Below are 56,033 nucleotides of genomic sequence, written 5' to 3' on the forward strand. Positions count from 1 at the left end.
CGACGCGGGCGAGCTCATCGCGTTCTGCCGCGAGGTCCTGGCCGCCGACCGGCTCCCGCACGAGGTGCTGGTCCTGGACGAGCTGCCGAGGACGGCGACGGGCGCGGTCCAGCGCGCGGTGCTCCGGCAACTGGCCGCCGACCTGCTCGGCAAGTGACCGGCGCGGGCTCTCAGAAGGCGTCGCGCAGTTCGCGTTTGAGCACCTTGCCGGAGGCGTTCTTCGGCAGCGCGTCCACGAACACCACGTTCTTGGGCGTCTTGAAGGAGGCCAGCCGCTCGCGCAGGAACGCGTTCAGCTCGGCGGCGGTCAGCCCCGCGCCCTCGCGCAGCACCACGGCGGCCGTCACCGCCTCGATCCACCGCTCGTCCGGGACGCCGAACACGGCCGCCTCGGCGACCGCCGGATGCTGGTAGATGACCTCCTCCACCTCGCGGCTCGCCACGTTCTCGCCGCCGGACTTGATCATGTCCTTCTTCCGGTCGACCACCGACAGGTAGCCGTCGGCGTCCATGACGCCGAGGTCGCCGCTGTGGAACCAGCCGCCGCGGAACGCCTCGGCGGTCTTGTCGGGGTCGTTCCAGTAGCCGAGCATGGCGTGCGGGCTGCGGTGGACGATCTCGCCGACCACGCCCGGCGCCACCGGCCGGTCCTCGTCGTCGACGATCCTGGTCTCGACGTTGAGCGCGGGCCGCCCGGCCGAGCCCAGCCGGGTCAGCTGCTCCTCGGGCCGCAGGATGGTGGCCAGCGGCGCCATCTCGGTCTGGCCGTAGAAGTTGAACAGGCGCACGTCCGGCAGCCGGGCCGAGATCTCCTTCAGCACCTCGACCGGCATGATCGAGGCGCCGTAGTAGCCCTTGCGCAGCGAGGACAGGTCACGGCGGTCGAAGTCGGGGTGGCGCAGCAGGGCGATCCACACCGTGGGCGGGCAGAACAGCTTGGTCGCGCGCTCGCCCTCGATGGTGGCCAGGATCGAGGCCGGGTCGGCGCCCGGCAGGATGAGGTTGGTGGCGCCCAGGTAGATGCCGGGCGTCAGGAAGCAGTGGAGCTGGGCGCAGTGGTAGAGGGGCAGCGCGTGCACCTCGACATCGTCGGAGCTCATCTCGCCGTCGACGACGCAGCTCACGTACTGGGCCAGCAGGCTCCCGCTGGACAGCGTGGCGCCCTTGGGCCGGGACTCGGTGCCGCTGGTGTACATGAGCTGGATCGGGTCGTCGGCGGCGATCTCCACCTGCGGCTCGGCGTCGTCGCCGCGCCAGGTGGAGAAGGACTCCCAGCCCTCGGCCGCGCCGATCACGCCGCGCACCCGCACGGCGGGCCCGGCCGCGGCCTCGGCCACCGGCAGCAGCGCCTCCTCCGCCAGCATCCCCGTCGCGCCGGAGTGCTCCAGGATGTAGGCCACCTCGCGCGGCCCGAGCATGAAGTTGATCGGCACGGAGATCGCGCCCAGCCGGGCCAGCGCGAAGTAGGCCACCACGAAGGCATGGTTGTTATGGCTGAACAGGGCGAACCGGTCGCCCTTGGCCACGCCGCGCGCCGCCAGCGCGTTGGCCGTGCGGTTGACCTCCAGGTCGAGATCGGCGTAGCTCTGGCGGACGTTGCCGTAGATCACGGCGGTCTTGGCGGGGAACCTGGCGGCCGAGCGCCGCAGGAGGTCGCCGATCGTGTGCTGGCGCGTGGTCATGCTGGGCACCCCCATGCCGAATGATGTTCGGCGATCGTACCCGACGAAGGAGGCGCCCGCCGACCCCCGGCGGACGCCTCCTCGGGGTCACCCTGGCTGGGTGACGCCGTTGACCTTCAGCGTGTACGGCGCGTACTGCTGGACCTGCTCGGTCGGCTCGTCATAGGCCACGATCGCGACCACCGACGGGAAGACCGCGAACGGCGCGAGCTGCAGCCGGTTGAGGCTGATCGAGCCCTTGCCGTCGAACTGGGCCTGCAGCACCACCGAGTGCCGCTCGTCCAGGCCGACCAGTCGCACGTTCCAGTTGCTGACCGGCGTCGGGGAGATCTCGGTCGGGGAGTCGAACGGCTCCAGGCTGGCCCCGTCGCTCACCGCCGTCGCGCCCACCGTGACGTCGTCGATCTTCCAGCCGCCCTCGTTGACCCCGCCGTCGCTGACGTACTGGAAGCCGACGAGGATCTCCTTGCCCGCGTAGGCGGACAGGCTGTAGGTGTGCGGCTGGAACCCCGTGGTGGTGCCGTTGACGGCCGGGCCGAGCGGGCCGGCCACCGTCTTGTCACCGGGGATCGCGGTGTAGGTCTTGCCGCCGTCCGCAGAGACGATCACGTAGCCGTAGTCGAAGCCGGACTCCGCGCCGTACTTGGCGAGGAAGCGCAGCGTCGGGTCGGCGGCCGGGACCGTCACCTTGGTCACCGCGGCGACGTTGAGGTTGCTGGCGTTGCCCGACCACAGCACCGGGTTGCCCGCGCGGTCGGGGTCGTCGGAGACGACGGTCCAGGCCAGCGGGATCGGCGGCAGCGTCTTGGCGCCCTGGAAGGACAGCGAGGTCGGCGCCGCGCCGCCCGGCTTGCGGATCTGCACGTAGTCGGCGCCGTTCGGGGCCGCCCCCGGGGTGTTGTACGCGGCCGGGTTGGCGAGGTTGACCGTGGAGTTCAGGCTCGCGGTCGTCACCCGCTTCTTCGGCACGCCCAGCACCACGCCGCGGCTGCCCACGACCTTGTCCACCAGCACCATCGTCTGGTAGTCGTGCAGCACCTGGTACAGGTCCGTGCTGCCGAGCGCCGCCTTGACGCTGGCCAGGCCCTGCAGGGAGCCGTCACGGTGCAGCTTGGACAGGAAGTCCGCGCCGTACCGGTCGTACAGGAACAACATGAACGAGTACGCGTTGCCGTAGTCGGCCAGCACCGCGTCCGGGTTGCCGCCGTCGCCCCACAGGTTGAGCGAGTTCTGCGGGCCGCCGCAGTTGCGCGGGTTCGGGTTGTACGGCGTCTGGACGATGCCGAAGCCCTGGAAGCAGTTGATGTGGTTGTCGAAGCCCTTCTCGAACACCGTCGCCTTGGGGTTGCCGTAACCCGTCACCGAGATCGCGAAGTCCGACAGGCCCTCGTTCATCCAGGTGGTCTCAAGCGGGTCGGTGTAGTAGTGCAGCAGGTGCTGCCACTCGTGGGCGAAGACGCCCTCGTACTGGAAGGGCCGGGCCGAGCGCGAGGTGCACACGTCGGAGGTCGGGTTGTCCGGCGGGTTCGCGCCGGTCCTGTGCAGCCAGTCGAACGCGTCGATCGTCATCACGTTGCGGTCGAGCAGCTCGTTGTACTGGGAGGAGAAGAAGCCCGCGATGTACGTGGTCGCGGCCGGGAAGGTGTAGTAGTTGTCGTCCCGGACGTTGTCGATCAGCGTCACCGTGCGGTCGCCGGCGCCGGTGTAGACGCCGCCGTTGCCGTTGGCGTCGGGGCCGAGCACGGCGTTCGTGCCGTCCCGGTCCGGCGGCGTGCTGAAGGTCGCGGTCTCCTTCGGGTACATGTTCGTGTCGAACTGCTGCACCAGGTTCGTGACCTGGGCGTCGGTGATCTCCGTCGTCCCGGGCACCTGCATCCGGCAGTCGCCGGCCGGGAAGGCCAGGTCGTTGGCGACCCAGACCTCGATCTTGTCGCCGACGCCGCGCAGCGTGTAGTCCTTGCGGTACAGGCGGCCGTTGTAGTCGTCCGTGGCCAGCCACTGCCGTACGGTGCCGACCGGCGGCGTCTCGGCGGCGGCCTTGGCCGTGGCCTTGCGGGCCTCGTACTTCGCGGGGACCTTGACGGGCTTGCCGTCGAGGGTGAAGTCCTTGCGGGTGAGCTCCTTGACGTCGCTCGGCGGCGCGGCCGTGGCGGCCGCCTGCGGGGACTCGGCCGACGCGGGTATCGCGGTCAGCGTGGGCAGTAAGAGAAGTGCGGCAGCGATTCCGATGATTCGGGTGCGCGCCATTGAACCCCCTAGGTATGGGTGTTGCCCGGATGGAACAGGGGTGACATCCGGTAATTACCGGAACCGAATTGGCGCGCGCAATGGGGGCATTTGCCAACAAAATGCGGTGGAATTGGCGATCAAACCAGAACGGCCAGTCGCCGGTACGACTCCAGCCGCCGCTCCAGGTCGTAGGTGTTCATCGTGACCAGCACCTCGTCGGCGCCGGTGTCCGCCACCAGTGAGCCCAGCGCGACCGCCACCTCCGGCGCGGTGCCGTGGATCTGCCCCTTCAGCGCCTCCGCCAGCAGCGCCCGCTCCCGCCCGGTCAGCTCCAGCCGGGCGATCTCCTCGGCCGGCACCAGCGGCGGGAACGCGCCGCTGGTGCGCGAGCGCGCCGTGGACCACGCCTCCGGCAGCTGGAGCTGCGCCGCCTCCTCGCGGGTCGCCCCGACCGCGACGCTGACCGCCGCCATCACGTACGGCCGCGCCGCCCACTCCGAGGGCCGGAACCCCGCCCGGTAGCGCGCCGCCGCCTCCACCGCCCGCGGCCCGGCGCCGATCACCATGGGCAGCCCGAGCTCCGCCGCCAGATCCGCCCCCGACCCCATGGCCAGCACGAACACCTGCGGACGCAGCCCCTCGGCCGGGACGGCGTGCACGCCCGGATGCGCCCGCTGCCCGCCGGTGAAGTACCCCAGCAACTCGCCGACCTGGTCGCCGAACCCGTCCGCGGCCTCCTTGCCGTGGCCGAGCGCCCGCCGGACGCCGCCCGTGAACCCCACCGAACGCCCGAGCCCCATGTCGATCCGCCCCGGGTGCAGCGACTCCAGCACGCCGAACTGCTCGGCCACCACCAGCGGCCGGTGGTTGGGCAGCATCACGCCGCCGGTGCCCACCCGGATCCGCCCGGTCGCCGCCGCGACGGCCGCGGCCAGCACGGTCGGCGCCGCCCCCGCCACGCCGGGCACGCTGTGGTGCTCGGCCACCCAGAACCGGTGGTAGCCCAGCTCCTCGGCCTGCCGGGCGAACGCGACGGTGTCCCGCAGCGCGGTGGCCGCGTCGGAGCCCTGGCGCAGGAGCGAACGGTCGAGAATCGAGTACAGGGTCACGCCTGCGTGCAACGCCGCACGCCCCGGGATCAATCCAGCGGGTCCCACGGGACGGCGTCGTAGCAGGAGAGCAGCCGGGCCAGCGTCGGGCCGTCCTGCCGCAGCGGGACGCCGTCAACCTCGCCGACCGGGACCACGCCGTGGGAGTTGCACAGGAACACCAGGTCGAAGCCCGGCAGGTCGGCGACCCGCAGCGGGCGGCGCTCCTGGGGCACGTCGATGCCCTCCAGCAGGCCCATGGCGGTGCCGCGCAGCATCGGCGCGTCCGGCCACACCAGGCGCCCGCCGGACCAGCAGCCGACGTTCGTGATCGCGCCCTCGCTGATCAGGCCGTCGGCGGTGGTCAGCAGCGCCTCGTCGAAGCCCAGGGGCGCGACGGTCCGCCGCAGGTGCGCCTGGGCGAAGCCGGCCGCCTTCTTGATGTGCGGCAGGTAACGCTGGTAGACGACCGCCGCGACGCGCTGCGGGCGGCTGGAGACCTCGGTGGGCGGGGCGGCGGTGGCCACGACGCGCGGGCGGCCGTCGTGCTCGACCACGTAGACCCGCACGCCCGCGTCGCGCAGGTCGTCGCCGAGCACGGCCCGGATCGCGCCGAGCACCGCCTCAGGGTCGAGCCGGGCGCCGAACAGCTCCAGGTTGGCCGCCGCCAGCCGCTCCAGGTGCAGGGCCAGGCCGCGGGTGCGCCGATCTCTGACCTGCATGGCGGTGAAGTGCCCGTAGCGGGCCTCCAGCGCGAAGCGCGCGTCGGCGCCCACCGGCCTGCCCTCGACCACCGCTCGTACGATCATGCGTCCAGCATGTCCTGTCCGCCGGCCCCCGCGCGCATGATCGTGAAGGGCGCCAGCTCGCCGAGCCCGCGCACCGACAGCCGGTCGACCGCGCGCAGCAGGAAGGCGCGGTCGCCCTCCAGTTCCTCGGCCATCTCGGGGTCGGCCAGGATCGTTCCCGGCAGGGAGAGCGCGGTGAGCCGGCTGGCCAGGTTGACGGTGGTGCCGAACACGTCGCCCATGCGCCAGATCACCGGCCCGGCGGCCAGGCCCACCCGCAGCTCGGGCATGTCCCGGCCGCGGTGGGTCTCCACCAGGCGCAGCGCGATCTCGGCCGCCACGTGCGACTTGTCGGCCACGAACAGCACCGAGTCGCCGAGCGTCTTGACCACCCGCCCGCCCGAGGACGTGACCACGTCGGCCGAGCGGCCCTCGAACCTGTCGACCAGCCGGGCCAGCTCGGTCGCCGTGATCTGCCGGCTGAGCCGGGTGAAGGCCACCAGGTCGGCGAACCCCACCGCCATGCGCACGGCGCTCATGTCCTGGTCGGCCAGCCGGCCGGCGGCGGCGGCGAGCTGCCGTTGCCAGGCGTAGACCAGCAGCCGCGCCAGGTCGGGCACCACCCGCTCGGCCCGCCGCCGCCAGGCCCGCGGGCGTTCGGCCAGCGGCACGCCCGCCTGGTCGAGCGCCTCGGCGCCCAGCTCGGCCTGCGACTCGGCGAGCCGGGCCGTCGCCCGCCCGATCGAGCGGGCCATCAGCAGCATGTGCTCCTCGTCGTAGGCGCCGGAGCTGACCATCGAGAGCATGGTGCGCAGCGCCTCGACGTCGGAGTCGGTGAACTCGACCGCGTCGTCGGCCACGTTGGCGAACCCCAGCGCCCGCCACAACCGGCGCGCCCGGTAGACCGGGACCCCGGCCATGTGGGCCACCTGGTGGCTGGTGTAGCGGCGCGGCGCGCGCAGGAACGCCTCCGCCACCCCGTCCCCGTCCTCGCGTGACACGCGTGCAACATAACACCCTGTGGCGGGCGTCACTCCAGGAGGGCGCGCAGGGCGGGCCGCTCGGCGTCGGGCAGGTGGACGGCGTAGTAGTCGTACATGGACCGGCGCAGCAGGCGCGCGGCCGTGGCCCCGTCGCCGGCGCGCACGGCGGCCAGCACCTCCTCGTGGTGCCGGATGCTGCGCCGCATCAGCGACTCGCGGTCGGGCGCGTCGGCGATCTTCCCGGCGATCAGCCCCAGCACGACCGAGCGGACCACGTCGGTGCAGACCTGGATCAGCGTGTTGCCGCTGGCCGCCACGACGACGTCATGGAAGGCCACGTCGGCGGCGCTGAAGGCGTCGTGGTCGGACGCGGACGCGGAGGCGGAGGCGGACGCCGTGGCGGCGGGCACGGCGGCGCGCATGGCGGCGCGCATGTCGGCGATGGCCGCCTCCATCGCGGCGAGCTGCTCCTCGGTGCGCAGCCGCGCGGCCAGCAGCACGGCCGAGGAGTCGAGCACCATCCTGAACTGCACCAGCTCGGCGAGCGACAGCTCGGCCACCCGCGCCAGCGTGGTCATCGACTTGTGTAAGGCGGCGGGGGAGAACGGCAGCACCTCCGCGCCGTTGGGATCTCCCGGCCGGGACCGCACCAGGCCGCGCGCCTGGAGCACGCGCAGCGCCTCCCGCACCGTGGAGCGCCCGACGGAGAACTGCACCATCAGCTCGCGCTCGCTCGGCAGCCGCGCCCCCGGCCCGAGGGCCCCGCTCTCGATGGCCTCCTCGACCTGTTCCACGACCCGCTCGTAAGCGCGTACGGCTCGCACCGGCTCGAACCGTGCACCCATCGGAAGCCCCCTTGACCCGAGCCGTCACGGACTGGCAATGTGCGTAGCCTACTGGTCAGACCAGTGCACTAGCCAGGAGGCTGTAAGACATGAGGCGAATCGGAATCTGGATCGCCGTGGGCGGTCTCCTGCTGGTCACAGCCGCCTGTGGCGGCGGCTCCGGCTCGGGCGGTTCCGGCACCGCGGGCACCCCCAAGGCCCAGTCCCTGTCCGTAGGGTTCGTGGCCGAGCCGGCCAACCTCGACTTCACCGCCACCGAGGGCGCGGCCATCCCGCAGGCGTTGCTGGTCAACGTCTACGAGGGCCTGGTCAAGCTCGACCAGGACGGCGCGATCAAGCCGCTGCTGGCCGAGAAGTGGTCGGTCTCCGACGACCGGAAGACCTACACCTTCACCCTGCGCAAGGGCGTCACGTTCAGCAGCGGGGCGCCGTTCACGGCCGACGACGTGGTGTTCTCGCTCGACCGGGTCAGGAGCGACTGGAAGCTCAAGATCAAGGCCCAGCTCGACGTCATCGACAAGGTGGCCAAGACCGACGACGCCACCGCCGTCGTCACCCTCAAGCGGCCGAGCAACGGCTTCCTCTACGCCCTGGCCACCCGCCTCGGCGCCATGTTCAGCCGCACCGGCGTGGCCGATCTGGCCAACAAGCCCGTCGGCACCGGGCCGTACACGCTGGGGGCGTGGAAGCGCGGCGAGTCGATCCAGCTCGCCGCCAACCCCTCCTACTGGGGCGCCAAGCCGGCGCTGTCGGCGATCACGCTGAAGTACTTCAAGGACGCCACGGCGATGAACAACGCGTTGCTGACCGGCGGCATCGACGTCATCTCCGCCGTGCAGGCGCCCGAGTCGCTGCAGCAGTTCGCCGATCCGAACCGGTTCCAGACGGTCGAGGGCACCACCAACGGCGAGGTCGTGCTGTCCATGAACAACGCCCGGCCGCCGTTCGACGACGTCAAGGCCCGCCAGGCCGTCCGGTACGCCATCGACCACAAGGCGCTGCTGGACACCGCGTGGGCCGGGCGCGGCCAGCTCATCGGCTCTATGGTGCCGCCCACCGACCCCTGGTACGAGGACCGCACCGGCGACTACCCCCACGACCCGGCCAAGGCCAAGGAACTGCTGGGCGGCAGGACGCTGACGGTCAAGATGCGCATCCCCAACCTGCCGTACGCGGTGGCCGGCGCGCAGGTCGTGAAGTCGCAGCTGGCCCAGGTGGGCATCACGGCCGACATCGAGCCGCTGGAGTTCCCGGCCCGCTGGCTGGACGTGGTGTTCAAGCAGGGCGACTACGACCTGTCCATCATCAACCACGTCGAGCCCCGCGACATGGGGATTTTTGCCGATAAGTCGTATTACTTCCACTATGACAACCCCGAGTTCGGCAAACTCCTCGCCTCCGCCGACGCCGGCACCGAGCAGCAGCAGACCGACGACCTGAAGAAGGCCGCCAAGCTGCTCTCCGACGACGCCGCCGCCGACTGGCTGTTCCTGTTCCCCAACCTGATCGTGGCGAAGAAGGGCGTCACCGGGCTGCCGAAGAACGCCATCGCGGAGTCCTTCGACTTCACCGGTCTCGCCAAGCAGTGACGCTCTACCTGCTCAAACGGCTGGCGGTGCTGATCGTGAGCGCCGCCGTCGCCGCCGTCGCGGTGTTCGCGTTCATGGCGCTGCTGCCCGGCGACCCGGCCGAGATCGCGCTCGGCGTCAACGCCACCCCCGACGCGGTCGCCGCGCTGCGCCGGCAGTTCGGCACCGACCGCCCGCCGGCCGTGCAGTTCCTCGACTGGATCGGCGGGCTGGCCCACGGCGACTTCGGCGTCTCCTACGTCACCAGCTCGCCCATCGGCCCGCAGATCGGCGAGCGGCTCGGCGTGACGGCCGTGCTGGTGCTGGGCGGCATGGTGCTGGCGCTGGCCGTCGCGGTGCCGCTCGGCACGTTCGCCGCCGTGCACCACCGCAACCCGCTCGGCGCGGCGATCAGCGCGGCCGGCCAGCTCGGCATCGCCGTCCCCGCCTTCCTGGCGGGCATCCTGCTGGTGTTCGTGTTCGCGGTGAAGGCCCAGGCCCTGCCCTCCGGCGGGTACGTCCCGATCGCCGACAGCCCGCAGGAGTGGCTGCGCTCGCTGCTGCTGCCGTGGTTGTCGCTCGGGCTCGTCCAGGGCGCCGTGCTCACCCGCTACGTGCGCAGCGCCGTCCTCGACGTCATGCGCGAGGACTACCTGCGCACCGCCCGCGCCAAGGGCCGCGGCAGCACCGGCGCCCTGTGGCGGCACGGCCTGCGCAACGCCTCGATCCCCGTGGTCACCGTGCTCGGCCTGCAACTGGCCACCCTGCTGGTCGGGGCGGTCGTGGTCGAGCGGGTCTTCGTCCTGCCCGGGCTCGGCGACCTGCTGCTCAACGGCGTCGCCGGGCGCGACCTGCTGCTCGTCCAGGGTGTGGTGATGGTGCTGGTGGCCGCGGTCCTGCTGATCAACTTCGTGGTGGACGTCGCCTACCGCCTGCTCGACCCGAGGCTGCGATGAAGGGCCGCGCGAACGCCGCGCTGCTGACCGGCGGCGCGCTGGTCGGGCTGGTCACGCTGGCCGCGCTGGTCTCGTTCGTCTGGACGCCGCACGATCCGACCCTCGTCGACGCCGCCCGCAAGCTGCGCGACCCCGGCGGCGGCTACCTGCTGGGCGCCGACAAGTTCGGCCGCGACACCCTCAGCCAGCTCATGGTCGGCGCGCGCACCACCCTCTACGTCGGCGTGGTGGCCGTCGGCATCGCCGCCGTCCTGGGCGTGCCGCTCGGCGTGGTCGCCGGGATGACGCCGCGCGGCTGGCTGTCGGAGCTGATCATGCGGGTCAACGACCTGGTGTTCGCCTTCCCCGCGCTGCTGCTGGCCGTCATGCTGGGCGCGGTCTACGGAGCCGGCACGCTCACCGCGATGATCGCGATCGGGGTGGCCACCGTGCCCGCGTTCGCGCGGGTGGCCCGCGCCGCGACGCTCCAGGTCATGGTGACCGACTACATCCTGGCCGCGCGCGCCGCGGGCCGCCGCCGGGGCGCGATCGCCGTGCGGCACGTGCTGCCGAACATCGGGTCCGTGCTGATCGTGCAGGCGTCGGTGTCGTTCGCGATCGCGATCCTGGCCGAGGCGGCGCTGTCGTTCCTCGGGTTCGGCACCCGGCCGCCGACGCCGTCCTGGGGGCGCATGTTGCAGGAGTCGCAGGAGCTGCTGTTCTCCACCCCGCGTCTCGCGCTGTGGCCGGGCCTGGCGATCGCGCTCGCCGTCCTCGGGTTCAACCTGCTCGGCGACGGGCTGCGCGACCACCTCGATCCGAAGCTCAGGAGGGTCCGTGCTGACGGTTGAGGGGCTTTGCGTACGGGCCGGCGCGGTGGGGCTCGTGCACGACGTGTCGTTCGCGATCGGGCCCGGCGAGCGGGTCGGGCTGATCGGCGAGTCCGGGTCCGGCAAGTCGCTGACCGCGCTGTCGCTCATGGGCCTGCTGCCCGAGGGCGTCACCGCCGCCGGCACGGCCAGGCTCGGGGAGCGCGACCTGGTCGGCGTGCCCGAGAAGCGGCTGAAGGACCTGCGCGGGCGCGAGGTGTCCATGGTCTTCCAGGAGCCGATGACCGCGCTCAACCCGCTCATGCGCGTCGGCGCGCAGGTCGCCGAGGCCATGACCCTGCACGGCGTCCCCCGCGCCGAGGCCGGGCGGCGCGCGCTCGCGCTGCTGGACCGCGTCCGGCTCCCCGAACCCGGGCAGATCGCCCGCGCCTATCCCCACCAGCTCTCCGGCGGCCAGCGGCAGCGCGTCATGCTCGCCATCGCCCTGGCCAACGAGCCGGGGCTGCTCGTCTGCGACGAGCCGACCACCGCGCTCGACGTCACCGTGCAGAAGCAGATGCTGGAGCTGATCGCCGAGGTCGCCCCCGCGCTGCTGTTCATCACCCACGACCTGGCGGTGGTGGCCTCCGTCTGCGAGCGGGTGATCGTCATGTACGGCGGCCGCGTCGTCGAGACCGGGCCCATCCGCGAGGTCTTCACCCGCCCCCGCCACCGGTACACCGAGGGCCTGCTGGCCGCCTCCCGGCTCACGCCGCGCGGCACCAGGCTCCCGACCATCAAGGGCAGCGTGCCGCCCGCGGGCGCCTTCCCCGAGGGCTGCGTGTTCCGCAACCGCTGCCCGCACGCCACCCCGCGGTGCGAGACCCCGCCGGCGCTGACAGGAGACGGCCATGCCCACGCATGCTGGCACCCCACCGAATGAGCCCTCTGGCGACGCGCTGATCGAGGCGCGCCGTCTCAGCCGCGTCTACCACCGCCCGCGCACCTCGCTCACCAGGCCGGGCGCGCCCGTCCACGCCCTGCGGGAGGTGTCGCTGACCGTCCGCCGCGGCGAGCGGTTCGGCATCGTCGGCGAGTCCGGCTCCGGCAAGTCCACGCTGCTGCGCCTGCTGTGCGGCCTGGACCGGCCCACCGGCGGGTCCGTCGTCTTCGACGGGCGGGAGATCACCGGCCTGCCGGAGCGGCGGCTGCGCTTCCTGCGGGAGAACCTGCAGATCGTCTTCCAGGACCCGATGAGCTCGCTCGACCCGCGCATGCGCGTGCGGGACCTGGTGGCCGAGCCGCTGGTCGCGCTCGGCCTGCCGGTCGGCGGGCGGGTGGCCGAGCTGCTGGAGGCGGTCGGCCTGCCCGCCTCGGCCGCCGACCGCTACCCCCACCAGTTCTCCGGCGGTCAGCGGCAGCGCATCGCCATCGCCCGCGCGCTCGCGCCCCGGCCGAAGGTGCTGGTCGCCGACGAGCCCGTCAGCGCCCTCGACGTGTCCGTCCGCGGCCAGATCCTCAACCTGCTCGCCGACCTGGTGGACGAGCTGGGCCTCACGCTCGTGTTCGTCTCGCACGACCTGTCGGTGGTCCGGCACGTCTGCGAGACCGTGGCCGTCATGAGCGGCGGCGAGATCGTCGAGACCGGCCCGGTGGACGACGTCTGGGCCGCGCCGCGCCACCCGTACACGCGTGACCTGCTGCAGGCCGTACCGACCCTGGAGGGATTGTTGTGATCGAGGTCGACGAGCGGGGAGTCGTGGAGTTCACGCAGGCCCTGGTGCGCATCCCCAGCACCAACGACCCCGCGCGCGGGCGCACCGAGCGGCCTGCCGCCGAGCTGGTCGAGGCCAGGATGCGCGAGTGGGGCTGGGACCCGGTCGTGAGCGAGGCCGCCGCCGGGCGGCCCAACGTCGTCGCGGTGGTCGAGGGCGGCGGCGGCGACGGGCCGACGCTGATGTTCGAGGGCCACACCGACGTCGTGACCGAGGGCGACCTGTCCACCTGGACCGTCGACCCGTTCGGCGGCGAGATCCGCGACGGGCGGCTGTGGGGCCGGGGCAGCGCCGACATGAAGTCCGGCCTGGCCGCCACCCTCTACGCCACCCGCGCACTCCAGCTCGCCGGCCCGTTCCCCGGCCGGATCAAGGTGTGCGCGCTGGCCGACGAGGAGGGCCTGATGATCGGCGCCCACCACTTCGTCGCCTCCGGCCTGGCCGACGGCGTGGACGGCGCGATCGTCGCCGAGCCCGAGGCCGGGGAGATCTGCGCGGTGGCCAAGGGCGCGCTGCGGCTGCGCGTCGACCTCACCGGCAAGATGGCCCACGGCGCGATGCCACAGCACGGCCGCAACCCCGTCCAGGCGGTCGGCACGCTGCTGGTCGCCCTGCGCGGCCTCCAGCGGGAGCTCCAGGAACGGCATCCGGCCCACGAGCACCTCGGCGAGGTGTACGTCACCCCGACGGTGGTCCGGGCGGGCAGCGAGGAGCAGGTCAACGTCATCCCCGCCACGGCGTCCGTCTTCGTCGACGTGCGCACGATCCCCGGGCTGGAGCACAAGGTGGTGGCCGACCGGGTGGCCGCCCTCGCCGCGGCCGGGGACGGGATCGAGGCGTCGGTGTCGGTCCTGGTGGACCGGCCGCCGGTGGACGTGCCGGTGACCGACCCGGTGGTGGCCGCGCTGGCGGCGGCCCACCGTACGGTGACGGGGGAGGAGCCGGTCTACGGCGGCGTGCCGGGCTCGACGGACGGGACCGTGCTGACCCACTGGGGCGGCGTCCCCTCCGTCGTGTACGGCCCCGGCGGCAAGTGGATCGCCCACCAGGCGGACGAGTACGTCGAGGTCGCCGAGATCGTCCGGTGCACCCGGGTGTTCGCCGAGGCGGCGCGGCGCTTCCTGCACCGGGACTTCTGATGCTCGCCGAACCCGCCCCCGGCATGCGTCCCGGGCCGACGAACTCGCTGGTGGACGTCGCCGGGCTGCGCGTCGGGCACGCGCACCGGGTGGGCGGCGGCTACCGCACGGGCACGACCGTGGTGCTGGCGCCGCCGGAGGGCGTGGTGGCCGGCGTCGACGTGCGCGGCGCCGCTCCCGGCACCCGCGAGACCGAGTTGCTCGATCCGCGCAACCTGGTCGAGCGCGTGCACGCCGTCGTGCTGTCGGGCGGCAGCGCGTACGGGCTGAGCGCGGCGTGCGGGGTGATGGACGGGCTGGCCGACGCGGGCATCGGCTTCCCGGTGGCGGGCGGCGTGGTGCCCATCGTCCCGGCGGCCGTCATCTACGACCTCGGGCGCGGCGGCGACTTCCGCGCCACCCCCGACGCCGCCCTCGGCGCCGCGGCCTACGCCGCCGCCCGCACTCCGGCGCACGAACCGCCCTTCCCCGCACCCCCGCCCCGCCACGGCGGCGCGGCCCGGCACGCCACCGCGCCTCCCACGGCCAGCGGGTCCATCGGGGCCGGCGCCGGGGCGATGGCGGGCGGCCTGGCCGGCGGCGTCGGGACGGCCAGCGCCGTCCTGCCCGGCGGCGTCACCGTGGCCGCCCTGGCCGTCGTCAACGCCGCCGGATCCGTGCTCGACCCGGCGGGCGCCACCCTCGCCGGCGTCCGCTACGGCCTGCCGGGCGAGTTCGGCCACCTGCGCCGCCCGGACCCCGCCGAGGCCGGGGCGTGGCAGCCGGACAAGGTCACCTCGTTCAACACCACCATCGGCGTGGTGGCCACCGACCTCACCCTCACCAAGGCCCAGTGCGGCAAGCTGGCCGGGGTGGCCCACGACGGCTTGGCCAGAGCCATCCGGCCGGCCCACACCATGGTCGACGGCGACACCGTCTTCGGCCTGGCCGCCTGCGCCCGCCCGGCCCCCGGCCCCGACGGGCTCCAGGACGTCCTGGCCGCCGCGGCCGACGTGTTCAGCCGGGCGGTGGCCCACGCCATGCTCGCCGCCACCGGCCGCGAGGACGCGCCCGCGTACCTCGACGTGTTCCCGAGCGTCCTAGGGGGAGACAGATGACCTGGCCGGACGGCCTGCCCATCGGAGACGGATGGACCGCCACCGAGGACACCACCGAGGTGATCTTCCCCTACGACGGCTCGGTGGTCGCCCGTGCCCCGCTGGGCACTCCCGACCACGCCGTCCGCGCCCTGGAGGCGGCGCTGGCCGTCGCGCCCGCCATGGCCGCGCTGCCCTCGCACGCCCGCCGCGCCGCGCTCATGGCCGCGCACGACGCGCTCGCCGCCCGCCGCGAGGAGTTCGAGCGGCTGCTGGTCCTGGAGACCGGCAAGCCGCTGGTCGACTGCCGGGTCGAGGTGGCCAGGACGCTGCTCACCCTCGCCACGGCCGCCGAGGAGGTCGCCCGGCTGCACGGCGAGACCGTCCCGCTGGACCTGCTGCCGTCGGGGGAGGGGCTGATCGGGTTCTGGACGCGGCGGCCGATCGGCGTCGTCGTCGGGATCACCGGCTACAACTACCCGCTGCTCCTGGCCGCCCACAAGATCGCTCCGGCGGTCGCGGCCGGCTGCCCGGTGATCGTCAAGCCCGCCCCGGCGACGCCCCTGGCCACGCTCCGGCTGGTGCACCTGCTCCGCGAGGGCGGCCTGCCGCCCGCCGCCGTCCAGCTCGTCACCGGGGACGTCGAGGTCGGCCGCACGCTGGTCGAGGACCGGCGGATCGGCGCGGTCTCCTTCACCGGCTCGGCCGCCGCCGGGCACGCCATCGCCCGCGCCGCCGCCCCCACCAAGGTGCTGCTCGAACTCGGCTCCAACGCCGCCCTCGTGGTCGCCGCCGACGCCGACCTGGCGGCCGCCGCCGACGCCGTCGTGCGCGGCGGCTACTACGCCTCCGGGCAGGCGTGCATCGCGGTGCAGCGGGTGCTGGTGGAGGAGCCCGTACGGGAGGAGTTCCTGGCACTGCTGGCCGCCCGCGTCAAGGACGTCGCCGTCGGCGACCCGCGCCTGCCCGGGACCCGCGTGGCCCCGCTGATCGACGCCGCCGCCACCGACCGCGTCCTTGCGTGGATCGGCGACTCGGGCGCCGAGGTGGTCGCCGGCGGGGTCCGCGAGGGCCGGGCGATCGCGCCGACCGTGCTGTCCGGGGTGCCCGACGGCGCCGCCGCGTGGGACGAGGAGATCTTCGGCCCGGTGGTGTGCGTCCGCGGGGTGCCGGACCTCGACGCCGCCTTCGAGGCCGTCAACCGCTCCCGGTACGGCCTGCACGCCTCCGTCTACACCCGCTCGCTGGCCACCGCCTTCACCGCGATCGAACGCATCCAGACCGGCGGCGTGGTGGTGAACGAGGTGCCCGGCTTCCGCGCCGACAACATGCCGTACGGCGGCGTCAAGGACTCGGGCAGCGGCCGCGAGGGCCCGCGCTTCGCCATGGAGGAAATGACGGTGACCAGAATGGCGATCATCCGCCCCTGACGGCCGCTGTAGGGTGGCGCCCAAACGGCGAGGAGGCGCGTGCCTTGGCTATTCGGACGGACGATCCGGTGGTTGTCCCGCGAGCGCGCGCCGGCAGGGCCCTGCCCGTGCTCGCCGCCCTCCTGGCCGTCGCCCTGACCTGCGCCGGCACGGCCTGGTGGCGGGAGCACGGGCAGGCGCGGGACCGGGAGCGCGTCGCGCTGGCCCACGGGCTCGCGCTGCACGCCGCCGAGCTGCGCGGGGACGATCCGGTCAAGGCGCGCGACCTCGGCCTGGCCGCTGTGGGCGTGCACGCCGACGACCAGACCCGCGCCGGGCTGACCGACACCCTCCTGCTGGGGCGCAGGGACGACCTCCAGCCCCGCGACTCCGGCGGCGTCCGGCACGCCGAGCTGAGCGGCGACGGGCGCGTCGGCCTGGTCGCCGGGAACGGCAAGGCCGAGGTCTGGGAGCTCGGCTCCGGGAAATCGGTCACGCTGGACGGGCCCGAGGGCGCGGCGCCGGCGCTCTCCCACGACGGCCGCACCGCTCTGACCGGCGGCGACGACGGCGCCACGACCGTGTGGGACCTCACCGATCCCGCCCACCCGGCCCGGCGGGCGACGTTGCCGGGCGTGGCGGCGAAGGGGTCGCTCGACGACGTCCAGGCGGTGGCGGTGAGCCGGGACGGCCGGGTCGCCGTGGTCGCCGACTTCGCCGGGAACCTGCTGGTGTGGGACCTGACCGTACGCGACCACCCGGTCCGGCGCTCGGTCACCGCCGTCCACGACTCCGCGACGGACGACCTCGACCTCAGCGGCGACGGCAGGACGGCGGTCACCACGTCCGACGATGGCCCGGTGACGATCTGGAACCTGGCGGATCCGGCGCACCCGGTGAAGGCCGCCGAGCTGACTCCGGCCATCTACACCGGCACGGCCGCCGCCCTGAGCGGCGACGGACGCGTCCTCGTCGTCGCGCGGCGCGACCCGGGGGCCGACCGGCGGAGCCAGGCGGAGGTCTGGACGCTCGGCGACCCGGCCCGTCCGGCCTTGACCGCCGTCATAGGGATGCCTCCGGCGGACATGCTCGACGTGGCCCTCACGCCGGACGGCGGGACCGCCCTCCTGGCGGGCTCCAACGGCAACGGATCGCTCTGGGACCTGTCCGTGCCTTCCCGGCCCGTCCGGCTGGGCGGGCTGCGCGGGTACCCGTCGGAGGTGCGGGGGGTGGCGTTGAGCGACGGCGCCCGAAGCGCCCTGCTGGCCGCCCCCGAGAGCACCACCTTCTCCCTCTGGGACCTGCACGACCTGCGGCAGGTGGTCACCGACCCTGAGCAGGACCTGTGCGACCACGGCCCGCAGATCTTGAACAGGGCGGACTGGGACCGCTACACCGGCGGCGCGGACCCTTCGGACTACGGCGGCGGCGACGGCGACGTGAGCCTCTGCTCCCTCCGATGAGGGTAACGGTTTGACCAGATGTCTTTACCTTGCCGCAGCGCTCGCGTTGGATGGCGCGCATGGTGGAGATCACGCGCAGAACGGTGTTCAAGGCAGGTGCGGCAAGCGCTTTCCTCGCGGGCGGCGGCCCGGGGACGGCGGCACTGGCGGCGTCCGGCCTGGTGGGAGGACCGGCCGCCGGGGGAGTGGCCGCCGAAGGGCTGGAGCAGCGGGCCATGGCGATGGACCCGCCGGTGTTCCTGCTGGAGAGCGCCGTCCCTCCGCACTTCGCCGCCGGGCCCGGCTCCACGTTGTCGATCAGCGACCGGGTCGCCGTGTGCGGCACGAGGTCGCTGCGCTGGGAGCACGCGAGCCGTGACGTGATCACCGTGCGGGCGCCGCTGCGGTGGGCGCCCGACCCCTACCGGCTCGGCGACGACCAGGCGTGGCAGGGGCTGGTGGACGCGTTCTGCGTGTGGGTGCACAACGCCGAGCCGGTGGACGACGTGCTGCGGTTCGAGTTCGGGCGGGGTGAGCGCACCGACCTGTGGTTCGAGTTCCGGCTCGGGTTCAGCGGGTGGCGTACCGCCTGGGTGCGGTACGCCTACGACATGCACGGCCGGCCCCACCCCGACATGGACACCCTGCGGATCGTCGCCCCAGGCAGGGCCGGGACCCTGCACCTCGACCAGCTCATGCTCAACGTGCCGCTGCGTCCCGACGCCCCCTGCCGCGACCACCAGCTCCCCGACATCGCCCCCGAGGGCGACGAGTACGACAACCAGCACTGGCAGGCCCTCCACCGCTTCGACCGGCTGCTGGCCACCGTCGAGCCCGACCTGTCGCCGCCGTCCGCCGCCGAGCTGGCCTCGCTGCGCGCCCTGCACGCCCGCTACCACGACGAGTACCTGACCGCCCCGGTCAAGCCGGACGTGCCGGGGCTGACCGCGCAGGTCGCCGCCCTGGAGGGCCGTCCCACGCACGCCTACCAGGCGCAGATCTACCCGGCCGAGATCGCCGCCGAGCTCAAGGCGTTCGTGAACCCGGTCACGCTGCGCGCCTGCACCGACCTGATGAAGACGATCGCCCAGGCCCACCAGGCCGCCCCCGCCGAACGTCCCGCGCTGGCCGCCCTCTACCTGCGCATGGTCGCCCACCTGCGGGAACAGGGCTGGACGAAGGGCAGCTGCCAGGGCACGATCCACCACCTCGGCTACGACGTCCGCGGCCTGTACGACTCCGTCTACCTCATGCGGGACGCCCTGCGCGAGGCGGGGGAGTTGCAGCGGGTACGAGCGGACCTGGAATGGCTGAGCGGACTCGGCCGGATCTTCCGCGGTTTCGGCTTCCGGATGGCCCGGGGCAGCATGATGGACCTCTACAACACCACGGTCCGCGGCATGCTGGCGGCCGTGCTGCTGCGCGACGGCGAGGCGCAGCAGGTGGCGTACCTGCGGGCGCTGCGCGACTGGCTGAACGCCACCCTCCTGCCCACCGACGGCATCCAGGACGGCATCAAGGTGGACGGCACCGCCTTCCACCACGTCGGCTTCTTCCCCGACTACGTCCGCGACGGCTTCGCCGGGCTCGCGCCGCTGGTCTACGTCCTGCACGGCGGCTCGTTCGCGATCTCGTCCGAGGCGTCCGGCTGGCTGCGCAAGGCGCTGCTCACGCAGCGGGTCTACGCCAACAAGAACCACTGGCCGATCTCGATCAGCGGCCGCAATCCCAGCGGCGCCACCGCGCTGTCGATCGTGCCGTTCGAGTGGCTTGCCCCGATCGACGATGAGATCGCCGCAGCCTTCCTGCGCCTGCTGCCCGGCAACCCGACGCCGCGGCAGAAGGAGCTCGCGGCCCGGCTCGCCGCGCGCGGCATCGCCCCGGAACCGGCTCCGACCGGCGCCTGGGCGCTCAACTACGCGGCGCTGGCCGTGCACCGCCGCGACGAATGGCAGATCACCGTACGCGGGCACAACCGGTACCTGTGGAGCACCGAGATCTACGTCGGCGCCAACTGGTACGGCCGCTACAACACCTACGGCCAGATCCAGGTCCTGCACCGCGGCGACCCCGTCACCAACCAGGACAGCGGCTACGCCCAGCCCGGCTGGGACTGGAACCGCCGCCCCGGCACCACGGTCATCCACAAACCGCTCGACCAGCTCAAGGGCGACCTGACCGGGGCCATCGAGGAGATGCTCCTCACCGACTCCCGTTTCGCCGGAGCCTGCACCATCGACGGACGCAACGCCCTGTTCGCCATGGACCTGCACGGACACCCCAAGTACGACGGCACGCACCGGGCCCGCAAGTCGGTGTTCCTGTTCGACGACCGCGTCGTGGCCCTGGGCACCGGCATCACCAACGACGACATCGCGGACGAGACGGAGACCACCCTCTTCCAGACCCGGCTGCCGGCCAGGACCGCGCCCACCGTGGTGGACGGCGCCGCTGTCACGGCCTTCCCCCACCAGGCGCTCGACGGCGGCCCGCGCTGGCTGCTCGACGACAAGGGCATCGGCTACTACCTGGCGCCCGGGCAGAAAGTGGCCCTGACCCGCTCGGCCCAGACCTCCCGCAACAACGCCACGGAAGAGCCCACCAGCGGAGACTTCGCCACAGCCTGGATCAGGCACGGCACCGCCCCTCGGAACGGGACGTACGAGTACGCGATGGTGGTGAACGCCACGGCCGAGCGCATGGCCGGCTTCGCCGCCGCGATGGGGGACGCCGCGAGCGCCCCTTACCGGGTGCTGCACGCCGACACGGCGGCCCACGTCGTACGGGATCGGGACACCGGCATCACCGGGTACGCGGTGTTCGAGCGCACCCGTCTGGAAGGTCTGGTACGCGAGGTGGACACGCCTTCGATGCTGCTCGTCCGTACGGAAGGGGAGACGCTGGTGATCGCGGTATGCGATCCGGACCTGCGCCTCTACGGCGGGATCGACCACGACCAGTACGAGAAGGGCCGCTACGTCGGGCACTACAGCCCGTGGTCGCGGCCCTGGCTGGCCGCCCCCAGCCACCCGCACCGCATGCGGGTGACCCTGGACGGCCGGTGGCGGGCGGACGCCGGCCAACCGTGCCGGGCGAGGATCACCGGGCCGCGCACGGTCCTGGAGTTCGAGACCGTGCACGGACGGCCGGTGCAGGTGCGGCTGACTCCCGCGACCTGACCCGGGCGGGGGCGGGGGCGCCCCCGCCCGGGGATCACGACCGCGACCGCGACGACCACCGTCCCGATCAGCCGGTTCACGTCCTGGTCGGCCGGTCCGCGTTCCCGGTCGGACGGTTCATGTCTCCAGTCGGACCGTTCACGCTCCCGGTCAGACGGTTCGCGTCCTGGTCGCGGGGCGGGATGGTGCACGCCCGGTCAGCGGGTGTGCCGGTCGAGTTCCGCGCGGACCTCGCGCAGGTGGTGCCGGACCGCGGGGGCGCCGTCGCGCGCCAGGTCCCGCACCCAGCCGGAGTGACCGTCCCGCAGCTCGCGCCGGATCAGCGTGAGCGTCTGCTCGTGCGCCCCGGCCTCCAGGCGCAGCCACGCCCGGTCGAACCGGTGCCCGGAACGGCGGGCGAGCACCGCGTCCAGGTCGTCGCGCTGGGCGGCGCTGGGCGCGTCAGGAAGGCTGACGCGCAGCCGGTGCGCGACCTCGCGCAGCCGGGCGTCGAGCTTGCGGTGGTCACGGATCAGCCGCCAGGCGATCTCGCGCACGTCCTCGTCGTGCGACCTGCGCAGCGCGGCCTTCCCGGCCGCGATCTCGGCGAGATTGCCGCGGTGCGCCTGCCGCAGGTACGCCCGGTCCTGGCCCGAGGCGTGGAACGCCTGGACGGACGGGGCGGCTGCGGCGCCGGGCGCGGCCACCGGCCGGACGGTGGTGGCGGCGGGGGCCGTGGCGGACACGGTCAACGCCAGCACGGCCGCGATTCCCGCGGGTGCTAAGTGGCTCCGTGCTGTTCTCATGAGTCCCTCCCTTCAATGGGACCCGTGCCTGCTGCCCCATCCGGTCGGGAGTATTCGAGTTAATTGGGCGGATCGAAACGGCCGTCCACGGCGGTCCAGCCGCCGTCCACGTACAACACCGAGCCCGTCACGAAGCTCGCCGCGTCGCCGGCCAGGTAGACCACCGCGCCGGCCATCTCGGGCGCGGTGGCCCACCGGCCGAGGGCGCTCTTGGCGGCGTACGCGGCGTACCAGTCGGGGTTGTCCTTGATCTGCCGGGTCAGCGGGGTCTCCACGACGCCGGGCGCGATCGCGTTGACGCGCACGCCGTGCGGGCCGAACTCGGCCGCCGCCGTCCGCAGCAACTGCACCAGCCCCGCTTTCGTGGCCGAGTAGACACCCTGCCCCGGCTCGGTCACCGACGCCCGGATCGACGCGAACCCGATGATCGACCCGCGCCCCCGCCGCACCATCCCGGCGCCGAAGGCCCGCACCACGTCGAACGAGGCCCGCAGGTTGAGCCCCACCACCCGGTCGAACTCCTCGCCGGAGTAGTCGAGCAGCCGCTTGCGCACGTTCGTCGCCGCCGTGAACACCAGCACGTCGGCCGGCTCCTCGGCGGCGGCCGCCCGGACGGCGTCGGCGTCCAGCACGTCGAGCAGCCGGGCCGTGCCCCCGCACCCGGCGGCTGTCTCCTGCGCGGCGGCCAGGTCCCGGTCCGCGCACACCACGGACGCCCCATGCGCGGCCAGGGCGAACGCCGACTCCCTGCCGATCCCGCTGCCGGCCCCGATCACCACGGCCCGCCGCCCGTCGAGGCGGAACAGCGCGTCATATCCCGTCATGCTGAGAAACACTAGCGACTGGTCAGACCAGTACACCAGGTTCTCCGCCCACGACTGCCCGTCCCGCGACCGCCCTCCCCGTGCCGCCCTCCCTGCCCGCCTGGCGCTGGCCGCGCGTGGGGCGCGCGGAACGGCCGGTGGGTCAGGGGCCGCGCCGGGGCGGGGATCCCGGCGCGTGGGGGCGTACGGACGCTGGCCCCGAAACTGTCGGCGGCGCCTGCCAGGATGCGACTCATGACGACCATCGCAGGCTTCTGGGACGCCGCCGCCGACTCCTTCGACGACGAAGCCGACCACGGGCTCCGCGACCCCGAGGTCAGGGCCGCCTGGGCGGCGCGCCTGGCCGAGTGGGTGCCCGCCGGGCCGCTCGACGTGCTCGACCTGGGCTGCGGCACGGGCTCGTTGTCGTTGCTGCTGGCCGTCCAGGGTCATCGTCTGACCGCCGTCGACCTGGCCCCGCGCATGGTCGAACGCGCCCGGGCCAAGCTGGCCGCCACCGGCGCCACGGTGCTGACGGGAGACGCGGCCGACCCGCCCGTCGCCGACCGCCGCTTCGACGTCGTGCTGGCCCGCCACCTGCTGTGGACCATCCCCGATCCGGAGGCGGCGCTGGCCCGCTGGGTGTCGCTGCTGCGCCCCGGCGGCCGGCTGGTGCTGGTCGAAGGCCGCTGGCAGACCTCCGGCGGTCAGTCCGACTACGTGCCGGGTGAGCACTTCCCGTGGATGGGCGGCGTCACCGCCGACAACCTGACCACGGCCCTCCGTCCCCTGGTCGGCGACCTTCGGGTGCATCCCCTGCCCGACCCGGCATTGTGGGGCAAGGAGATCACCGACGAGCGCTACGCGGTGGTGGCCACGCTCTGAGAACAGGCCCGGCGGCCCCTGGGAGTGCCGGATATCCGGCTTCCGGCTCTCGGCTCCCCGCTTCCGGCTGGAGCCCGACCCGTCGTCACTGCTGGACGAGCGCCGCCCTGTCAGGGGACGGCGGTCCCGGCGGTGAGGCGGCCGTACGATGGGCCCTTTCATCGGGGAAAGGCGGGCGCGGTGGTGGGCAGGACGTTCGAGATCGCCGGTGAGCTGCGGGTGCGACGCCTCGGCTACGGCACCGCCCAGCTCACGGGCCCCGGCTACTGGGGCCCGCGCCTGACGCCCGGCGAGGCGGTCGCGCTCCTCCGCCTGGCCGTCGACCGCGGCGTCACGCTCATCGACACCGCCGACAACTACGGCCCGGACATCGCCGAGGAGCTGATCGCCCAGGCCCTCCATCCGTACCCCGGCGACCTGGTGCTGGCCACCAAGGGCGGCGTGATCCGCACCGGGCCGGACAAGTGGCACGCCGCCGGACGCCCCGAGGATCTGCGCGCCATGTGCGAGGCGAGCCTGCGCCGTCTGCGCACCGACACCATCGACCTGTACCAGCTCCACCGCATCGACCCCGCGGTGCCGCTCGCCGACCAGCTCGGCACGCTGGCCGAACTGCGCGAAGAGGGCAAGATCCGGCACATCGGGCTCGACACCGTCACCCTGGACCAGCTCGACGAGGCGCTGACCGTCCTGCGGCCGGCGTCGGTGCAGAACCGGTTCAACGTGCTGGACCGGGAGTCGGAGCCGGTGCTCGCGCGCTGCGAAGAACTTGGCATCGCGTTCCTGCCCTGGTTCCCCCTCGGGAACGGTTCCCTCGCCGCGGGGGCCGGGACGGGGGCGGCGATCGAGCGGGTGGCCGCCCGGCACGGCGCGACGTCCGGGCAGGTGGCGCTGGCGTGGCTGCTGCACCGCTCCCCGGTCGTCCTACCCACGCCCGGCACCGGCTCGGCCGTCCATCTGAAGGAGAACCTGGCCGCCGCCGACCTCACCCTGACCGACGAGGACACGCGCACGCTGGACGCCCTCACGTCCTGAACCGCCGCGACCGCGAACTCCCGCCCGGCCAGGACCCCTCCGCTCCTTTGTCCTCTCCGACGCCCTCCGCCGCGACGAGCGCGCTGCCCGGCGGCGCTCGGGGCCGCCCTGAACGCGTTCAAAAGACGGGAGTAGGGTCGGCAGAGTGAAGACCGTGATTCCCGGAGGAACCGGACAGGTCGGCGAGATCCTCCGCCGGGCGCTGACCTCCGCCGGCCACGAGGTCGTGGTGCTGACCCGCAGGCCGTCCCGGAAAGGCGAGGTCGCCTGGGACGGCGCGACCCTGGGCGCGTGGGCGCGCGAGATCGACGGCAGCGATCTCGTGGTCAACCTGGCCGGACGGAGCGTGAACTGCCGTTACACCCCCGCCAACCTGCGGGCCATGATGGACTCCCGGGTGCGCTCCACCCAAGTCGTGGGACGGGCGATCGCCGCCGCCGCACGTCCGCCCCGGGTCTGGCTGCAGATGAGCACCGCCACCCTCTACGCGCACCGCTTCGACGCCCCCAACGACGAGGCGACCGGCCTGATCGGCGGCGACGAGCCCGGCGTCCCGGGCTACTGGCGCTACAGCGTCGAGATCGCCAAGGCCTGGGAGCGGGAGCAGGAGCGGGCCGAGACCCCGCACACGCGCAAGGTCGCCCTGCGCACCGCCATGGTGATGAGCCCCGATCGCGGCGGCGTCTTCGACGTGCTGCTGCGCATGGCCCGGCTCGGCCTCGGCGGGCCACTGGCGGGCGGCGCGCAGTACGTGTCCTGGATCCACGACCGCGACCTCGTCCGCGCGGTCGAGTTCCTGGCCGGGCGGGACGACCTGGACGGACCGGTCAACCTGGCCGCGCCCGGGCCGCTGCCGCAGGCCGCGTTCATGCGGACGCTGCGGTCCGCCTGGGGCGTGCCGGTGGGCCTGCCGGCGACGCGGTGGATGGCCGAGCTCGGCGCGTACGCGCTGCGGTCCGACACCGAGTTGCTGCTCAAGAGCCGCCGGGTGGTCCCGGGGCGGTTGCTGGAAGCGGGTTTCGCCTTCGACTACCCGCAGTGGCGGGAGGCCGCCGACGACCTCGTCCGGAGGGTGCGTCGCGGGAGGTGAGCGCGCCCGACGCCGCGCGGGGGCGGGCGAGAATCCTTGCGCGAATATCGTAAGGTGCCTTACGGTTTTCCTCATGATCAATTACAGCGAGATGGAGGACAGGCTGGGCGTGCCCATCGGGGTCGAGGAGGCACGGTCCCGCTGGGGGGCGCTGGTGGGCGCGGCGGGTGAGGGGCAGATCACGCTGATCACGCGGGAGCGCTGGGAGTGGGCCGCGCTGGTGCCGCTGTCCAAGGTTCCCGGGATGCTGACCGGATTGCCGGTGGTGTCGTTGTCCACGGCCAAGGCGAAGCTGGGGGAGCTCGTCCGGCAGGTCTCGGAGCCGTACGACGACAGCCCTGTGCTCCTGGCCCGGCACCGGACGCCGGTCGCCGCGCTGATCGCGGCCACCCGCCTGCTCGGGCCCGGATCCGGTGAGCGAGCCGCGCCGCAGAGGGCGGCCGACGTGGAGGCGCTGCTGCGTGACGGCTGCACGGTCACCCTGAGCCGCCATCCGACCGGGTCCGGAGTGATCGCCGTGGCGCGTGACGGCGACGGCGGCGAGGTGGCCGTCGGCACCGGCGACACCGCGGAGCAGGCCCTCCGCACACTGGCCTGAACCTTCCCCGCACGGGGCGCCGACTCCCGCAGCGCCCCCTGTGCCCGCCCCCTGCATCCGGATCTGCGTGCGGCGCCCTCTGCGTGTGCGCCGCTGCGCGTGCACCTCCGCCCGTGCTGCTGCCCGCACGTGCCCCCACCCCACCTCACCGCCACCCTCGCCCGCGCCTGTGGCCGGACGTTCCCGGGGCTGGGATCTTGACAATCGGCGGGGTGGGCTCTTTCCTAGAGGAGGATTCTAGAAAGAGTGGGGCATGAACGTTCAGGCGGTCCGGTGTGACTGAGTCCGAGGCCGTCGCGGCGGTGCCGGTGGCGGGGGCGGAGGATGAGGCGGCGCAGCTCCGGTACGCCTGGCGGGCCGTCTCGGTCACCAGCCTCGGCATGTTCCTGACCGGGCTCAACTCCAGCTCGCTCAACGTGGCCCTGCCCGCCGTCGTCGCGCACTTCCGCGTCGGCGCCTTCCTGGCGAGCTGGGTGCTGCTCGCCTACATGCTGGTCAGCTCGGTCGGGCTGGTGGTGTTCGGGCGGGTGGCCGACCTGTTCGGCAGGCGCGGCACGTACTTACTGGGGTTCGTGGTGTTCACCGTCGCGAGCCTGGCGGCCGGGTTCGCGCCCTCGATCGAGGTGCTGCTCGCGGGCCGCGTCGCCCAGGCGTGCGGCTCGGCCATGATCCTGGCCAACAGCTCGGCCATCCTGGCCCGCGCCTTCCCGCCGGCCCGGCTGGGCCGTGGCATGGCCGTCTACATGGCCATCATCTCCGTGGCGGGGCTCGTGGGGCCGTCGTTCGGCGGGTTCCTGGCGGGCGCGGCGGGCTGGCGGTGGATCTTCTGGTTCAACGTGCCCGTCGGGGTCGCGGCCATCGTCTGGGGCGCGGTCACCCTCCGCCCGGTGCCGAGGGGCCCGCGCGAGCGGCTGGACGTGCCGGGGATCGTCCTGCTGTTCACCTGGCTGAGCGGCCTGCTGCTGGCCCTGTCGCAGGGCAGCTCGCTCGGCTGGCTGAGCCCGTGGGTGGTGGCGGGCGGGGTGGCGTTCGCGGCGGCGGCCCCGGTGTTCGCACTGGTCGAGTGGCGCAGCCGGACGCCGCTGCTCGACCTGCGGCTGTTCGGCGACCGCGGTTTCGCGCTGGCGAACCTGGCCGCCGTGCTCAACTCGCTCGGGCAGTTCTCGATCGTGCTGGTGATCTCGTTGTTCCTGCAGTCCACCCGGCAGTTCGAGCCCGCCCAGGCCGGGCTCGCGGTGCTGCCCGTCTCGGCCGCCTCGGCCCTGACCTCGCTGGTCGCCGGGGCGCTGACCGGACGGTTCCACCCGCGCACGGTGGCGGTGGCCGGCTCGGCGGTGAGCGCGGCGGGCATGGCGGTCATGCTGGCCGCGCTGGACCCGTCCGTGCCCTACGCCTGGCTCGGGACGGCGCTCGCGCTCGTGGGCGCGGGCAGCGGGCTGTTCATCACCGCCAACACCACCGCGATCATGATGGACGCGCCGCAGGACCGGCTCGGCGTGGTCAACGGTGTACGGCTCATGCTGGTCAACGTCTCGACCGTGATCAGCACCGCCATGTCGCTGGCGATCGTCGCCGCGTCCGTGCCGGCCGCCGAGCGGCACCTGGTCTACGCCGCCGACCCCGCCCGGCTGTCCGGCGTGGCCGACGTGCTGCAGGACGGTTACCGGCTGGCGGTGGGCGTCCTGCTGGTGCTCGCCGTGGCGGCCACCGTGGTCACGGCGGTGAGCCGGACGGGGGCGCGCCGGGCGGCGGCGTAGCGGCTCACCTGGCGTCGAGCGAACGCGTCGGCGAGGGGGTGAGGTGGCCAGGGACGAAGTGGCGGGGGCGGGAATTGGAGTTCCACGTTGCGCCGCGTTTGACGATTAGTGAGGAAATATGGTCATCTCGTGACCATTGTTTCTGATGGGATGAGTTAGACGGGTTCGGGGGAACGCTTCATGCCGCACGCCCTTCTGCGCGTGCTCGCTTCGACGTCCATCGCAGCCACGGCACTGGCAGGTCCGCCCGTCGCCGCAGCCTCCGGTCACGCCTCGACTGCGCGAGGGGGCCAGGCGTCGGCGGGTGGTCAGGTGATGGCGCAGGCGGTGCCCGGGGTTCCGGAGCCGCCGCCTGCCGTGGTGCGGGTTCCGTCGGGGCCGTCGCCCGCCGTACGGGCGATGGGGAAGGGGCCGGTGGGGCCGGAACGGCTGCAGATCACCACGCCCGCCGGGACGGGTCTCGCCGACGCCATCGCCGCCCAGGCCGTTCGGCGGCAGGAACGGCAGGGGCTCGGACGGCGGGCCCCCGACCCCGCCGCCCTCCTCCCCGACACGACCGGCGCCGCCCCTCTGACCCTCCTGCGCCCGCCCCCGTCCGTCACCAAGGCCCTGGACGCCCTGCGCCTGGACATCCGCCCCCTGATCCGCCCCCAGGGAGGCGGCGTGGTCGTCTCGGCGAGAGGGCCGGTGGGTGATGCGGCCGGTGGGGCTCTGCCGGCGAGGCAAGGGGTGACGTATCGGTTGTGTGTGGTGGGGGTGGAGCGGGCGGTGGCGTGTTCGGCGCGCAGGCCCGTCGCCGTGCCGGTCGCCGCGGACGTCACCGGCGACGGCCTCCCCGACCTGGCGGCCGACCTGATGCCCGTCGCGAACCCCGGGAGCGGGGGCATCGGGCTCGGGTTCGCGGTCAGGAGCCTGTCCGGGAAGAGGGTCAGGGCGCTGGTCTGGGCCGAGTACGACGACAAGGTGACCGTCGGCTTCGACGGCCTGCGCGGCGGCGCGTCGCTGTCGGCGCTCGACCGCGGGACGTTCTCCATCGACCCGGACGGCCGGACGGTCAGGGCGAACGTCACCCGCAAGGACCCGGGACCGTCCGCCGTCACCCTGGCAGGGCTGACCGGACGCACGGCGGTGAGCCTGCGCCAGACCCCAGCCACCGAACGACTCACGGTCGAGGCCACCCTCGACTCACCAACCCCGGCCGCCGAGCGGGACGCCACCACCTCTCCAGAGGTCGAGCTGGACGTCACCGCGTCGCGTCCCGCCAGGCTGGACGCGGTCGCCGTCTCCCCGGGCCGCTACACGCAGGCCGTACTGGACCGCATGCCTGCCCGCGCCCACGTGCGCCTGGCCGGCGGACGGATGCGCTTCACCGCCCCAGCCCCGATCGCCCGCGCCGAGCTGCACACCCACCTTTACCGCGACGGCCGCCTGGCCACGGCGGCGAGCGCCGAGCTGCGCGAGGTGCCCCGCTCGTTCACCGCCGCCCACGTCGCGTCCGGCGGCAGGCAGAGCCTGACCGTCGAGTCGTCGGGGCCCGCGCGGGCGGGCTCGGCCAAGGTGCTGTACTACGACCGGGCCGCGTCCGGGACCGTGCTGCGGGCCGAGCTGAGCGGGCTGCCGGCCCGGGTCCGGTTGGAGAGCGACCCGGCCGCGCACCGCGTCACGCAGACGGCCAGTTCGCCGATCGGCCGGTTCGCCGCGGTCCTGCAACGCGGCGGCGGCGCGATCTCCAGCCCCGCCGGCGGCCACGTCACCCTGATCAAGAACGGCGACGCCGCCGGGGTCTCGGCGCTGCTGTCCGGCGTGTCGGGGTTCGACGTCACCTACGGCAGCGCGCCGCACGCCCGCCTGGAGGCCAGGGCGAGCGGCCGGCCCTTCGTGGCCGCGGGCCTCGACGGGAGGCGCCTGGCACGCCTGGAGATCTCCAACACGCCCGCCGAGGCCGACCTCACCCTCGACCCCGCCGCCGGAACGGCCGTCTACCGGGCCGGCGGCGCGATCGACCGGGTCCGGGCGGCCTACGCCGACGTCCGGAGCGGGCCGACGATCGACGGCACGGTCCGCGGGGTGCGTGGGGACGTCAGGACCGCGTGGACGCTGGGCGAGCGCTCGTCGGTCGAGGTCGCCACGTCCGGCCGGCTCCGCGGCCTCCGCCTCTACGCGGCCAGGTCGTACGTCACCGCCCTCGACGGCGCCTCGGCCGGGGACGACGTGCGGGTGGCGGTGGAGGGTGTGCCGAAGCGGGCCGAACTGGCCGCCGACACCGCGGCCGGGACGCTCACCTGGACCGCGAGCGCCCCCGTGGCCAAGGTGTCGGCGCTGGCCCGGATCAGGACGGGCGGCCGGGTGCTCAGGGCCGCCGCCGACGTGACCGGCGTCCCGGCCCGCTTCGAGGCCGCCTGGAAGGACGGCGTCTACCGCTTCCGCGGGCTGTCCGGCCCGGTGCGGTCGGCGGCCCTGGCCGTCGCCAACCACGACGGCGCCACGTCCCCCAGCGGCCCGCACCTGGCCGCCCACTACGACCGGACCGGCGGCGACCTGGACGCGAGCGTGCTGGTCAGGGGCCTGTCGCGGGTCGAGCTCAGCCCGTCCGGCCAGGGGTTCCTGGCCCGGTTCCGGGCCGCCAGGCAGCGGCTCGCCGTGGACGCCGACATCGTCCTGGGGGACGTGCGCTTCGGCGTCCTCGGCAGGGTGGGGCCGGTGCCGGGCGACCTGACCGTCGCCGCCACGCCCGAGGGCAGGCTCACCTACTCCGGCTCCCGGCTCGGCGTGACCGCCCGCGCCTGGCTCGGCAGGACCGCCGCGCTGGCCCGCATGCGTCCCGCGCCCGCCGTCGAGGGCGGCCTCTCGCTGGCGGACGGCGGCTGCCCGGCCGGCGGCTGCGGTCAGGGCCCGTTCTGCGCGGCGGGACGCGGCTGCTACGGCCTGCAGGGCTACCTCGACGTCACCGGCCTGCCCAGCCAGGTGACGATCGACCCGGCGGGCGGCACGTTCGCCTTCTCCGGCTTCGCCCCCAGACGCCGGACCCTCGCCCTCCACCTGGACAGCAGCGTGCTCGCGCCGGTCCCGATCAGGGCGCGGGCCACGCTGACCCGGCTGCCGGCCAGGATCACCCGGTTGTCCCTGGGCCCGTTGGACGCCGGGCACGTCGCCTACCGCGTCGAGCCGCCTGCCACGCTGGGCGCGCTCGACGTGCGGGCCGAGGCGGGCGGGCTGCGCGGCCACGTCGCCCTCGACCCGGTGCCGGCCGCCGTGGACGTGCGGGGCACGTACGGGGCCCAGACCCGGATCCGGGTACGGAACTCCGCGCCGGTCGAACGCCTGACCGCCGAGGTCACCCTGCCCGGCCGGGGCAGCGGCGGGCTGCGGCTGACCGACGTCCCCGCGGTGCTCGGGCTCGACGCCGACGCCTCGGCCGCCGGGCTGAGCGTCCCCACGCTCACCTACCGGGGCGGCGCGAGCACCCTGGACGGCCGGCTGGCCGTGGACGGCCGCCTGGTGGACCCGTCCGGGCGGCTCGGCGGGGTCTCGCTCGCGGTCGAGGACCTGGCCGCCGACACGACGATCCGCCTCAATCCCGACCAGTCGCTCGATCTGGTCTCGAAACCGGGGCCGACGGGCCGCGTCGCGGTGGGCGCCGGGTTGCGCGTGGGCCCGGTCCAGCGGCAGCGGATCGCCGTGTCCAAGGAGGTGCCGTACACCTCGGGGTTCCTCACCTACCAGGTCGGCGGGGACTTCGCGCTCGGCGCGAGCGCGGTGCGGGAGGTGTCGCTGGCGGTCCGGCGCGTGTCCTGGTTGCGGGTGCGGCCGGGGCGCATCCCGTTCGGGCTCAAGGCGCCGGCCGCGGCCGGGTTCCTCGCGCCCGGCTTCGAGGGCGCCTACGACCGCCTCCGCCTGACCGCCAAGGGCGTGGACCTGCGGCCGGACGTCTCCCTGCGGGTCAGGCTGAGCAGGAGGATCGGCGCGGACGCCTTCACCGGCTCCCTGCGGCTCACCCGGGCCACCTCGCTCGCCCTGCGCCGCTACGACCAGCGCATGCGCCGCATCGGCGCCCGCCAGGAGATCGCCGCCGCCGGGATCGGGCTCGCCTGCCTCACCGTGGACGCCAAGCCCGGCTTCGCCTCCGGCGGCAGGGGCGGCTCGATCACCCTGCGCGGCTCCGACGGCCCGCAGATGGTGTCCTTCCTCGACCCCGGCGGGCAGGCCCCCGACTACGCGGTGGACCTGCTGACCCACTTCATGTCGCCGTTCCCGGACGCGGGATGGAAGGTGGCGGCGGCCACGGCCGGCTCCTGCGCCCGCCCCGGCCGCCCGGAGCCCCGGACGCGGGACCGCTGAGCCGGGTTCACCACGGCCCCCGGTAACCGGCCGGGGGCGTGGCCCCCTCGTACGGCGGCACCGCCCGGCCCGCCAGGAACGCCCGCAGCGTCGCCAGGTACGCCCCCCGCCCCTCGGCGTAGACGAGCCCGGCACCGGGGATCGCCCGCCGGACGTCGGTGGCCGCCGACCAGCTCTCCCCGTCGCACGCCCCCTTGACCACCAGGACGGGCGCCGTCACCCGGGCCAGCCCCTCCCGCATCCCAGGCGGCGACGGCCGGTCCACCAGCCACGCATACCCACCCGAACCGTCCGACTGGGTCAGGGGCGGCTTCCCGGCGGGCCGGCCCTCCGGGCAGACGGCGGAGCCTGCGGCGCGGGCGTCGAGTTCGGCGTCGCCGGCGAACGCGTGCGCCGCCGCCGGTTCGACCCGCAGCAGCGTGTAGACCGCGAGCATCCTGGGGGTGGGCGGGCCGTCGTCCAGCAGCGTCGCGGCACGGGCCCGGTCGAGGTCGGCGGGGGAGGCGAGCACCGCCCTGGACACCCCGTCCGGATGGGCGGACAGGTAGGCCGCCGCCAGCCGGGCGCCCTCGCCGCGCGCGACCAGGGTCATGCGACGGGCGCCGATCGCCTGCCGCACCTGCTCCAGGTCCGCCACGTCGCGGCCCAGCCCGTACGCGGCCGGGTCCGGCAGCCGCGCCGAGCGTCCCGCGCCCACCCGGTCGTAGACGTACACCTCGTGCCCGTCGGCGGCCAGCCGCCGGTAGAACGCCGGATCGGCGGCCAGGTCCGCCAGGCCGGCCGCGCCGGACAGGAAGACCACCGGCTCCGGGCGGATGACCCGCTTCGGCGCGACCCGTACGTACGCCAGCCGCGACCCCGTCGGCAGCCGCCACTCGCGCTGCCCGGCCACCGGCGACGGGGCCCCGGCCGGCGCCGGCGGCGGGGTCAGCGTCGCGTCCGCGACCCGCCAGACCACCGCCACCTCGACGGCCAGGATCAGCGCGGCCCGTAACCACCGCCCCCAGGTCGCCCGCGGCCGGGGCACGCACACCAGCAGCCCGAGATAGAACACCGAGGCGAACACCGCGAGGCCGGTCACCGTGAACACCCCGGGCCGCGCGCCCACCATCGCCGTCCCGGCCAGCGCGGCCAGCCCGGCGACGGGCGACAGCGCGAGCACCGCGACGCCCGCCACCATCCCGGCAAAAGACCTCACAAAGGGGACGCTAGCCCGTGACGGGGGAGGGGAGCGAGCGGCCCAGGCGGATGCGCAGGCGGTCGCCGGTGCGCAGCGTCTCGCGCACGGTCCACACCCGCTCGTCGATGACGGTGCCGTTCGTGGTCATGTATCCGCCGACCCTGAGCACCGGACGTCCCGAGGCGTCGCCGAGGAGCTGGGCGCGCGACTCGGAGTCGTCGGTGAACAGCACGAGGAAGTCCTCGGCGTCCGCCGGGGCCTCCAGCACCAGGCCGGGATAGAGATGGGAGGAAGGAACCTCGATCACGTATTCGATCACGCGACCTCCACTACCCCGTACGCGCGCTTTCAGCTTCCGCCGGCGGAGGATAGCGCTTACCTGGGCTGATGAGGTGAAATATCAGGGTTGCCTACAGCTTGGAGTCCCCCCGTGTCCTTGTTCGACCTCCCGATCGAGCAGTTGCGCGCCTACCTCCCCGACCGCGACGAGCCCGCCGACTTCGACGACTTCTGGTCCCGGACGCTGGCCGAGGCCGAGGCGTTCGACCCGGCCGCCGAGTTCGTGCCCTACGACCTGCCGCTGAGCGGCGTCGACGTCTACGACGTGTCGTTCGCCGGGTGGGGCGGCCACCGGATCGGCGGCTGGTTCATCCTGCCGCGCGGCGTGCGGGAGCCGGTGCCGTGCGTGATGCACTACATCGGTTACAGCGGCGGGCGCGGGTTCCCGAAGGACCACCTGCTGTGGCCCACGGCCGGCTACGCGGTGTTCGTGATGGAGACCCGGGGACACGGCGGCGCGAGCCCCACCAGCCCCGGCACGACCGGCGACCCGCACGGCAGCGCCAACGTCCAGGCGCCCGGCATGATGACGCGCGGCATCCTCGACCCCGAGGACTACTACTACCGGCGCGTGTTCACCGACGCGGCCAGGGCGGTCGACGTGGCCGCGGCCCATCCGGCGGTGGACGCCGGGCGCATCGTGGTCTCGGGCGGCAGCCAGGGCGGCGCGATCGCGCAGGCCACGGCGGCGTTGCGCCCGTCGGTGCGGGCCGCGCTGGTGGACGTGCCGTTCCTGACGCACTTCCGGCGGGCGCTGGAGATCACCGACCGGGACCCGTACCAGGAGGTGGTGCGCTTCCTGGCCTCCCGCCGGGACGGCGCCGACCAGGTGTTCCGCACGCTGTCGTACTTCGACGGCGTCAACTTCGCCGCCCGCGGCCGGGTGCCCGTGCTGTACTCGGTCGCGCTCATGGACTACGTCTGCCCGCCCTCCACGGTCTTCGCCGCCTACAACCACTGGCAGGGACCGAAGGAGATCACCGTCTGGCCCTGGAACGGGCACGAGGGCGGGTCGGGCTACCAGACCGAGGAGCAGGTCCGCTACCTGCACAAGCTCCTGGCCGGCTGACCCGGGTGCGGGGCCGCCGTACCGGCGTGAGCACCGGTACGGCGGCTGCCCGTCACACCGCCTGCGGGGTCACCATGAACGACACGCTCCCCTGCGCGTCGGCCCCGGCGTCGAGGGACTTGTCGTCCAGCACGGTCGCGGCCACGGGATCGAGGTAGACCCGCGCGCCCTCGGTCTCCACCACCTCGTCGGCCGGCTCAGGGGCCGTGGCCAGGGAGAGGGTGAGCGAGTTCGCGCCCTCGCCCTGCGACGAGATGCGGATCCCGCCCTGGGCGGGTTCCGGCGCGGACGCGGTCAGGTCGCGGATCGCCTGGGCTGCGTTGGCTGTCAGGGTGAGCACTACGGCTCCTCCAAACGGTCGACGTACAGAAGTTGCCTGCCATTCCCCCCATCCCGGAGCCCAACCCTTCTTGGCGTTTTCTTTACCGTGAATTCCCGGCCGGTGGACAATCGCGGCGTGGATGCCGTCCGGCTCAGGCACGCCATGGTCGCGGACCTGCGCGAGCGCCAGGAGATCGCCGACGACGTGGCGGACGCGCTGCTCGCCGTGCCGCGCCACCCGCGCCCCAGGTCCGCCCGGACGAGAAAACCCCGACGCCGCCGATCCGACCGGGCGACGGACCCCCGCCCCAGAAAGCGCCGCCCCAGAGAGGCCCACGTCAGAAAGCCGCACCTCAGAGAGTGCCGCCCAGGGGCCGGGACAGGAGTTCGTCATCGTGAAGCGGCACACCACGCTGGTGCTGGGGTTCGGTTAGACGGTCCACTTCCCGTCGAGCATCAGGTCGCGCCCGGCGAGCTCGTTCACCTCGCGCCACGCCTGCACCAGCACCGGCGTGACCCAGAAGTACGTGTACGGGCCGCGCGACACCCGCGGGTCGAACCCGGTCTTCACCGCGAACGCGTCCCCGATGTCGCCGGGGATCGTGGCGGCCGGCTGCGCGGTCACGGTGCCGTGGATGAGGACGACGTCCCTGGTCAGGCCCAGGCCGAGGCGGACGGTGCCGCAGTCGAGCAGGTTGCGGGCGGTGGGCGTGGCGTCGGCGGTGGACAGCAGCAGCCGGTGCCCGTCCCACAGGAACGACAGCGGCGTCATGTACGGGCCGCCGTCGCCCGCCGTGGCCACCCAGGCGTCGACGTCGTGTTCGAGCCGGTCGAGCGTGTCCCGCTTGCGCTGCTCCGGTGATCGGGCCGGTGGCGTCATCCTTCTCCTCGCGCTCTCGGCGGTCAGGTCCGACCGCGTCTCGTCCGTCAACATGATGACGGCTCACGGCGGCGGCCCGCGACACCCGGCAGCCAGGGTGCGACGCGGCGCGCCTGAGGGGGAAGTCGCGAGCGCATGGTTACTCTCTGTGTCGGAGAAGTGTCACCATGTCATAGGAAACCTCATGCGTACTCGTCTGACCATGCTGCTGGCCGCCGCGGCCGTCGTCGCCCTGTCCGGGTGCGGCGAAAGCGCCACCACCAACACCGCGGGGCTGGCGCCGCGGACCGACGCTCAGCCGTCCGAGCAGGACAGGACCTGGATGGCGACCATCCACCAGGGGAACCTGGCCGAGATCGAGGCGGGCCGGCTGGCCGAGAAGAAGGGCGCCACCGACCAGATCAAGTCGATCGGCCGGATGCTCGTCGACGACCACACCCAGTTCGACAAGAAGGTGACCGAGACCGCGAGCCAGCTCGCCATCCAGCTTCCCGCCGCGCCGACCTCCGCCCAGGCCGCCATGGCCAAGCGCCTGCAGGACGCCAAGGGCAAGGAGTTCGACAAGGAGTTCGTCGTCGGCATGGTCAAGGCCCACAAGACGGCGATCGAGGCCACCAAGGAGGAGATCTCCAAGGGCTCGTCGCCGGCGGTGGTGGCGCTGGCCAAGTCCGCGTCCCCGACGCTGCAGGAGCACCTCAAGGCGCTGAAGAAGGCGCAGGAAGACTACTGACGAGGGCGTCCGCGATGCCCGGCGGCACGGGCCCTCCGGCCGCGCTCGACTCCTTCGCCCGCGCCGCGGCGCGCGTGCTGGCCGGGCTCCGGCGCGGCCGCGCGCTGCACCGGCGCGGGCTGCTCCTGGCGGGCACGCTGACGGTCGAGGCGGCGCCGCTGGGGGAGCCGGGCGAGCACGAGGTGCGGGCCCGGCTGTCCAAGGGGCTGTCCCTGCCGGGCCGGCTGCCCGACGTGCTGGGGCTGGCCGTGCGCCTGCCCAACGGGGTGGACCTGTTGCTGTCCACCGGCGCGGGCCCTGTGCCGGTGCCGCGCCGCACCTTCACGTCGGGGCCGTACTCAAGCCTCACGGCGTACGTGTACGGAACCGGCCGGTACCGGCTGGTCGCCCGGCCCGAGGGTGAGCGCGTGCCCGCCGATCCCGCGCTGCTGCCCGGCGCGCTGGCCCGCGGCCCGCTGCTGTTCCACCTGTGGGCGGGCGGTCGCTACCTGGCCCGCCTGCGCCTGCACACCGCGCTGCCCGGCGCGGACCTGACCTTCGACCCCGTGCTCAACAGCGCCCCCTGCCTGCGCCCGGCCGGATGGACGGCCAGGCTGCGGCGCGCCGCCTACGAGGGCTCCCGGCAGGGCCGCGGCGTGCCTCCGCCGTAGGCCGATCCATGGCAAAGACTGGCCGACCCGTGTGTGCAAATGCGACTCTCTGGGGTATTTGTCCTTTTTGAACCAGGACGAACAATCGGGGGGATCGTCGTGGCTATGCAAACAGAGATCCGGAGCCTGCTCGAGTGCCATGTGATCGGGTCGGACGGACAGTCGATCGGCAAGGTGGGCCAGGTCTACCTCAGTGACCGCACCGGCGAGCCGGAGTGGGTGACCGTGCGCACGGGGTTCTTCGGCATGAAGCAGACCTTCGTGCCGCTGGCCAACGCCCGCCGTTCCGGGGACGAGATCAGGGTCCCCTTCGACAAGGAGATGATCAAGGGCGCGCCCAACATCGACGTGGACGGCCGCCTGTCGCTGGAGGAGGAGGCCGAGCTCTACCGGTACTACGGGATGCAGCCGTCCACCATCCCGTCCCAGCGCTCGCCCGCCGCGGGGGAGCGGCAGGCCCAGCGGCCCGCCGGAGAGCCGCGGACGACCGGGGAACGCGGCATGCGCCCGGGCATGACCGGCCAGCCGCCCACCGGCCAGACAGGCGCGATGGGCCAGCCGGGGCAGCCGGGCCGGATGCGCGGCCGGGACGTCGGCGACCGCGACATGGACATGACCGCGTCGGAGGAGCAGCTCCACATCGGCAAGGAGAGCCGCGAGAGCGGGCACGTCCGGCTGCGCAAGTACGTCGAGACCGAGAACGTCCAGGAGCGGGTGCCGCTCGCGCACGAGGAGGTCGTGATCGAGCGCGAGCCCATCAGGGACGGCGAGCCCGGCACGTACGAGATCGGCGAGGACGAGCAGCAGATCACCCTGCACGAGGAGCGGCCGGTGATCGGCAAGGAGACCAGGCCGGTCGAGCACATCCGCGTGCACAGGGAGCGCGTCGAGCACGAGGAGACCGTCGAGGGCCAGGTCAGGAGGGAACACCTGGAGGTCGACGAGGACAGCGAGGCGCGCGAGCACACCCGCAACCGCAACCGTGGGGACGACCTCCCGCCCAAGCGGTAGGAGGCCGCGCCCGGTCCCACGCGGGGGCGCCCACGCGCCCCCGCCTCACCACACCCACCTCCAGAACACGTCCCGCGGTCAGGGCGAGCTCTCGGCCTGACCGGCGTTCAGGGGAACCGACTCCTGGCCGGCGTTCAGGGAAACAGACCCCTGGCCGGTGTCCGGGGGGACCGACCAGCTGGGGCGGGCGTTCAGGGTGGCCGGCTCGAAGCCCGCGAGCTGCTTGTAGTGCAGCGAGATCTTCTCCAGCGTGTCCCTGGGGATGACCTCCTCGATGTCGGCGAACCCGTCGGGGGCGCGTTCGTGCGCCATCCGCAGGACGACCTCGGGCCCGTCCTCGCGGTTGGCCAGCACGATCCGGTTGGTGACCGGCCGCCGCCGGCTCTCGTAGAACTCCAGGCCCTGGCCGGTGGCCAGCGCGTGGGCCAGCACGCGGGCGTCGATGACGGCCTGCGTGCCGCCGTTGGACCCGGTCGGGTACATCGGGTGCGCGGCGTCGCCCATCAGCGTCACCGTCCCCGACGACCAGTACGGCAGCGGGTCCCGGTCCACCAGCGGGTACTCGTACGCCTTGTCGGCCGAGGCGATGAGGCCGGGGATGTCGAGGGCGTCGGAGCGCACGTCGGCCACGTGGTGCAGGAACTTGCCGATCTCCACCTCCCGGTTCCAGTCGCCCCGGGGGACGGTCTCAGGGGCCCGGTGCTGGATGGCCCAGTTGACGAGCTGCGTGCCGTCGGGGTCCGGCGGCGCGATCGGATAGATGACGATCTTCTGGGCGCCGTCGCCCGCCATGATCATGGATCGGCCGGTGAGGAACGGCCGCGCCCGCGACGTGCCGCGCCACAGCACGTGACCGCCCCACAGCGGCTCGCCCTCGCCGGGGAACAGCGCGGCCCTGACGCCGGAGCGGATGCCGTCGGCGCCGACGAGCAGGTCGGCGTCGTGGTCGAGCCCGGTGACGGGCGAACCGGTCACCACGGCGTCCGGGCCGAGCCGCTCGCGTACGGCGTCGAGGAGCAGGAGCTGCAGCCGGCCGCGGTGGATCGAGTACTGGGGCCAGGCGTGGCCCGCGGCCCGGCCGCGCGGCTCGGTCCAGATGCGCTGCCCGCGCCGGGTGACGAAGGTCAGGTCGGCCGTCTCGACGCCGACGCGGGCCAGGCGGTCGCCCAGGCCGAGCTCGATCAGCTCGCGCACGGCGTGCGGCAGCAGGTTGATGCCCACGCCGAGCGGCCGGATGTCCTTGACGGCCTCGTGCACGGTCACGTCCGTGATGCCGGCCGCGTGCAGGCTGAGGGCGGCGGTGAGCCCGGCGATGCCCGCCCCGGCGATGACCACCCGCCGCGGGCGTCGTCCCGCGAGGCCCGTCATGAGGGGCCGCCGGGAAGGAGCAGGGTGGAGACGTCGAACGGCGCCTCCAGGTAGCCGTTGCCCTTGAACTCCAGCATGAGGTCGGCCACCCGCTGCAACCGGGCCCTGTCGACGGTGGTGGAGTAGCCGCCCAGCGCCATCAGGTCGGCCGTCGCCTTGTCGATTTTCGTGTACTTGAGCAGCGCGGCCTTGGCCTGGGCCGGGTCGGCGACGGCCAGGTCCACCGCCTTGCGCAGGCCGCGCTGGAAGGCGGCCACCGTGCGCGGATTGTCGGCCGCGAAGCCCTCGGTGGTCAGGTAGCCCGCCATCGGGAAGTCGGCGGTCGCCCCGGTGAACAGGTCGGACAGGCTGCGGGCCCCGCTGGTGGCGGCCGCGGTCTGCCAGAACGGCTCGGGCAGCACGGCGGCGTCCACGTCGCCGTTGGCCAGGGCGCCGGCCATCTGCGGGAAGGGCCGTTCGACGAAGGTGATGTCGGCGGGCGCCACGCCGGCGGGCCTGAGCAGCGCGCTCACGGCCAGGGTGGCGACGTTGCCGAGGGTGTTGACGCCGACCTTCCTGCCCTTGAGGTCGGCCAGCTTCGTGACGGGCGAGTCCTTCCTCGTCATCAGGACGAAGTTGCCGGGCTTGGCCGCGTAGGCGTCGCCGACGACCTTCAACCGGCCCACGCCGCGCGCGGCGGCCAGCATCGCCGAGACGTAGTTGCTGTGCAGGACGTCGAGCTTGCCGCTGATCAGGTCGGGCATCGCGGCGGCCCCGCCCTGGATCACGACGGGCTTGACGGTCAGCCCCTCCGCCGCGAAGAACCCCTTGTCGATGGCGATCTGGACGGGTGCGACCTCGGGAAGGGCCAGCATGCCGAGGTTCAGCACGGCCTTCTCCGGCCCGCCGGACGACGGCCGGGGGTCCGCCCTGCCGCACCCGGTCATCGCCAGGGCGAGGGCGACCGCCGCGAGTAACAGACGCATGAAAACGCTCCCAGAGAGTTGAGTTCGCGAACAAAGCGTGCCGGGGAAAAAGAACAGCCGTCCGGCAATCCTCCGCATTCCCGGGCGGCTTTATTCGGTCGCGCCGTAATGCGCCACCAACCGGCGTTCCAGAATCAGGAAAACCTGATTGAGCAGATAACCCAGAACCCCGAGCACGGTGACGGCCGCCCACATGCCCGGCAGGTCGAAGGAACGCTGGGCGGCGCGCAATCGGAAACCGACGCCGTCGGTGGCGAAGAATTCGGCGATCACCATGAGGATCAGCGCGAGCGACAGGCTGAGCCGCAGCCCGGCGAGGATCTTCGGGGCCGCCGAGGGCAGCACGACGCGCAGCAGGCGCTGCCCGGCCGACAGCCTGAAGACCCGCGCGGTGTCCAGGTGCAGCCGGTCCACGTCGCGGGCGCCGTCGGCGGCGTTGACCAGCACCGGCCAGACGATGCCGCACGCGATGGTCATGACCTGCATGAGGGTGCCGGTCGAGAACAGCGCCAGGAACACCGGCAGCAGCGCGGGCGGCGGCAGCGCCCGGCAGAACTGCACCGCCGGGTCCACGAACCTCGACAGCAGCGGCGAGCGGCCCATGGCGACCCCGGCCGCCACGCCCACCACCCCGGCCAGCACCCAGCCGGTCAGCAGCCGGCCCAGGCTGTGGGAGAGGTCGTCCAGGGCCGTCCGGCTGATCCACAGCTCGCGCAGGCGCAGCGCGATCGTGGACGGCGGCGGGAAGTAGGGGTTGCCCGCCGCCCTGGTGGCCGGCTCCCAGACGGCCACGACGACGGGCACGGCCCACAGCCGCGCCACGGATCTGATCATCGTGCCGCTCCCGTCAGCGTCGTGTGCCAGCGCAGCAGCCGCCGGAAGGCGTGGGCGAGCAGGGCGTTGGTGAGCAGGCCGAGCGCGCCGGCCCACAGGGTGGCGGCGATGGTCAGCCGCAGGCCGTCCGGGCTGCTCTCGGCCACGATGATGAAGTGGCCGATGCCGCTGGTGCCGGCCAGCAGCTCGGTGCTGACGGCCAGGATCAGGGCGATGGCCGCGGCCACCCGCACGCCGGTCGCCACGAAGGGGGCCGCGCTCGGCAGGCTGACCCGCCACAGGACGGCCGGCGGGCCGAAGCCGAAGGCCCGCATCGTCTCCTTGGCCAGCGGGTCGACCTCGCGCAGCCCGTACATGGTGTTGAGCAGGACGGGCCAGGTCGCGGCGTACACGATCATCGCGACCTCCGTCTCCAGGCGGCCGGTGAAGACGAACGCGGCCAGCGGGATGAGCGCCACCGAGGGGATGGGCCGCAGGAACTCCAGCACGGGACGCAGGGCCCGCTCGACCGGCGGCAGGCTGCCCAGCAGCAGCCCGGCGGGCACGGCCACCGCCACGGCGGTCAGCAGTCCGAGCGCCCACGCGCCGCAGGTGGCCAGCACGTCGGCCAGGAAGGCGGGGTCGGCGGCGAGCCCGGCGGCGGTGGCCAGGACCGCCGAGGCGAGCGGCAGCTCCAGCTGGGAGACGAGCCCGAGGCGGCCGGCCGCCTCGGCGGCGCACAGCAGCGCGACGGTGCCCGTCACGCCGCACACGGCGGCGCTGTCGAAGGGGCGGGAGGGGATCAGGCGCACGGCGACGGCTCCGCGCCGGGGGAGTGGGGCGGCAATTTATCGGCTCTCCGGAACATCGGTCCGGCCATTCGTCACCGCGGCAGGCCGGAAGGCGGGCAGAGAGGAACGGAAGTCACAGTAATCGAGCCGCGCGTTTCCGCCCGGCCGGGAAAACTTCGGTCCCGAAAAGCCCGCCGGGTCCGGGCGTCACATTCCGTAGGCTCGCGCCATTTCGGCCCGCCTGATAAGCCGCATATTCCGGCCGGGTTCAGCGTCCGTAGAGTTCGAGTTCGCTGAGCATGCTGCAGGAGTCGCCGATCTCGGCGTCGCAGTCGTCCGTCGGCTCGGTGACGACCATGACGTGCGCGCCGGTGCGGGCCACCGTGTGGTAGCGCATGGCGTAGTCGGTCCGGTCCTCGACGGTGACGACGGGCTCGCCCCAGGAGCGGCCGTCGGCGGAGACGTACACGCGAGCGCCGGCCGCGTGCCCGGGGCGCAGAGCGAGGCCGATCCGGTTGATCGCGTATGGGCGGTCGAGGTGCAGGACGTACCGGCCGGGGCCGGCGGCGACGGCGCCGGACCAGTAGTCGGTGCTGCCGTCGAAGGCGCCCGCCGGGCCGGTGCGCGGCCGGCCGGGACGGGTCCAGCGCATGTCGGTCTCGACCTTGAGCGCGCCGCGGCGGTACAGGGCGGCCAGGTCGAGCAGGTCGGGGCCGGGGGGCGTGACGGTGAACAGGCGGCGCTTGATCGCGTACCAGCCGCCGTTCTCGAACTTGCCGTGGGCCGGGCAGGCCGTCTCGTTGAGCAGCCCGTCGGGGCGCACGCCGGGCAGCTTGCAGTTGTCGAACACCTGGATCAGCCGGTGCGGGCCGACCGCGGCCACGGCGGTGTAGCCCGAGGAGCCGTGCACGTCCCGCACGCCGTCGCTGTTGCGGTACGTCACCGTCTGCTGCCGCCACTCCTCGCCGATCCCGTCGGGGGCGATCGCCAGCCAGTTGTGCGGACGCCCGGCGCTGAGCACGAGCACGCCGTCCGGCATCAGCAGCAGCCGCGGCGCCACGCCGCGCACCAGGCAGTCCTGGCCGTCGATGCGCAGCGGCCGGACCGGCGACCAGGTGCGGCCGCCGTCGGAGGAGCGGCTCTGGTGCAGCGTGGAGGGCGGCTCGCCGTCCCTGCGCAGCACCGCCAGCAGGGAGCCGTCGAGCGTCTGGGCCAGGGCGGTCTCGTTGTAGACGAACGGCCCTTGGGGCGGGGCGATCACGCCGCGCCTGGCGAACGTGCGGCCGCCGTCGTCGCTGGCGAACACCTCCGCCTGGTAGGCCTCGGTGTCGCCCTGGCGGATGTAGGCCGTGAACAGGATCGTGCCGTCGGCGAGCTGGATCGGCAGGCCGTGCGCGGCCCCGCCGGAGGCGCCGGCGTCCGGCGAGGAGACCGTGGCCTCCCAGCGCACCCAGCTCTCGTCGTGCGCGGAGGTGGAGGACAGCACGCCCAGCTTGGCGGTGCCCGGTCCGGAGCGCCGCAGGTAGTACTCCAGGGCCAGCAGCCGGCCGTCGCGCAGCTCGATCGGCGCCTCCCGCAGCGGCGTGCGGTTGCTCGGGCCGAACGTGACGCCGCCGTCGTCGGAGGTCGCCGACTCGCTGGAGAGGGTGACGACCTTGTCCACGTTGGTGGCGTAGGTGACCAGGAGCTTCCTGACCGGAGCGCCGTCGCGGCCCACCGTGTCCAGCGCCGCCACGCTCGGGAACCCGGCGAAGTCGAGCCGCTGCTCCGACGACGGCTCGCGCTCGGCGGGCGTCGGGTACGGGTAAATCCACCGCGGTGAGACATCAGTGTCGATCAGGTAAGGCCCCTCCGGAACCGACTTGCCGGTGAACTCCGGCATACGGCAGAACGTCTCGCCGGCGTGCGTGACCCCATGGGCCGCGGGCAGCCCGGCGGCCAGGAACACCGCCGCCAGCGCGGCTCTGGGCATCGCCACCGGGGACTCCTTCCTCTCGTGGCCGCTCGCGGGCGGCCGCCTCGCGACGGGCGAGGCCATGCCTTGTCTCTGCCCCCTCCGGCCCCTTGTTTCACCTGCGTCCCAGGGTTGCCAACCGTGCGTCCGATAGGTATTCGTTAAGTGTCAGTTGACAGCGACGTGCTGCGACCCGAGGATCAGAGCTGCAGGATTAAGTGTCAATTTACGTAGGAGGGACCTTCGGGTCTGGAGGTGGCCTCAGATGAGCATCGAGCCCAGGGCGCGAGTCGCCCCCGAGCGCGTGCCGCCGGTCTGGGCGGCGGACCCGGCGCCGGTGGCGCCGGAGACGGCGGCGCAGCAGAAGGTCGTCCAGCGCATCTGCGCCAGGGTGGCCCCCGAAGGGGTCGAGGTCGGCGTCGGCGAGCTGCCTCCCGGCGGCCTGCAGGTGTGGATCGACGCCCCCGTCCACGTCGACCCGCGCGAGGCATGGGTGCTCCACCACCGCATGGCCCGCGAGGTCAGCCTCGTCGGCTGGCACTGCGAGGCCGACAGCGACCGGCTGCTGGTGCTCGGCTGGAGCGCCGCCTGCCTGCACAACCGCATCAGGCTGCTGCAGAGCGGGCTGAAGCGGCTGTCCGACTTCGAGCACACCGCGCAGCGGGCCGTGCAACTGGAGGGCGAGGACCCGCGGGGCCGCACCGCGGCCGACGTCGCCGCCGCGACCCGCGCCGCCGTCGAGCGGCGGCTGCGCTGGCCGGCCCGGCTGGCCGAGCTCGACGGGTTCGACCGCAGCTCCGGCCTGTCCCACCTGCAACTGCTCCTGGCCCAGGTGGTCGGGCTGGAGTCGAAGGTGGCCGCGGCCTGCGAAGAGCACCTGATCATGGCCCGCGCCCTCGCGTGGTCCGTCTGCGAGCACTACGCCGCCCACGGCGACCTGCCCAGGGCGCAGCGCGAGGTGCTGGCCGAGACCCGCCGGTGGGTGCACGCCAGCTCGATCATCCGCGGCACCGCCGCCGTGCGTCCGGCCGGCGCGCCCCGTCCGCACATGGGGCTGACCGAGCGCCGGATCGCCGCCAGCGTCATCAACCACGGCGTGCCGAGGGCGACCCCCACGGCCGTCATCCCCCGCTCCGGCCACCAGGAGAGCACGTGACGACCCACGTGCCGCTCCACGGGCGGCAGCACGCACAACCCGTACGAACCCTGTAGGAGAGCTCCCGTCATGCGAACCCCACCGCATCTGCCCGCGCTCGTCCGGCACGAGTCGTCCGACACCGGACGCACCCGCGCCCGCCGCCACCCCTACGGCCCGCACGACGTGCCCGCACAGGCCGCCCCGCGCGGCTCACTCGACTTCCCCGCCCCCGCCCCCGCCCCCGCCGCCGTCCCGCCCGCGCCCTACGAGGCGTTCACCGAGCAGCGGCTGCGTGAGATCAGGGAGATGTCCACCCAGGCCATCGGCTCCATCGACGACCTCCTCCAGCACACCGCCTGACGTGATTTCGCATCCCCCGAGGAGAGCCATGCAGGGACTATCGCGAGTGGATCTGCGGCCGCGTGACGTGGGCGCCCACCGACCGCGTTCGCTGGCGGGCACCGAGACCCCGCACACCCTGGACGAGGTACGCGCCCTCGTCCGCCGGGCCATGGTGAGCAAGAGCCGCCTCTACCCGGTCAGCACCGGCAGGAACTGGGGCATGGGCTCCGCGCTGCCGGTCACCGAGGACAACGTCGTCGTCGACCTCAGCCGGATGAACCGCATCCGCGGCCTCGACCTGGAGGCCGGCTACGCCGTCATCGAGCCCGGCGTGACCCAGGCCCAGCTCGCCGAGGCGCTGCGGGACACGCCGTGGATGCTCAACGTCACCGCCTCCTGCGCCGACACCTCGGTCATCGGCAACGCCCTCGAACGCGGCGACGGCTGCTTCCGCTCCCGGGTCCAGGACGTGGCCGGCATCGAGGCCGTGCTCGCCGACGGCAGCGTGATCACCACCGGCGGGCTCGACCCCACCGGCGTCTACCACGGCCGGGTCGCCGGGCCCGACCTGACGTCCGCGTTCGTCCAGCACAACCTGGGCGTCGTCACCGCCATGGCAGTCTCGCTGGTGCCGCGCCCGGAGACGATCGGGCTCGTGCACGCGCGCATCCGGCGCGACCAGGTCGGCGCCGCGATCGGCGCGATGACCGGGTTCCTGCGCCGCGGCAACCCGGCAGGCGGGCTCATGCGGCTCCGCGAGCTCGCCCTCGCGCCCGGCCGCGACGGCGGCTGGCTGCTGCCGGCGGGCGTGGACACCGGCAAGTTCACCGTCCTCGGTCCGCTGCTCGGCACCGGCGCCACCGTCGAGCTGGCCGAGGAGATGCTGCGCAAGGCGCTCATCGAGGTCGAGGGCGGCGAGACGCTGCGCGTGCTCGACGCCGCCGCGGTCGGCCCCGACGACCCGCTCTACACCAGGGCGCTCACCGCCCAGGGCGTCCCGACCTGCCAGGGCGTGCGCAACGCGCTCGGCGTCACCTCCTGCGACCAGATCGACGCCGGCGGCATGGGCTTCCTCGTGCTGCTGCCGCTGATGCCGCTGCACGCCGCGAAGACCGAGCGCATCCTCGACGCCCTGCAGACCGCCGTCGACACCCACCGCATCGCCCTGATGGTGGAGTGGAACCTGGTCAGCCCGCACATGGCCAACGCCGTCATCCAGATCTTCTTCGACCGGGCCGACGCCGACGCCGCCCACCGCGCCCACCAGCTGCGCAACGACGCGAGCTGCCTGCTGCGCGGCAACGGCTGCGCCATCTACCGCTCCGACATCGACCACGCCGCCGCCGACGTCTGGTCCGAGACCAGCACCGCCAGCCTCGGCATGCTCCACCGGCTCAAGACCGCTCTCGACCCGGACGGCCTGCTCTCTCCCGGCCGTTACGGCGCCTGACCCCCTAACCACCCCGCGCCGGTCGCACCCACCGCAGTGTGCCGGCCGGCGGGGAACCTGAGGCTTTCTTGCGAGGAGGACCGAGTGCGTGAGACACCAGTGGCCGTCAGAGCAACCGGCGTGACCCGCCGTCACGCCGTGATGCTGCGGCTGGTCGGCGCGGGCGTGATGCTGACCGTGATGGCCGACACCACGGCCACCACCCTGGCCGTCGGCGTGCTGCGTTACACCCCCGCGGGCGCCGGCATGCCGCTGGGCGACCTGGTCTGGCTGACCAGCGCCGCCTTCATCCCGATCGCGGCGCTGCTGGCCACGGCCGGCCGCTGGGCCGACCTGTTCGGCCGCCGCCGGGTGCTGGCGTTCGGGCTGGTGGTCTTCGTGGCCGGCGGGATCGCCACCGTGGCCGCGTCGTCCTGGTCGTTCGTGCTGGCCGCGCGGGCGGTGCAGGGCGCGGGCGCGGCGGCGATGATCCCGGCCAGCCTCGGGCTGCTGCTCGGCGAGCTGCCCGAGTCGCAGCGCCGGGGCGCGATCGCGCTGTGGAGCTCGGCCTCCGGGCTCGGCTGCCTGCTCATGCAGGCCGGCGGCGGCTGGCTGGCCGCCACCGTCGACTGGCGCGCCCTGTTCGTGCCCGACGTCGTCATGGGCGTCGCGCTGCTGATCGCCTGCGCCGCGCTCCCGTCCGGCAGGCGCGCCGCGGCCAAGGGCGTGCCGGACGTGCTCGGCGCCTGGCTGCTGGCCGCCGGGATCGCGGTGATCGTGCTGGCCATCTCCAAGGCCATGGCCTGGGGCATGGACGTCGTGTGGCTGGCCGTCGCGGCCCTGGCGCTGCTCGGCGGCGCGCTGGCCCAGGCCAGGCACCACCGCCTGCCGGCCATCGACCTGGCGTTGTGGCGGCAGCGCAAGTTCGTCTGGGGCTGGCTGGCCACCTGGTTCTTCGGCGCCCTGTCCTACGGGCTGCTCACCGTGCAGCCGCTGTACCTGCTGCACCTCGGCTACCCGATGCTGGAGGTGGCGATGTGGCTGACGCCCACCTCGGTGGCCGTCGTCGTCACCAGCTACCTGGCCGGCAAGCTGCTCAAGCACATCGGCGCGTACGGCCTGATCTACGCCGGCTCCCTGCTCTGCGGCGGCGCGTGCGTGCTGGTGCTGACCCAGTCAGGGCCGACAGTGTGGGGCCTGATCGCCAGCGTCGTGGTCGGCATGGGCGTCGGCGCGCTGGCGCCCGGCACCTCCGTGGCCACCACCCTGGCCGCCCGCCCCAGCCAGTACGCCTCCGCCGTCGGCGCGGCCACCATGGCCCGCATGGTCGGCGGGGCCGTCGGCATCGCCGTGGTGTCCCTCGTCATCGACCACCCGTTCATCCTGACCGGCCCGCTGGCCGGGCTGGCCGGCGCGCTCGCCATGTGCGTGGCCATCTCGGTGTTCATCGGGGCCATCGCACTCACCAAGATCACCCGGCTGCGGACCGACCCGGGCGACGACATGATCAAGGTGCCGCGCCGGCTGCTGCTGGAGCTGCGCATGACCCTCGCCACCGTCGCGGCGGAGGCCGACGCGCTGCTGCCTGTCGAGACCCGCACGACCCCCAGGGATCACATCCCGAGGCCCCGGGCGGCAGAGAGCTCGGAGACCTACGGAACCACGCACGTCTAGTACAACCTCAAGAAGGGCTCTCGTCATGGCAACCACCTCGTGCGACGTGGCCATCGTCGGCGCCGGGCTCGGCGGCTGTTTCCTCGCACTGCTGCTGCGCCGCCGCGGGCAGCGCGTCGTCGTCATCGAGCAGGGACCTTCGATCCCCAGCGCGGGCGCCGACTTCCTCAAGCCCCCCGGCCTGCGGGTGCTGGCCCGCCACGGGCTGGCCGAGCTCGTCGAGCGCCACGGCCTGCGGCGCGACCTCATCCGCTACTACCACGACGGCGAGCCGATCAGGGAGTGCCGCTTCCCCGACGGGGGCTTCCTCATCCGCCCCTACCGCGAGCTGGTCGAGCTCATCTACGCCTGCTGCGCGATGGAGGGCGTCGAGTTCTGCTTCGACGCCGCCATCGAGCACGTCGAGCGCGAGGGTGAGCGCATCGAGCTGCTGACGCTGTCCGACGGCAGCCGGCTGCGCGCCGACGTGGTCGTGGGCGCCGACGGCACCAGGTCGGCCGTGCGGCGGGCGCTCGACATCGACCAGGTCACCATGCCCTACGACCGGCTGCTGATGCGGGTGGCCACCGTGCCGCTGAGCGCCAGCGTCGCCCAGCTCAACCGGCTCTACTTCAGCTCCGGCGGCTGGCTCGCCTACCTCTACCCGCTCGACAAGGACCAGGCCAGGGTGTTCGTCGGCCTGCCCCCCGAGCAGGACGACGAGGTCTTCGGCCGGGGCGCCGCCGGCCTGCCCGACCTGCTGAAGGGCTTCGTCACCGACAGCACCGACGCCTTCGCCTCCCTGCGGGCCGCCGCCTGGCAGCCGATCAGGGTCTCGTCGCTGCGGGTGGGGGCGTACCACAGGGGCAACGCCGCGCTGCTCGGCTCGGCCGCCTTCGCCTGCCACCCGATGACCGGCATGGGCATGAGCTACACCCTGTACGACGCCGAGATCCTGGCCGACGTCATCTCCGCGGCCGGCGGCGACCTGCCGCTGCTCGACAAGCTGCTCCAGGCCCGCTACGAGCCGCGCCGGCAGGCGCACCGGCAGCTCATCGACTACGGCGACGCCCTGGCCGCCACGTTCCACGACCGGCGGGCGTACCTGCGGGCCTTCCGCGCCGACCTGCACATCTACGGCGACGAGGCAGCGCCCCGCACCGCTCCCGCGCTGCAGCCGATCTGATCCCGCCGCCCTCCGGGAGGCCCCGGCGCGCCCGCCTCAGAGCCGTGCGGGCGGGGCGGCCGGGCCCCGGTAGGGCAGGGTCTGGCTGTAGACGATGTTGGTCGTGGTGCTGCCGAACCGGGCCAGCTCGTCGATGACGCGTTCGAGGTGGGGCATCGAGCCGGCCGCCACCTTCAGCGTGTAGCAGTCCTCGCCGGTGGTGCGCAGGCATTCCAGGATCTCCGGGCGCTCGCCGAGCAGGCGGCGCAGCGGCTCGTGCCGGCTGCCGGGATACTTCAGCCGCACGACGGCCAGCACGCCGAACCCGACCTTGCACAGATCGACCTCAGCCCGGTAGCCGGCGATGACGCCCAGCGCCTCCAGCCGCCTGACCCGCTCGGTCGTCGCCGAGGCGCTGAGGTTGACCCGGCGGCCCAGCTCGGTCAGCGGCAGCCGGCCCTCCCGCTGGAGCTCCGCCAGGATCGCCCAGTCGGTGTCGTCGAGATCCTCGGCCATCCGGCGAATATACCGGCAGATCCACGGCGATCCCCGCCGCACACCGTGAGCGAGGCCTTCAGCCCGGCGGGACGGCCTGGATAGCCTTCGGTGTCATGAGAATCGGCGTGAACGTACCGAACTTCGGGCCCGGCACCGACCCGGCCACGCTGCGGCGATGGGCGCAGACCGTCGAGGGCCTCGGCTACGACCTGCTGATGATCTCCGACCACGTCGCGATCACCCCCGACGTCGCCCAGCAGTACCCGGGGCCCTTCTACGAGCCGTTCACCACGCTCTCCTGGCTGGCCGGGATCACCACGCGGGTCAGGCTCGGCACCTCGGTGCTCATCGTGCCGTACCGGCATCCGCTGGTGATGGCCCGGATGGCGGCCAACCTCGACCGGTTCAGCGACGGCCGGCTGGTGCTCGGCGTGGGCATCGGCTGGGCACGGCAGGAGTTCGACGCGCTCGGGGTGCCGTTCGAGCGGCGCGGACGGCTGACCGACGACCACCTGCTGGCCATGCGCGCCGCCTGGTCGGCCGCTGACGACTACCGCGCCGGGCCCATCCCGTTCTGGGTCGGCGGCAACGGCGAGGCCGGGCTGCGCCGCGCCGTACGGCTGGGCCAGGCGTGGCACCCCCTGCGCAACACCCTGCCCTGGCTGCGCGAGGCCGCCGGGCGGCTGGCGGACGTCGCCGGCGAGCTCGGCCGCCCCGTGCCCGCGTTCGCCCCGCGCATCCTGCTGCGGCTGACCGCCGAGCCGGTCACCGGGCCCGGCCGCCACGCCGGCGAGGGCACCCTCGACCAGGTCCTGGCCGACCTCGACGCGCTGCGGCAGCTGGGCGCCGACACCGTCGTGCTCGACCCGTTCGCCGGCGACCCCGCCGAGACGCTGCACCCCCAGACGGCCTGGCACGCGCTCGCCGCCGTGGCCGGCCACTGGGACCTGGAATCCCGCGACCCGTCCAAGGAGGACGACGACGATGACCCCCGATGACGAGACCCTGCTGCGCCGGGCCATCGAGCTGGCCGCCCGCGCCCGCGCGAACGGCGAGGCCCCCTTCGGCTCGCTGCTGGCCGGCCCCGGCGGCGAGGTGCTGGCCGAGGAGCACAACACGGTCCTCGGCGACCGCGACATCTCCGCCCACCCGGAGCTGAAGCTGGCCCGCTGGGCCGCTCGCGAGCTGACCCCGGAGGCCGCGGCCGCCACCACCATGTACACCAGCTGCCAGCCGTGCGGCATGTGCGCGGGCGCCATCGAACGCTCCGGCCTCGGCCGCGTAGTGTACGCCCTGTCGAACGAGCAGCTCGCCGGCCTGAAGACCGGCCCCGGCTGGCCGCACGTCCCGCAGGAGGGCCCGGCCCTGTACGCCGAGGCCAGCGCCCCGCTGGAGGGCTACTACCGCTGACCCGCGCGGCCCCGCCGGGGGCCGCCGATGGTAGTGCCTGCCCCACCATCAGGACGGGTGACAGCGGGGGTCCGCGGGAAGGCCGCCGCCGCGATGCTGAGGAGTGTTCACGCCCGCCTCACCAGCATCGGAGAGAGCCTTGACCGTGGTGGAAACCCCTCGCGCCGCGCCCCGGGGGAGCGACTTCGCGCAGCTGTCGCGCCGCATCGCCCAGGCGGGGCTGATGGAGCGGCGGCCCGCCTACTACGCGATCAGGATCGGCCTGGTGGCCGCCCTGTTCGCCGGAGGGTGGACGCTGTTCGCCGCGGTCGGCGACTCCTGGGGGCAGCTCGGCGTCGCGGCGCTGCTGGCCGTCGCCTTCGCCCAGGTCACGCTGCTGGCCCACGACCTGGCGCACGGCCAGGTGTTCCGGTCGCGGCGGCGCAGCAGGATCGCCGGGCTGGTGGTCGGGAACCTGACCGTCGGGCTCAGCTACGGCTGGTGGATGGACAAGCACACCCGCCACCACGCCAACCCCAACCACGAGGACCACGACCCCGACGTCGCGCCCGACATCCTCATCTGGTCGCGGCGGCAGGCCGAGGCCAGCCGCGGGCTGCCCCGCTTCATCGGCCGCTGGCAGGCGTTCCTGTTCTTCCCCCTGCTAACCCTGGAGGGCCTGAACCTGAAGGTGGCCGGCTTCCGCGCCCTGCGCAGGGTGAAGGGCGGACGCACCGAGGGGCTGCTGCTCGTCGCGCACAACCTGGCCTACCTCGCGGGGGTGTTCGCGGTGCTGCCGCCCGGCAAGGCGCTCGCCTTCCTCGCCGTGCACCAGGCCTGCTACGGCGTGTACCTGGGCTGCACGTTCGCGCCCAACCACAAGGGCATGCCGGTGCTCACCGCCGAGGACTCCCTGGACTTCCTCCGCCGCCAGGTGCTGACCTCCAGGAACGTGCGCGGCGGCCGGCTGATGAACGTCGCGCTCGGCGGGCTCAACTACCAGATCGAGCACCACCTGTTCCCCGGCATGCCCTCGGCCAACCTGCGCCGCGCCCGGCCCCTCGTGCGCGAGTACTGCCGCGAGCTCGGCGTCGCGTACGTCGAGTGCGGGCTCGTCGAGTCGTGGGCCCAGGCCATGCGGCACCTGCACGACGTCGGGGCGCCGCTGCGCGCCCCTCAGGAGGTGACCACCAGCTCCAGGCCCTCCTGATCCTCCCGGATCTCGTGGCCGGCCCCGGCCAGCACCATCCGCAGCGCGAGCAGGACCGCGGTGCGGATGGTCGCGTACTTCGCCAGGTGGGCGGCGGTGTCGGTGCCGGCCGGACCCCAGACGACCACCACGCCGCGGGACGGATCGAGCCAGACGGTGAGCCCCCCGTCGAGCGGCAGCAGGGACGGTTCGACGTTGAAACCCGCGTCGGTCAACTCCCGCCGGACCACCAGTTCCAGATCCGGCCCATCGCCTCGGGCGAAGTCCATCAGAGCCCGCTGCCCCCGCGCGGACACGCCGAACGCGCCGCCTGGTAAGTGTGGCGGTTGTGTAAGGATGGCGGCTGTGACCGCCGCGTCAGTCTGGCTGCGTCTGTCGCGGGCCGTCGTGTTCGCGACGGTCTGCGGCTTGGTGTCCGCGGCAGGGCACCTGCTGGCCGGTGGCGGGGCCGTCCCGCTCTGGGGCGGCGCGCTCGGGGTGCTGGCCGCCCTCGCCGCCGCGCTCACGATCAACGGCCGCGAGCGCGGCCCCGCGGCGATCCTGGCCGCCACCACGCTCACCCAGCTCGTGCTGCACCAGCTCTTCGAACGCCTCGCGCCCGCCACGGGCGCCGCCGCCGGGCACGGTCATCCCGCGCCCGCCATGGCGCTGGTCCACCTCACCGTGGCCGCGCTGACGGCCTGGTGGCTGCACCGCGGCGAGCGCGCGCTGTGGCTCGTGATCCGCCTGTCCGCCGCGCCGCCCCCGATCCTCGGGCCGCTCCTGCTCGCGCCGGTCGAGGCGTTGATCCCGCCGCGCCGCCCCGACGGGCGCCCTCCGGCGTACGCCGACGTCCCCACTCCGATGGGCAGGACCGCCTGCCGCGCGGTCACCCGGCGAGGACCACCCCGGCGGCTCCGCCTCCGCTGAAGCGCCGCGTCCGGTTCAGGACGCGTCCCCGTCCTCGCCCTTCCGTGCCCGGACGGCGCCCCTGCGCCGGTCCGGCCGTCCGCATCCGGAGTTCCCATGAAGCCCTCCTGGCCCTTCCGCCTGGCCGCGCTCGCCTGCGCGGCCCTCCTGGCGCTGCTGCCGTCCACCGCGGCGCTCGCCCACGACACGCTCAAGAGCAGCTCACCGGCCAAGAACGCGCAGCTGTCCGCGATCGAGCGGATCGAGCTGGAGTTCAACGCCCACGTCCAGTTCCCCTTCGTCGTGCTGCACGACGCGGCGGGCAAGGCCGTCGAGGTCGGCAAGCCCCGCGTCGAGGGGCCCAAGGTGTTCGCCGAGGTGCCCCGGCAGCCCGCGCCCGGTTCGTACGTGATCGCCTGGCGTGTCGTCTCCTCCGACGGCCATCCGATCGAGGGCGAAATCCCGTTCGTCATGAAAGGATCTACTTCTCAACCGGCAGCGGCGCCCTCGCCCGTCGAGGAACGGCCCGCCGCGACGGGCGTCCCCGGCTGGATCTGGGGCGGGCTGGCGGTGCTCGTCGTGCTGGGCGCGGTCCTCCTGATCAGGGGCGCGCGCCGCGGCCCTGACCGGGAGGACGTGGATGCTGGTTGAGCGGGCCAGGCAGCTCGCGCGGCAGTGGGTGCTCGACGAGGGCGCCCGCCTGCCCGGGTTCGAGGGGGCGTTCCTGACCGGGTCCGCGCTGTGGGCGGCCCCGGGCACGGAGCTCGGCCCCACGTCCGACGTGGACGTGATGGTGCTCGCCGACCCGCCGCCCGCGATCGGCAAGTTCCGCTACGAGGGCGTCCTGCTGGAGGTCTCCGGCATCGCCCGCATCGGCTCCACCCACGAGGTGCTGAGCGACTACCACCTGGCCGGCAGCTTCCACCTGCCCAGCGTGCTGGCCGACCCGACCGGGCGGCTCGGCGAGATCCAGCGCCTGGTGGCCCGCGACTTCGCCGAGCGGCCCTGGATCATCGCCCGCTGCACGCAGGCGATGGACCGGGTGCGCGGCTGGATCAACTCCATGGACGAGAACGCGCCCGTCCCCGAGCAGGTGGCGTCCTGGCTGTTCGGCACGGGCGTGACGACGCACGTCCTGCTGGTCGCCGGGCTGCGCAACCCGACCGTGCGCCGCCGGTACGCCGCCGTGCGCGAGCTGCTGGCCGGGCACGGCCGGCTCGACTGGCACGAGCACCTGCTCGAACTGCTGGGCTGCGCGCGGATGACCCCCCAGCGGGTGGAGCGGCACCTGGCGGCCCTGGAGGCGGTCTTCGACGCGACGGCCGGGCTGGAGGCGCCCTCCTACCGCTTCACCTCCGACATCACGCCGCAGGCGCGTCCGATCGCCATCGACGGCAGCCGCGAGCTCGTCGCCGCCGGGCTCCACCGGGAGGCGGTGTTCTGGCTGGTCGCCACGTACGCGCGCTGCCTGGACAAACGCGCCGCCGCCGGCGCGCCGGCCGGGTACGAGGAGGGCTTGCAGGAGCTGCTGGCCGACCTGGGCGCCGAGACGTTCGCCGACCGGCGCCGCCGCGGCGACCACGTGCTGGCCGCCCTGCCCAGCCTGTGGCAGACGGCCATGGCACTGTGCTGACGGCCCCCCGAGCCGCCCGTCTCAGGTCCGGCGCAGCGAGCGGGTCAGACCGGCGGCGATCGTCGTGGCCAGCACCCACCCGGCCATGATGAGCCCCCAGGCCAACCACTGAGCGCCGCCCTGCGGGTTGTAGGCCTTCTCCTGCCCGAGGTCGATGATCGGCAGCAGCAGGTCCAAGGTGTAGACCAGCGCGTGGAACGGCGGCGCCTCGCCCGGCTTCAGCGGCGGCGGCACGTCGAGCCCGAACACGACCGTGCCCGCGGCCAGCAGCGCGGCCAGCCAGGCCGCCGCGCGCAGGGGGCGGAAGCCGTAGCCGACGGTGGCGTCCTGGAGGTGGCCCCAGAAGCGGGCGTACCCGGGAAGCGCGGCGCGGCGTCGC

General features: G+C 73.7%; 52 protein-coding genes (2 of these 52 running past the window's edge). 32 read left to right on the plus strand and 20 right to left on the minus strand.

Annotation, left to right across the window (positions count from 1 at the left end):
• A protein-coding gene (locus ACIBK9_RS08260) for a benzoate-CoA ligase family protein (RefSeq protein WP_397156263.1) crosses the window boundary here: on the plus strand, positions 1-157 show its end. 1,457 nt of this gene lie to the left of the window's left edge; only the last 157 of its 1,614 coding nucleotides appear in the window; its start codon lies off the left edge, out of view; it ends in the stop codon at positions 155-157.
• A gap of 13 nt (positions 158-170) precedes the next feature.
• Here the strand turns inward: ACIBK9_RS08260 and ACIBK9_RS08265 are convergent, their stop codons facing one another.
• The 6 genes from ACIBK9_RS08265 to ACIBK9_RS08290 form a co-directional block, all read right to left on the minus strand.
• Entirely contained in the window at positions 171-1,682 is a 1,512-nt protein-coding gene (locus ACIBK9_RS08265; RefSeq protein ID WP_358286176.1) for an acyl-CoA synthetase, read from the minus strand.
• Between the two features lie 87 nt (positions 1,683-1,769).
• Positions 1,770-3,929, minus strand: coding sequence for a choice-of-anchor J domain-containing protein (locus tag ACIBK9_RS08270; RefSeq protein WP_397156265.1), 2,160 nt, complete (start codon positions 3,927-3,929; stop codon positions 1,770-1,772).
• A 119-nt stretch (positions 3,930-4,048) separates the two neighbouring features.
• Positions 4,049-5,020 (minus strand): LLM class flavin-dependent oxidoreductase, encoded by a 972-nt coding sequence (locus tag ACIBK9_RS08275; protein WP_397156266.1) that lies wholly within the window; start codon positions 5,018-5,020, stop codon positions 4,049-4,051.
• Positions 5,021-5,049: 29 nt separating this feature from the next.
• Positions 5,050-5,808 (minus strand): aminotransferase class IV, encoded by a 759-nt coding sequence (locus tag ACIBK9_RS08280; RefSeq protein ID WP_397156268.1) that lies wholly within the window; start codon positions 5,806-5,808, stop codon positions 5,050-5,052.
• Complete coding sequence (locus ACIBK9_RS08285; RefSeq protein ID WP_358286184.1) at positions 5,805-6,788, minus strand: adenylate/guanylate cyclase domain-containing protein; 984 nt, start codon at positions 6,786-6,788, stop codon at positions 5,805-5,807. Before ACIBK9_RS08285 ends, ACIBK9_RS08280 begins: the two co-directional genes overlap by 4 nt.
• A gap of 29 nt (positions 6,789-6,817) precedes the next feature.
• Positions 6,818-7,615, minus strand: coding sequence for a FadR/GntR family transcriptional regulator (locus tag ACIBK9_RS08290; protein ID WP_397156270.1), 798 nt, complete (start codon positions 7,613-7,615; stop codon positions 6,818-6,820).
• A gap of 89 nt (positions 7,616-7,704) precedes the next feature.
• Between ACIBK9_RS08290 and ACIBK9_RS08295 the strand changes: the two genes are divergently transcribed.
• From ACIBK9_RS08295 to ACIBK9_RS08340, 10 genes are all read left to right on the plus strand, one after another.
• On the plus strand, positions 7,705-9,204 hold the full coding sequence (locus ACIBK9_RS08295) for an ABC transporter substrate-binding protein (protein WP_397156272.1): 1,500 nt from the start codon (positions 7,705-7,707) through the stop codon (positions 9,202-9,204).
• The gene (locus ACIBK9_RS08300) at positions 9,201-10,139 is read left to right on the plus strand and encodes an ABC transporter permease (RefSeq protein WP_397156274.1); all 939 of its coding nucleotides are present in this window, start codon (positions 9,201-9,203) and stop codon (positions 10,137-10,139) included. Before ACIBK9_RS08295 ends, ACIBK9_RS08300 begins: the two co-directional genes overlap by 4 nt.
• Complete coding sequence (locus tag ACIBK9_RS08305; RefSeq protein ID WP_387669505.1) at positions 10,136-10,969, plus strand: ABC transporter permease; 834 nt, start codon at positions 10,136-10,138, stop codon at positions 10,967-10,969. Before ACIBK9_RS08300 ends, ACIBK9_RS08305 begins: the two co-directional genes overlap by 4 nt.
• Positions 10,956-11,870: an ABC transporter ATP-binding protein gene (locus ACIBK9_RS08310; protein ID WP_397156276.1), complete on the plus strand. Its 915-nt coding sequence runs from the start codon at positions 10,956-10,958 to the stop codon at positions 11,868-11,870. The genes ACIBK9_RS08305 and ACIBK9_RS08310 overlap by 14 nt, the downstream gene beginning before the upstream one ends.
• Complete coding sequence (locus ACIBK9_RS08315) at positions 11,839-12,663, plus strand: ATP-binding cassette domain-containing protein (RefSeq protein ID WP_397156278.1); 825 nt, start codon at positions 11,839-11,841, stop codon at positions 12,661-12,663. The genes ACIBK9_RS08310 and ACIBK9_RS08315 overlap by 32 nt, the downstream gene beginning before the upstream one ends.
• Positions 12,660-13,841: a M20 family metallopeptidase gene (locus ACIBK9_RS08320; RefSeq protein ID WP_397156280.1), complete on the plus strand. Its 1,182-nt coding sequence runs from the start codon at positions 12,660-12,662 to the stop codon at positions 13,839-13,841. The genes ACIBK9_RS08315 and ACIBK9_RS08320 overlap by 4 nt, the downstream gene beginning before the upstream one ends.
• Positions 13,841-14,938, plus strand: coding sequence for a P1 family peptidase (locus ACIBK9_RS08325; protein ID WP_397156282.1), 1,098 nt, complete (start codon positions 13,841-13,843; stop codon positions 14,936-14,938). The genes ACIBK9_RS08320 and ACIBK9_RS08325 overlap by 1 nt, the downstream gene beginning before the upstream one ends.
• Entirely contained in the window at positions 14,935-16,347 is a 1,413-nt protein-coding gene (locus ACIBK9_RS08330) for an aldehyde dehydrogenase family protein (RefSeq protein ID WP_397156284.1), read from the plus strand. The genes ACIBK9_RS08325 and ACIBK9_RS08330 overlap by 4 nt, the downstream gene beginning before the upstream one ends.
• A 68-nt stretch (positions 16,348-16,415) precedes the next feature.
• Positions 16,416-17,789, plus strand: coding sequence for a WD40 repeat domain-containing protein (locus ACIBK9_RS08335; RefSeq protein WP_397156286.1), 1,374 nt, complete (start codon positions 16,416-16,418; stop codon positions 17,787-17,789).
• Between the two features lie 59 nt (positions 17,790-17,848).
• Positions 17,849-20,947 (plus strand): chondroitinase family polysaccharide lyase, encoded by a 3,099-nt coding sequence (locus ACIBK9_RS08340; protein ID WP_397156288.1) that lies wholly within the window; start codon positions 17,849-17,851, stop codon positions 20,945-20,947.
• A 197-nt stretch (positions 20,948-21,144) separates the two neighbouring features.
• On the opposite strand, the gene ACIBK9_RS08345 is transcribed toward ACIBK9_RS08340, so the two are convergent.
• Positions 21,145-21,732 carry a DUF4142 domain-containing protein gene (locus ACIBK9_RS08345; RefSeq protein WP_397156290.1) on the minus strand — a complete coding sequence of 196 codons (588 nt, stop codon included), beginning with the start codon at positions 21,730-21,732 and terminating at the stop codon, positions 21,145-21,147.
• Between the two features lie 59 nt (positions 21,733-21,791).
• The gene (locus ACIBK9_RS08350; protein WP_364337607.1) at positions 21,792-22,556 is read right to left on the minus strand and encodes an SDR family NAD(P)-dependent oxidoreductase; all 765 of its coding nucleotides are present in this window, start codon (positions 22,554-22,556) and stop codon (positions 21,792-21,794) included.
• A gap of 234 nt (positions 22,557-22,790) precedes the next feature.
• On the opposite strand from ACIBK9_RS08350, the gene ACIBK9_RS08355 reads away from it, so the two are divergent.
• The 6 genes from ACIBK9_RS08355 to ACIBK9_RS08380 all read left to right on the plus strand — a co-directional run bounded on the left by ACIBK9_RS08355 (position 22,791) and on the right by ACIBK9_RS08380 (position 32,238).
• Positions 22,791-23,420, plus strand: a complete 630-nt coding sequence (locus ACIBK9_RS08355) for a class I SAM-dependent methyltransferase (protein ID WP_397156293.1) — start codon at positions 22,791-22,793, stop codon at positions 23,418-23,420.
• Between the two features lie 180 nt (positions 23,421-23,600).
• Entirely contained in the window at positions 23,601-24,455 is an 855-nt protein-coding gene (locus ACIBK9_RS08360; RefSeq protein ID WP_397156295.1) for an aldo/keto reductase, read from the plus strand.
• Between the two features lie 145 nt (positions 24,456-24,600).
• The gene (locus ACIBK9_RS08365) at positions 24,601-25,545 is read left to right on the plus strand and encodes a TIGR01777 family oxidoreductase (protein WP_397156297.1); all 945 of its coding nucleotides are present in this window, start codon (positions 24,601-24,603) and stop codon (positions 25,543-25,545) included.
• Positions 25,546-25,618: 73 nt separating this feature from the next.
• Positions 25,619-26,143, plus strand: coding sequence for a type II toxin-antitoxin system prevent-host-death family antitoxin (locus ACIBK9_RS08370; protein ID WP_397156299.1), 525 nt, complete (start codon positions 25,619-25,621; stop codon positions 26,141-26,143).
• A 275-nt stretch (positions 26,144-26,418) separates the two neighbouring features.
• Complete coding sequence (locus ACIBK9_RS08375) at positions 26,419-27,900, plus strand: DHA2 family efflux MFS transporter permease subunit (protein ID WP_397156301.1); 1,482 nt, start codon at positions 26,419-26,421, stop codon at positions 27,898-27,900.
• A 315-nt stretch (positions 27,901-28,215) separates the two neighbouring features.
• Entirely contained in the window at positions 28,216-32,238 is a 4,023-nt protein-coding gene (locus tag ACIBK9_RS08380) for a hypothetical protein (RefSeq protein ID WP_397156303.1), read from the plus strand.
• A gap of 7 nt (positions 32,239-32,245) precedes the next feature.
• Here ACIBK9_RS08380 and ACIBK9_RS08385 read toward each other — a convergent pair whose 3' ends face one another.
• Together ACIBK9_RS08385 and ACIBK9_RS08390 are read right to left on the minus strand one after the other, a co-directional pair.
• Entirely contained in the window at positions 32,246-33,436 is a 1,191-nt protein-coding gene (locus tag ACIBK9_RS08385) for an alpha/beta fold hydrolase (RefSeq protein WP_397156305.1), read from the minus strand.
• A 10-nt stretch (positions 33,437-33,446) separates the two neighbouring features.
• Positions 33,447-33,737, minus strand: a complete 291-nt coding sequence (locus ACIBK9_RS08390) for a hypothetical protein (RefSeq protein ID WP_364337599.1) — start codon at positions 33,735-33,737, stop codon at positions 33,447-33,449.
• A 111-nt stretch (positions 33,738-33,848) separates the two neighbouring features.
• Here ACIBK9_RS08390 and ACIBK9_RS08395 point away from each other — a divergent pair, with 111 nt between their 5' ends.
• Complete coding sequence (locus ACIBK9_RS08395) at positions 33,849-34,826, plus strand: acetylxylan esterase (RefSeq protein WP_397156307.1); 978 nt, start codon at positions 33,849-33,851, stop codon at positions 34,824-34,826.
• Between the two features lie 52 nt (positions 34,827-34,878).
• Here the strand turns inward: ACIBK9_RS08395 and ACIBK9_RS08400 are convergent, their stop codons facing one another.
• The gene (locus tag ACIBK9_RS08400) at positions 34,879-35,166 is read right to left on the minus strand and encodes an iron-sulfur cluster biosynthesis family protein (protein ID WP_352327979.1); all 288 of its coding nucleotides are present in this window, start codon (positions 35,164-35,166) and stop codon (positions 34,879-34,881) included.
• Between the two features lie 411 nt (positions 35,167-35,577).
• Positions 35,578-36,027, minus strand: a complete 450-nt coding sequence (locus tag ACIBK9_RS08405) for a pyridoxamine 5'-phosphate oxidase family protein (RefSeq protein WP_397156310.1) — start codon at positions 36,025-36,027, stop codon at positions 35,578-35,580.
• A 184-nt stretch (positions 36,028-36,211) separates the two neighbouring features.
• Here ACIBK9_RS08405 and ACIBK9_RS08410 point away from each other — a divergent pair, with 184 nt between their 5' ends.
• The 3 genes from ACIBK9_RS08410 (at position 36,212) to ACIBK9_RS08420 (ending at position 38,418) form a co-directional block, all read left to right on the plus strand.
• Positions 36,212-36,757, plus strand: a complete 546-nt coding sequence (locus ACIBK9_RS08410) for a DUF4142 domain-containing protein (RefSeq protein WP_358286231.1) — start codon at positions 36,212-36,214, stop codon at positions 36,755-36,757.
• 14 nt (positions 36,758-36,771) lie between these two features.
• Positions 36,772-37,407 carry a hypothetical protein gene (locus tag ACIBK9_RS08415; RefSeq protein WP_397156312.1) on the plus strand — a complete coding sequence of 212 codons (636 nt, stop codon included), beginning with the start codon at positions 36,772-36,774 and terminating at the stop codon, positions 37,405-37,407.
• Between the two features lie 105 nt (positions 37,408-37,512).
• Positions 37,513-38,418: a DUF2382 domain-containing protein gene (locus ACIBK9_RS08420; RefSeq protein ID WP_397156314.1), complete on the plus strand. Its 906-nt coding sequence runs from the start codon at positions 37,513-37,515 to the stop codon at positions 38,416-38,418.
• 78 nt (positions 38,419-38,496) lie between these two features.
• Here ACIBK9_RS08420 and ACIBK9_RS08425 read toward each other — a convergent pair whose 3' ends face one another.
• The 5 genes from ACIBK9_RS08425 to ACIBK9_RS08445 form a co-directional block, all read right to left on the minus strand.
• Positions 38,497-39,786: a flavin-dependent oxidoreductase gene (locus ACIBK9_RS08425; protein ID WP_397156316.1), complete on the minus strand. Its 1,290-nt coding sequence runs from the start codon at positions 39,784-39,786 to the stop codon at positions 38,497-38,499.
• On the minus strand, positions 39,783-40,751 hold the full coding sequence (locus ACIBK9_RS08430) for an ABC transporter substrate-binding protein (protein WP_397156318.1): 969 nt from the start codon (positions 40,749-40,751) through the stop codon (positions 39,783-39,785). Before ACIBK9_RS08430 ends, ACIBK9_RS08425 begins: the two co-directional genes overlap by 4 nt.
• A 90-nt stretch (positions 40,752-40,841) precedes the next feature.
• Positions 40,842-41,585 carry an ABC transporter permease gene (locus ACIBK9_RS08435; RefSeq protein ID WP_397156320.1) on the minus strand — a complete coding sequence of 248 codons (744 nt, stop codon included), beginning with the start codon at positions 41,583-41,585 and terminating at the stop codon, positions 40,842-40,844.
• On the minus strand, positions 41,582-42,376 hold the full coding sequence (locus ACIBK9_RS08440) for an ABC transporter permease (RefSeq protein WP_387669469.1): 795 nt from the start codon (positions 42,374-42,376) through the stop codon (positions 41,582-41,584). Before ACIBK9_RS08440 ends, ACIBK9_RS08435 begins: the two co-directional genes overlap by 4 nt.
• A 247-nt stretch (positions 42,377-42,623) precedes the next feature.
• Positions 42,624-44,327 carry an exo-alpha-sialidase gene (locus tag ACIBK9_RS08445; protein WP_397157557.1) on the minus strand — a complete coding sequence of 568 codons (1,704 nt, stop codon included), beginning with the start codon at positions 44,325-44,327 and terminating at the stop codon, positions 42,624-42,626.
• Positions 44,328-44,574: 247 nt separating this feature from the next.
• On the opposite strand from ACIBK9_RS08445, the gene ACIBK9_RS08450 reads away from it, so the two are divergent.
• The 5 genes from ACIBK9_RS08450 (at position 44,575) to ACIBK9_RS08470 (ending at position 50,057) form a co-directional block, all read left to right on the plus strand.
• Entirely contained in the window at positions 44,575-45,465 is an 891-nt protein-coding gene (locus tag ACIBK9_RS08450) for a hypothetical protein (protein WP_387669467.1), read from the plus strand.
• 69 nt (positions 45,466-45,534) lie between these two features.
• Positions 45,535-45,807: a hypothetical protein gene (locus ACIBK9_RS08455; protein ID WP_397156323.1), complete on the plus strand. Its 273-nt coding sequence runs from the start codon at positions 45,535-45,537 to the stop codon at positions 45,805-45,807.
• Positions 45,808-45,853: 46 nt separating this feature from the next.
• On the plus strand, positions 45,854-47,239 hold the full coding sequence (locus ACIBK9_RS08460) for an FAD-binding oxidoreductase (protein ID WP_397156325.1): 1,386 nt from the start codon (positions 45,854-45,856) through the stop codon (positions 47,237-47,239).
• Positions 47,240-47,323: 84 nt separating this feature from the next.
• On the plus strand, positions 47,324-48,892 hold the full coding sequence (locus tag ACIBK9_RS08465) for an MFS transporter (protein WP_358286251.1): 1,569 nt from the start codon (positions 47,324-47,326) through the stop codon (positions 48,890-48,892).
• Between the two features lie 25 nt (positions 48,893-48,917).
• Positions 48,918-50,057 carry an FAD-dependent oxidoreductase gene (locus ACIBK9_RS08470; protein ID WP_397156327.1) on the plus strand — a complete coding sequence of 380 codons (1,140 nt, stop codon included), beginning with the start codon at positions 48,918-48,920 and terminating at the stop codon, positions 50,055-50,057.
• Between the two features lie 36 nt (positions 50,058-50,093).
• Here the strand turns inward: ACIBK9_RS08470 and ACIBK9_RS08475 are convergent, their stop codons facing one another.
• Positions 50,094-50,552: an Lrp/AsnC family transcriptional regulator gene (locus ACIBK9_RS08475; protein WP_397156329.1), complete on the minus strand. Its 459-nt coding sequence runs from the start codon at positions 50,550-50,552 to the stop codon at positions 50,094-50,096.
• Between the two features lie 95 nt (positions 50,553-50,647).
• On the opposite strand from ACIBK9_RS08475, the gene ACIBK9_RS08480 reads away from it, so the two are divergent.
• The 3 genes from ACIBK9_RS08480 (at position 50,648) to ACIBK9_RS08490 (ending at position 53,133) form a co-directional block, all read left to right on the plus strand.
• The gene (locus tag ACIBK9_RS08480) at positions 50,648-51,532 is read left to right on the plus strand and encodes an LLM class flavin-dependent oxidoreductase (protein WP_397156331.1); all 885 of its coding nucleotides are present in this window, start codon (positions 50,648-50,650) and stop codon (positions 51,530-51,532) included.
• Entirely contained in the window at positions 51,519-51,944 is a 426-nt protein-coding gene (locus ACIBK9_RS08485) for a nucleoside deaminase (protein WP_357976749.1), read from the plus strand. Before ACIBK9_RS08480 ends, ACIBK9_RS08485 begins: the two co-directional genes overlap by 14 nt.
• A gap of 223 nt (positions 51,945-52,167) precedes the next feature.
• A complete protein-coding gene (locus tag ACIBK9_RS08490) occupies positions 52,168-53,133 on the plus strand; it encodes a fatty acid desaturase family protein (protein ID WP_387670363.1) in 966 nt (321 codons plus the stop codon).
• On the opposite strand, the gene ACIBK9_RS08495 is transcribed toward ACIBK9_RS08490, so the two are convergent.
• On the minus strand, positions 53,100-53,402 hold the full coding sequence (locus ACIBK9_RS08495; RefSeq protein ID WP_397156333.1) for a hypothetical protein: 303 nt from the start codon (positions 53,400-53,402) through the stop codon (positions 53,100-53,102). The two genes, ACIBK9_RS08490 and ACIBK9_RS08495, sit on opposite strands and share 34 nt — an antisense overlap.
• A 76-nt stretch (positions 53,403-53,478) precedes the next feature.
• On the opposite strand from ACIBK9_RS08495, the gene ACIBK9_RS08500 reads away from it, so the two are divergent.
• The 3 genes from ACIBK9_RS08500 to ACIBK9_RS08510 all read left to right on the plus strand — a co-directional run bounded on the left by ACIBK9_RS08500 (position 53,479) and on the right by ACIBK9_RS08510 (position 55,654).
• The gene (locus ACIBK9_RS08500; protein ID WP_397156335.1) at positions 53,479-54,042 is read left to right on the plus strand and encodes a hypothetical protein; all 564 of its coding nucleotides are present in this window, start codon (positions 53,479-53,481) and stop codon (positions 54,040-54,042) included.
• A 96-nt stretch (positions 54,043-54,138) separates the two neighbouring features.
• Positions 54,139-54,672 (plus strand): copper resistance protein CopC, encoded by a 534-nt coding sequence (locus tag ACIBK9_RS08505; RefSeq protein WP_397156337.1) that lies wholly within the window; start codon positions 54,139-54,141, stop codon positions 54,670-54,672.
• On the plus strand, positions 54,662-55,654 hold the full coding sequence (locus ACIBK9_RS08510; RefSeq protein ID WP_397156339.1) for a hypothetical protein: 993 nt from the start codon (positions 54,662-54,664) through the stop codon (positions 55,652-55,654). Before ACIBK9_RS08505 ends, ACIBK9_RS08510 begins: the two co-directional genes overlap by 11 nt.
• Before the next feature lie 21 nt (positions 55,655-55,675).
• On the opposite strand, the gene ACIBK9_RS08515 is transcribed toward ACIBK9_RS08510, so the two are convergent.
• Positions 55,676-56,033: the 3' end of a hypothetical protein gene (locus tag ACIBK9_RS08515; protein ID WP_397156341.1), read on the minus strand. 1,547 nt of this gene lie beyond the right edge of the window; the window shows 358 of its 1,905 coding nt (coding positions 1,548-1,905); the start codon falls outside the window, past its right edge — the gene reads right to left on this strand; the stop codon is at positions 55,676-55,678.

Origin of the sequence: Nonomuraea sp. NPDC050227, from assembly GCF_044459705.1 — a bacterium.
Taxonomy (GTDB): Bacteria; Actinomycetota; Actinomycetes; order Streptosporangiales; family Streptosporangiaceae; genus Nonomuraea.

What these genes read in the sequence shown, in the direction of transcription:
- ACIBK9_RS08265 (WP_358286176.1), bottom strand. Translation starts at nt 1,682, where the DNA reads ATGACCACGCGCCAGCACACGATCGGCGACCTCCTGCGGCGCTCGGCC.
- ACIBK9_RS08270 (WP_397156265.1), bottom strand. Translation starts at nt 3,929, where the DNA reads ATGGCGCGCACCCGAATCATCGGAATCGCTGCCGCACTTCTCTTACTG.
- ACIBK9_RS08280 (WP_397156268.1), bottom strand. Translation starts at nt 5,808, where the DNA reads ATGATCGTACGAGCGGTGGTCGAGGGCAGGCCGGTGGGCGCCGACGCG.
- ACIBK9_RS08290 (WP_397156270.1), bottom strand. Translation starts at nt 7,615, where the DNA reads ATGGGTGCACGGTTCGAGCCGGTGCGAGCCGTACGCGCTTACGAGCGG.
- ACIBK9_RS08295 (WP_397156272.1), top strand. Translation starts at nt 7,705, where the DNA reads ATGAGGCGAATCGGAATCTGGATCGCCGTGGGCGGTCTCCTGCTGGTC.
- ACIBK9_RS08305 (WP_387669505.1), top strand. Translation starts at nt 10,136, where the DNA reads ATGAAGGGCCGCGCGAACGCCGCGCTGCTGACCGGCGGCGCGCTGGTC.
- ACIBK9_RS08315 (WP_397156278.1), top strand. Translation starts at nt 11,839, where the DNA reads ATGCCCACGCATGCTGGCACCCCACCGAATGAGCCCTCTGGCGACGCG.
- ACIBK9_RS08325 (WP_397156282.1), top strand. Translation starts at nt 13,841, where the DNA reads ATGCTCGCCGAACCCGCCCCCGGCATGCGTCCCGGGCCGACGAACTCG.
- ACIBK9_RS08330 (WP_397156284.1), top strand. Translation starts at nt 14,935, where the DNA reads ATGACCTGGCCGGACGGCCTGCCCATCGGAGACGGATGGACCGCCACC.
- ACIBK9_RS08340 (WP_397156288.1), top strand. Translation starts at nt 17,849, where the DNA reads ATGGTGGAGATCACGCGCAGAACGGTGTTCAAGGCAGGTGCGGCAAGC.
- ACIBK9_RS08345 (WP_397156290.1), bottom strand. Translation starts at nt 21,732, where the DNA reads ATGAGAACAGCACGGAGCCACTTAGCACCCGCGGGAATCGCGGCCGTG.
- ACIBK9_RS08350 (WP_364337607.1), bottom strand. Translation starts at nt 22,556, where the DNA reads ATGACGGGATATGACGCGCTGTTCCGCCTCGACGGGCGGCGGGCCGTG.
- ACIBK9_RS08355 (WP_397156293.1), top strand. Translation starts at nt 22,791, where the DNA reads ATGACGACCATCGCAGGCTTCTGGGACGCCGCCGCCGACTCCTTCGAC.
- ACIBK9_RS08370 (WP_397156299.1), top strand. Translation starts at nt 25,619, where the DNA reads ATGATCAATTACAGCGAGATGGAGGACAGGCTGGGCGTGCCCATCGGG.
- ACIBK9_RS08380 (WP_397156303.1), top strand. Translation starts at nt 28,216, where the DNA reads ATGGCGCAGGCGGTGCCCGGGGTTCCGGAGCCGCCGCCTGCCGTGGTG.
- ACIBK9_RS08405 (WP_397156310.1), bottom strand. Translation starts at nt 36,027, where the DNA reads ATGACGCCACCGGCCCGATCACCGGAGCAGCGCAAGCGGGACACGCTC.
- ACIBK9_RS08410 (WP_358286231.1), top strand. Translation starts at nt 36,212, where the DNA reads ATGCGTACTCGTCTGACCATGCTGCTGGCCGCCGCGGCCGTCGTCGCC.
- ACIBK9_RS08415 (WP_397156312.1), top strand. Translation starts at nt 36,772, where the DNA reads ATGCCCGGCGGCACGGGCCCTCCGGCCGCGCTCGACTCCTTCGCCCGC.
- ACIBK9_RS08420 (WP_397156314.1), top strand. Translation starts at nt 37,513, where the DNA reads ATGCAAACAGAGATCCGGAGCCTGCTCGAGTGCCATGTGATCGGGTCG.
- ACIBK9_RS08425 (WP_397156316.1), bottom strand. Translation starts at nt 39,786, where the DNA reads ATGACGGGCCTCGCGGGACGACGCCCGCGGCGGGTGGTCATCGCCGGG.
- ACIBK9_RS08430 (WP_397156318.1), bottom strand. Translation starts at nt 40,751, where the DNA reads ATGCGTCTGTTACTCGCGGCGGTCGCCCTCGCCCTGGCGATGACCGGG.
- ACIBK9_RS08435 (WP_397156320.1), bottom strand. Translation starts at nt 41,585, where the DNA reads ATGATCAGATCCGTGGCGCGGCTGTGGGCCGTGCCCGTCGTCGTGGCC.
- ACIBK9_RS08445 (WP_397157557.1), bottom strand. Translation starts at nt 44,327, where the DNA reads ATGCCCAGAGCCGCGCTGGCGGCGGTGTTCCTGGCCGCCGGGCTGCCC.
- ACIBK9_RS08450 (WP_387669467.1), top strand. Translation starts at nt 44,575, where the DNA reads ATGAGCATCGAGCCCAGGGCGCGAGTCGCCCCCGAGCGCGTGCCGCCG.
- ACIBK9_RS08455 (WP_397156323.1), top strand. Translation starts at nt 45,535, where the DNA reads ATGCGAACCCCACCGCATCTGCCCGCGCTCGTCCGGCACGAGTCGTCC.
- ACIBK9_RS08470 (WP_397156327.1), top strand. Translation starts at nt 48,918, where the DNA reads ATGGCAACCACCTCGTGCGACGTGGCCATCGTCGGCGCCGGGCTCGGC.
- ACIBK9_RS08475 (WP_397156329.1), bottom strand. Translation starts at nt 50,552, where the DNA reads ATGGCCGAGGATCTCGACGACACCGACTGGGCGATCCTGGCGGAGCTC.
- ACIBK9_RS08480 (WP_397156331.1), top strand. Translation starts at nt 50,648, where the DNA reads ATGAGAATCGGCGTGAACGTACCGAACTTCGGGCCCGGCACCGACCCG.
- ACIBK9_RS08485 (WP_357976749.1), top strand. Translation starts at nt 51,519, where the DNA reads ATGACCCCCGATGACGAGACCCTGCTGCGCCGGGCCATCGAGCTGGCC.
- ACIBK9_RS08490 (WP_387670363.1), top strand. Translation starts at nt 52,168, where the DNA reads ATGGAGCGGCGGCCCGCCTACTACGCGATCAGGATCGGCCTGGTGGCC.
- ACIBK9_RS08495 (WP_397156333.1), bottom strand. Translation starts at nt 53,402, where the DNA reads ATGGACTTCGCCCGAGGCGATGGGCCGGATCTGGAACTGGTGGTCCGG.
- ACIBK9_RS08505 (WP_397156337.1), top strand. Translation starts at nt 54,139, where the DNA reads ATGAAGCCCTCCTGGCCCTTCCGCCTGGCCGCGCTCGCCTGCGCGGCC.
- ACIBK9_RS08510 (WP_397156339.1), top strand. Translation starts at nt 54,662, where the DNA reads ATGCTGGTTGAGCGGGCCAGGCAGCTCGCGCGGCAGTGGGTGCTCGAC.